This window comes from Pseudomonas sp. W2-17 (genome assembly GCF_041060445.1).
Classification (GTDB): Bacteria; Pseudomonadota; Gammaproteobacteria; order Pseudomonadales; family Pseudomonadaceae; genus Aquipseudomonas.
This window is the reverse complement of record NZ_JAUFNS010000003.1, coordinates 224,387-281,125: the sequence shown is the minus strand read 5'-3', so window position 1 is coordinate 281,125 and position 56,739 is coordinate 224,387. Positions and strand designations below refer to the sequence as shown.

General features: G+C 60.8%; 54 protein-coding genes (1 of these 54 running past the window's edge). 31 read left to right on the top strand and 23 right to left on the bottom strand.

Features of this window, described 5'->3' with window-relative positions; translation table 11 throughout:
• Positions 1-301: 301 nt before the first annotated feature.
• On the top strand, positions 302-1,864 hold the full coding sequence (locus QWI20_RS05415) for an alkaline phosphatase (protein ID WP_369304533.1): 1,563 nt from the start codon (positions 302-304) through the stop codon (positions 1,862-1,864).
• Between the two features lie 101 nt (positions 1,865-1,965).
• Complete coding sequence (locus tag QWI20_RS05410) at positions 1,966-2,907, top strand: AEC family transporter (protein WP_369304532.1); 942 nt, start codon at positions 1,966-1,968, stop codon at positions 2,905-2,907.
• Positions 2,908-2,929: 22 nt separating this feature from the next.
• On the opposite strand, the gene QWI20_RS05405 is transcribed toward QWI20_RS05410, so the two are convergent.
• From QWI20_RS05405 to gatC, 5 genes are all read right to left on the bottom strand, one after another.
• On the bottom strand, positions 2,930-3,982 hold the full coding sequence (locus QWI20_RS05405; RefSeq protein WP_369304601.1) for a calcium/sodium antiporter: 1,053 nt from the start codon (positions 3,980-3,982) through the stop codon (positions 2,930-2,932).
• Between the two features lie 45 nt (positions 3,983-4,027).
• Entirely contained in the window at positions 4,028-4,402 is a 375-nt protein-coding gene (locus tag QWI20_RS05400) for a septal ring lytic transglycosylase RlpA family protein (RefSeq protein ID WP_282370478.1), read from the bottom strand.
• 73 nt (positions 4,403-4,475) lie between these two features.
• Positions 4,476-5,939: an Asp-tRNA(Asn)/Glu-tRNA(Gln) amidotransferase subunit GatB gene (gatB, locus tag QWI20_RS05395; protein WP_369304531.1), complete on the bottom strand. Its 1,464-nt coding sequence runs from the start codon at positions 5,937-5,939 to the stop codon at positions 4,476-4,478.
• A gap of 11 nt (positions 5,940-5,950) precedes the next feature.
• Entirely contained in the window at positions 5,951-7,402 is a 1,452-nt protein-coding gene (gene gatA, locus QWI20_RS05390; protein ID WP_369304530.1) for an Asp-tRNA(Asn)/Glu-tRNA(Gln) amidotransferase subunit GatA, read from the bottom strand.
• 15 nt (positions 7,403-7,417) lie between these two features.
• On the bottom strand, positions 7,418-7,705 hold the full coding sequence (gene gatC, locus QWI20_RS05385; RefSeq protein ID WP_369304529.1) for an Asp-tRNA(Asn)/Glu-tRNA(Gln) amidotransferase subunit GatC: 288 nt from the start codon (positions 7,703-7,705) through the stop codon (positions 7,418-7,420).
• A 207-nt stretch (positions 7,706-7,912) separates the two neighbouring features.
• Here gatC and mreB point away from each other — a divergent pair, with 207 nt between their 5' ends.
• The 9 genes from mreB to tldD all read left to right on the top strand — a co-directional run bounded on the left by mreB (position 7,913) and on the right by tldD (position 19,563).
• Positions 7,913-8,950, top strand: a complete 1,038-nt coding sequence (mreB, locus tag QWI20_RS05380) for a rod shape-determining protein MreB (protein ID WP_020292894.1) — start codon at positions 7,913-7,915, stop codon at positions 8,948-8,950.
• A 16-nt stretch (positions 8,951-8,966) separates the two neighbouring features.
• Positions 8,967-9,104, top strand: a complete 138-nt coding sequence (locus tag QWI20_RS05375) for a hypothetical protein (RefSeq protein ID WP_369304528.1) — start codon at positions 8,967-8,969, stop codon at positions 9,102-9,104.
• A 50-nt stretch (positions 9,105-9,154) separates the two neighbouring features.
• Positions 9,155-10,327, top strand: coding sequence for a rod shape-determining protein MreC (gene mreC, locus QWI20_RS05370; RefSeq protein ID WP_369304600.1), 1,173 nt, complete (start codon positions 9,155-9,157; stop codon positions 10,325-10,327).
• The gene (gene mreD, locus QWI20_RS05365; RefSeq protein WP_065990112.1) at positions 10,327-10,818 is read left to right on the top strand and encodes a rod shape-determining protein MreD; all 492 of its coding nucleotides are present in this window, start codon (positions 10,327-10,329) and stop codon (positions 10,816-10,818) included. Before mreC ends, mreD begins: the two co-directional genes overlap by 1 nt.
• Positions 10,819-11,046: 228 nt before the next feature.
• Positions 11,047-11,658 (top strand): nucleoside triphosphate pyrophosphatase, encoded by a 612-nt coding sequence (locus tag QWI20_RS05360; protein WP_192132384.1) that lies wholly within the window; start codon positions 11,047-11,049, stop codon positions 11,656-11,658.
• Complete coding sequence (gene rng / locus QWI20_RS05355) at positions 11,655-13,112, top strand: ribonuclease G (protein ID WP_037012596.1); 1,458 nt, start codon at positions 11,655-11,657, stop codon at positions 13,110-13,112. The genes QWI20_RS05360 and rng overlap by 4 nt, the downstream gene beginning before the upstream one ends.
• A 190-nt stretch (positions 13,113-13,302) precedes the next feature.
• Complete coding sequence (locus QWI20_RS05350) at positions 13,303-17,118, top strand: YhdP family protein (RefSeq protein ID WP_369304526.1); 3,816 nt, start codon at positions 13,303-13,305, stop codon at positions 17,116-17,118.
• Positions 17,119-17,266: 148 nt separating this feature from the next.
• Entirely contained in the window at positions 17,267-18,118 is an 852-nt protein-coding gene (locus tag QWI20_RS05345; RefSeq protein ID WP_369304525.1) for a carbon-nitrogen hydrolase family protein, read from the top strand.
• Between the two features lie 2 nt (positions 18,119-18,120).
• On the top strand, positions 18,121-19,563 hold the full coding sequence (gene tldD, locus QWI20_RS05340; protein WP_369304524.1) for a metalloprotease TldD: 1,443 nt from the start codon (positions 18,121-18,123) through the stop codon (positions 19,561-19,563).
• Positions 19,564-19,611: 48 nt separating this feature from the next.
• On the opposite strand, the gene yjgA is transcribed toward tldD, so the two are convergent.
• Complete coding sequence (gene yjgA, locus QWI20_RS05335) at positions 19,612-20,133, bottom strand: ribosome biogenesis factor YjgA (protein WP_133776245.1); 522 nt, start codon at positions 20,131-20,133, stop codon at positions 19,612-19,614.
• Between the two features lie 93 nt (positions 20,134-20,226).
• Here yjgA and pmbA point away from each other — a divergent pair, with 93 nt between their 5' ends.
• The 5 genes from pmbA to QWI20_RS05310 all read left to right on the top strand — a co-directional run bounded on the left by pmbA (position 20,227) and on the right by QWI20_RS05310 (position 24,175).
• Positions 20,227-21,573 carry a metalloprotease PmbA gene (pmbA, locus tag QWI20_RS05330; protein WP_369304523.1) on the top strand — a complete coding sequence of 449 codons (1,347 nt, stop codon included), beginning with the start codon at positions 20,227-20,229 and terminating at the stop codon, positions 21,571-21,573.
• A gap of 167 nt (positions 21,574-21,740) precedes the next feature.
• Positions 21,741-22,172: a FagA protein gene (locus QWI20_RS05325; RefSeq protein ID WP_369304522.1), complete on the top strand. Its 432-nt coding sequence runs from the start codon at positions 21,741-21,743 to the stop codon at positions 22,170-22,172.
• A gap of 11 nt (positions 22,173-22,183) precedes the next feature.
• Positions 22,184-22,645, top strand: coding sequence for a hypothetical protein (locus QWI20_RS05320; protein WP_369304521.1), 462 nt, complete (start codon positions 22,184-22,186; stop codon positions 22,643-22,645).
• A gap of 1 nt (position 22,646) precedes the next feature.
• Entirely contained in the window at positions 22,647-23,258 is a 612-nt protein-coding gene (locus QWI20_RS05315) for a superoxide dismutase (RefSeq protein WP_369304520.1), read from the top strand.
• A gap of 29 nt (positions 23,259-23,287) precedes the next feature.
• Positions 23,288-24,175, top strand: a complete 888-nt coding sequence (locus QWI20_RS05310; protein WP_369304519.1) for a ZIP family metal transporter — start codon at positions 23,288-23,290, stop codon at positions 24,173-24,175.
• A gap of 25 nt (positions 24,176-24,200) precedes the next feature.
• Here QWI20_RS05310 and QWI20_RS05305 read toward each other — a convergent pair whose 3' ends face one another.
• The gene (locus tag QWI20_RS05305) at positions 24,201-24,623 is read right to left on the bottom strand and encodes a DUF1810 domain-containing protein (protein WP_369304518.1); all 423 of its coding nucleotides are present in this window, start codon (positions 24,621-24,623) and stop codon (positions 24,201-24,203) included.
• A gap of 153 nt (positions 24,624-24,776) precedes the next feature.
• Here QWI20_RS05305 and QWI20_RS05300 point away from each other — a divergent pair, with 153 nt between their 5' ends.
• Positions 24,777-25,118, top strand: coding sequence for a zinc ribbon domain-containing protein YjdM (locus QWI20_RS05300; RefSeq protein ID WP_074886446.1), 342 nt, complete (start codon positions 24,777-24,779; stop codon positions 25,116-25,118).
• Positions 25,119-25,460: 342 nt separating this feature from the next.
• Here QWI20_RS05300 and QWI20_RS05295 read toward each other — a convergent pair whose 3' ends face one another.
• From QWI20_RS05295 to QWI20_RS05280, 4 genes are read right to left on the bottom strand one after another with little or no spacing between them, the layout of a single operon-like run.
• Positions 25,461-26,825 carry a heavy metal sensor histidine kinase gene (locus QWI20_RS05295; RefSeq protein WP_369304517.1) on the bottom strand — a complete coding sequence of 455 codons (1,365 nt, stop codon included), beginning with the start codon at positions 26,823-26,825 and terminating at the stop codon, positions 25,461-25,463.
• The gene (locus tag QWI20_RS05290; protein WP_122534987.1) at positions 26,815-27,492 is read right to left on the bottom strand and encodes a heavy metal response regulator transcription factor; all 678 of its coding nucleotides are present in this window, start codon (positions 27,490-27,492) and stop codon (positions 26,815-26,817) included. Before QWI20_RS05290 ends, QWI20_RS05295 begins: the two co-directional genes overlap by 11 nt.
• Positions 27,493-27,516: 24 nt before the next feature.
• Entirely contained in the window at positions 27,517-30,684 is a 3,168-nt protein-coding gene (locus QWI20_RS05285; RefSeq protein ID WP_369304515.1) for a multidrug efflux RND transporter permease subunit, read from the bottom strand.
• Complete coding sequence (locus tag QWI20_RS05280) at positions 30,681-31,841, bottom strand: efflux RND transporter periplasmic adaptor subunit (RefSeq protein ID WP_369304514.1); 1,161 nt, start codon at positions 31,839-31,841, stop codon at positions 30,681-30,683. Before QWI20_RS05280 ends, QWI20_RS05285 begins: the two co-directional genes overlap by 4 nt.
• 296 nt (positions 31,842-32,137) lie before the next feature.
• Between QWI20_RS05280 and QWI20_RS05275 the strand changes: the two genes are divergently transcribed.
• The 7 genes from QWI20_RS05275 (at position 32,138) to QWI20_RS05245 (ending at position 39,048) form a co-directional block, all read left to right on the top strand.
• The gene (locus QWI20_RS05275; protein WP_369304513.1) at positions 32,138-32,467 is read left to right on the top strand and encodes a hypothetical protein; all 330 of its coding nucleotides are present in this window, start codon (positions 32,138-32,140) and stop codon (positions 32,465-32,467) included.
• A 343-nt stretch (positions 32,468-32,810) separates the two neighbouring features.
• Positions 32,811-33,395 (top strand): fimbrial protein, encoded by a 585-nt coding sequence (locus tag QWI20_RS05270; protein WP_282370418.1) that lies wholly within the window; start codon positions 32,811-32,813, stop codon positions 33,393-33,395.
• Between the two features lie 71 nt (positions 33,396-33,466).
• The gene (locus tag QWI20_RS05265; protein WP_369304512.1) at positions 33,467-34,210 is read left to right on the top strand and encodes a molecular chaperone; all 744 of its coding nucleotides are present in this window, start codon (positions 33,467-33,469) and stop codon (positions 34,208-34,210) included.
• A 286-nt stretch (positions 34,211-34,496) separates the two neighbouring features.
• Entirely contained in the window at positions 34,497-36,917 is a 2,421-nt protein-coding gene (locus QWI20_RS05260) for a fimbria/pilus outer membrane usher protein (RefSeq protein ID WP_369304598.1), read from the top strand.
• Positions 36,914-37,702: a molecular chaperone gene (locus tag QWI20_RS05255; RefSeq protein WP_369304511.1), complete on the top strand. Its 789-nt coding sequence runs from the start codon at positions 36,914-36,916 to the stop codon at positions 37,700-37,702. The genes QWI20_RS05260 and QWI20_RS05255 overlap by 4 nt, the downstream gene beginning before the upstream one ends.
• A gap of 1 nt (position 37,703) precedes the next feature.
• The gene (locus QWI20_RS05250) at positions 37,704-38,696 is read left to right on the top strand and encodes a fimbrial protein (RefSeq protein WP_369304510.1); all 993 of its coding nucleotides are present in this window, start codon (positions 37,704-37,706) and stop codon (positions 38,694-38,696) included.
• A 109-nt stretch (positions 38,697-38,805) separates the two neighbouring features.
• On the top strand, positions 38,806-39,048 hold the full coding sequence (locus QWI20_RS05245) for a hypothetical protein (RefSeq protein WP_369304509.1): 243 nt from the start codon (positions 38,806-38,808) through the stop codon (positions 39,046-39,048).
• 52 nt (positions 39,049-39,100) lie between these two features.
• On the opposite strand, the gene QWI20_RS05240 is transcribed toward QWI20_RS05245, so the two are convergent.
• Genes QWI20_RS05240 through QWI20_RS05225 form a run of 4 tightly spaced genes read right to left on the bottom strand, consistent with a single transcriptional unit; the run spans position 39,101 to position 41,840 of the window.
• Entirely contained in the window at positions 39,101-40,063 is a 963-nt protein-coding gene (locus QWI20_RS05240; RefSeq protein WP_369304508.1) for a GlxA family transcriptional regulator, read from the bottom strand.
• Between the two features lies 1 nt (position 40,064).
• A complete protein-coding gene (locus tag QWI20_RS05235; RefSeq protein ID WP_369304507.1) occupies positions 40,065-40,391 on the bottom strand; it encodes a hypothetical protein in 327 nt (108 codons plus the stop codon).
• A 49-nt stretch (positions 40,392-40,440) separates the two neighbouring features.
• Complete coding sequence (locus QWI20_RS05230) at positions 40,441-40,902, bottom strand: GNAT family N-acetyltransferase (RefSeq protein ID WP_369304506.1); 462 nt, start codon at positions 40,900-40,902, stop codon at positions 40,441-40,443.
• Positions 40,903-40,943: 41 nt separating this feature from the next.
• Positions 40,944-41,840: a chemotaxis protein CheV gene (locus QWI20_RS05225; RefSeq protein ID WP_369304505.1), complete on the bottom strand. Its 897-nt coding sequence runs from the start codon at positions 41,838-41,840 to the stop codon at positions 40,944-40,946.
• A 286-nt stretch (positions 41,841-42,126) separates the two neighbouring features.
• On the opposite strand from QWI20_RS05225, the gene hmpA reads away from it, so the two are divergent.
• From hmpA to cyoE, 7 genes are all read left to right on the top strand, one after another.
• Entirely contained in the window at positions 42,127-43,308 is a 1,182-nt protein-coding gene (gene hmpA, locus QWI20_RS05220) for an NO-inducible flavohemoprotein (RefSeq protein ID WP_369304504.1), read from the top strand.
• A 333-nt stretch (positions 43,309-43,641) separates the two neighbouring features.
• The gene (locus QWI20_RS05215) at positions 43,642-44,151 is read left to right on the top strand and encodes a disulfide bond formation protein B (protein ID WP_192170721.1); all 510 of its coding nucleotides are present in this window, start codon (positions 43,642-43,644) and stop codon (positions 44,149-44,151) included.
• A gap of 469 nt (positions 44,152-44,620) precedes the next feature.
• Positions 44,621-45,556, top strand: a complete 936-nt coding sequence (gene cyoA, locus QWI20_RS05210; protein WP_192170722.1) for a ubiquinol oxidase subunit II — start codon at positions 44,621-44,623, stop codon at positions 45,554-45,556.
• 3 nt (positions 45,557-45,559) lie between these two features.
• A complete protein-coding gene (cyoB, locus tag QWI20_RS05205) occupies positions 45,560-47,578 on the top strand; it encodes a cytochrome o ubiquinol oxidase subunit I (RefSeq protein WP_369304503.1) in 2,019 nt (672 codons plus the stop codon).
• Between the two features lie 3 nt (positions 47,579-47,581).
• Entirely contained in the window at positions 47,582-48,214 is a 633-nt protein-coding gene (locus QWI20_RS05200) for a cytochrome o ubiquinol oxidase subunit III (RefSeq protein WP_074886388.1), read from the top strand.
• Positions 48,215-48,562 carry a cytochrome o ubiquinol oxidase subunit IV gene (cyoD, locus tag QWI20_RS05195; protein WP_369304502.1) on the top strand — a complete coding sequence of 116 codons (348 nt, stop codon included), beginning with the start codon at positions 48,215-48,217 and terminating at the stop codon, positions 48,560-48,562.
• 10 nt (positions 48,563-48,572) lie between these two features.
• Positions 48,573-49,463 carry a heme o synthase gene (cyoE, locus tag QWI20_RS05190; RefSeq protein ID WP_074886382.1) on the top strand — a complete coding sequence of 297 codons (891 nt, stop codon included), beginning with the start codon at positions 48,573-48,575 and terminating at the stop codon, positions 49,461-49,463.
• 79 nt (positions 49,464-49,542) lie between these two features.
• Here the strand turns inward: cyoE and QWI20_RS05185 are convergent, their stop codons facing one another.
• The 8 genes from QWI20_RS05185 to QWI20_RS05150 form a co-directional block, all read right to left on the bottom strand.
• Complete coding sequence (locus tag QWI20_RS05185) at positions 49,543-50,529, bottom strand: ATPase (protein ID WP_369304501.1); 987 nt, start codon at positions 50,527-50,529, stop codon at positions 49,543-49,545.
• 49 nt (positions 50,530-50,578) lie between these two features.
• A complete protein-coding gene (locus QWI20_RS05180; RefSeq protein ID WP_369304499.1) occupies positions 50,579-51,364 on the bottom strand; it encodes a transporter substrate-binding domain-containing protein in 786 nt (261 codons plus the stop codon).
• A 67-nt stretch (positions 51,365-51,431) separates the two neighbouring features.
• Positions 51,432-52,055, bottom strand: coding sequence for a DedA family protein (locus QWI20_RS05175; protein ID WP_369304498.1), 624 nt, complete (start codon positions 52,053-52,055; stop codon positions 51,432-51,434).
• A gap of 374 nt (positions 52,056-52,429) precedes the next feature.
• Positions 52,430-52,732 (bottom strand): chorismate mutase, encoded by a 303-nt coding sequence (locus tag QWI20_RS05170; protein ID WP_369304497.1) that lies wholly within the window; start codon positions 52,730-52,732, stop codon positions 52,430-52,432.
• 2 nt (positions 52,733-52,734) lie between these two features.
• A complete protein-coding gene (locus QWI20_RS05165; protein WP_369304496.1) occupies positions 52,735-53,574 on the bottom strand; it encodes a hypothetical protein in 840 nt (279 codons plus the stop codon).
• Positions 53,575-54,050: 476 nt separating this feature from the next.
• Complete coding sequence (locus tag QWI20_RS05160) at positions 54,051-54,887, bottom strand: hypothetical protein (RefSeq protein WP_369304494.1); 837 nt, start codon at positions 54,885-54,887, stop codon at positions 54,051-54,053.
• Between the two features lies 1 nt (position 54,888).
• Positions 54,889-56,157 carry a hypothetical protein gene (locus QWI20_RS05155; protein ID WP_369304493.1) on the bottom strand — a complete coding sequence of 423 codons (1,269 nt, stop codon included), beginning with the start codon at positions 56,155-56,157 and terminating at the stop codon, positions 54,889-54,891.
• A 378-nt stretch (positions 56,158-56,535) separates the two neighbouring features.
• Positions 56,536-56,739: the final stretch of an OmpA family protein gene (locus tag QWI20_RS05150; RefSeq protein WP_369304492.1), read on the bottom strand. The gene runs 1,245 nt beyond the window's last position; only the last 204 of its 1,449 coding nucleotides appear in the window; the start codon falls outside the window, past its right edge — the gene reads right to left on this strand; it ends in the stop codon at positions 56,536-56,538.

The following is a 56,739-nucleotide window of genomic DNA, read 5'->3' as shown; positions in this document are numbered from 1 at the left end:
TCCTTTAGTGGGACCGGCTTCAGCCGGGAAGAGGCCCGTCGGCACACCATCAAAATTGCGGTGTGAATGCCGACGCCTTCCCGGCTGAAGCCAGTCCTACAAGTACGCGGTCCGGCCGCTAGCGATGCTTTTGCATGTTCGGCGTCTTCGCGAGCAAGCTCACTCCCACAGGGGCGAGGTATGGCGCTGAATTTTGTGCCAGTCAGGGTCAACATTCAGCCTCACCCCATTGCCCTGTCATCTCCTGCAAACAATCCGCTGCTAGCGTCCTTCTTTTGGCATTCCCTTGAGGAGGATAAACATGTCCCGGTTCGACCTGACTCGCCGCCGTATCATCCAGGCCGCTGGCGCCGGATTGTTGTTGCCGGGGCTTGCGCCGGCGGTCATTGCTTCGGTCAAGGACCGCCCGAAGATGACCGACGGCGTGCAGTCCGGCGACGTGCTCGGCGATCGCGCCATGGTCTGGAGTCGCAGCGACCGGCCGGCGCGCATGGTGGTCGAATGGGACACCCGCAGCATGTTCCCCAACCCGCGCCGCACGGTCTCGCTGCTCGCCGACCAACGCACCGACTTCACCGCGCGCGTCGAACTGACCGGGTTGCCGGCCGATCAAGCCATCTTCTATCGCGTGTTCTTCGAAGACGCGCAAACCGGCGTCGCCAGCGAACCCTGGTTCGGCCACCTGCGCAGCGTGCCGGTCAATCGCCGCAACATCCGCTTCGTCTGGAGCGGCGACACCGTCGGCCAGGGCTTCGGCATCAACCCCGAGATCGGCGGCATGCGCATCTACGAAGCCATGCGCCTGCGCCTGCCGGACTTCTTCATCCACAGCGGCGACACCATTTACGCCGACGGCCCGGTGCCCGCCGAAGTGGTCACCGAAGGCGGGCGGGTCTGGCGCAACATCACCACGGAAGAGAAGAGCAAGGTCGCGGAAACCCTCGACGAATACCGCGGCGCCTACCGCTACAACCTGATGGACGAAAACCTGCGGCGCTTCAACGCCGAGGTCCCGCAGATCTGGCAGTGGGACGACCACGAAGTGACCAACAACTGGTCACCGAGCAAACAGCTCGACGACCGCTACAAGGTCAAAGACATCCAGCTGTTGGCGGCGCGCGGGCGTCAGGCGTTTCTCGAATACTCCCCTATGCGCCTACAGAGCGCCGACAACGGCGGGCGGGTTTATCGCAAGATCGCTTACGGCCCGATGCTCGACGTGTTCGTGCTCGACATGCGCAGCTACCGCGACGGCAACGACGCCAATCTGGCCGACAAACCGGGGCCGACCACCGCATTCCTCGGCCGTGAGCAACTGGACTGGCTCAAACGCGAACTTCAAGCTTCCGGCGCTCAGTGGAAAGTCATTGCCGCTGACATGCCCGTTGGCCTTGGCGTGCCCGATGGCGAGATCAGCCCTGGCGTGATGCGCTGGGAGGCGATCGCCAACACCGACAACGGCGCGCCAAAAGGACGTGAACTGGAAGTCGCCGAACTGCTGGGCTTCCTGCGCCAGCAGAAGGTCCGCGACACCGTCTGGCTGACAGCCGACGTGCATTACTGCGCGGCGCACCACTACCACCCGGATCAGGCGGTGTTTCAGGATTTCGACCCGTTCTGGGAGTTTGTCGCCGGGCCGCTGAATGCGGGCAGTTTCGGGCCTAACACCCTGGACAAGACCTTCGGCCCTGAGCTGGTGTTCCAGAAAGCTCCCCCGGCGCAGAACACTTCACCCTTCGCCGGCTTCCAGTTCTTTGGTGAGGTGAACATCGACGGCCAGAGCGGGGAGATGACCGTGACGCTGCGGGATCTGGATGGGGTGTCGGTGTTTGAGAAGACGTTGCAACCTGCGCCCGTCGCCTGACGCAGCCCTGGGTTGTACGACCACTGTGCAATTGCCGGTAACACTTCCCGCGCCGCTGGCCTATCATTAGCCACCTAACGACGGCTCAGGGTTTGGCGTGCATGCTGGCAATCTTTCTGGAAACCCTGAACATCACCGCGCCGGTGTTCGCGATGCTGTTCCTCGGCGTGTTGCTCAAGCGCGTGGGCTGGATCAACGACAGCTTCATCCACACCGCTTCGTCGCTGGTGTTCAACTGCACCATGCCGGCGCTGCTGTTTCTGGGGATCATTCACGCTGACCTTCACGCGGCGTTTCAGCCGGACGTGTTGATCTACTTCATCGTCGCCACCCTGGCGGGTTTCGCGCTGTCTTGGGGATGGGCGATCTACCGCGTGCCGTTCGCCGAGCGCGGCACTTACACCCAAGGGGCGTTTCGCGGCAACAACGGCGTGATCGGCCTCGCCCTGGCCGCGAGCATGTACGGCGACTACGGCATTTCCCTCGGTGCGATCCTCGCCGCGCTGGTCATTCTCTTCTACAACACCCTGTCCACGGTTGTGCTGGCGGTCTACAGCCCGGTCATCAAGTCCGACCCGTGGAGCATCACCAAGAGCGTCATGGCCAATCCGCTGATCATCAGCATTGTCGTCGCGGCGCCATTCGCCTACTTCCAGATCCCGCTCCCCAAGTGGCTCGATACCTCCGGCAGCTACCTCGCGCAGATGACCCTGCCGTTGGCGCTGATGTGCATCGGCGGCACGCTGTCGTTGAAGTCGTTGCGAGAGAGCGGCACGCTGGCGATCAGCGCTAGCCTGATGAAGATGGTCTGGCTGCCGCTGATCTGCACGCTGGGCGCGTGGCTGCTGGGCTTCCGTCACGCGGAGCTGGGGATTCTGTTTCTGTACTTTGGCGCCCCGACGGCATCGGCCAGTTTCGTCATGGTCCGCGCGGCCAATGGCAATCACGAACTGGCCGCGTCTATTATCGTCATGACCACCCTGGCAGCAGCGGTCACGACCAACGTCGGGATTTTCATTCTGCAGTGGGGCGGGTGGATTTAGTCTTGATTCGGGCTGTGGCCAATCAATGCTGACGCCGCCACGCCCGCACCGTCCCCACCACGATGCACAGTGCGATCACCGGCAGCGTGTAGTGAATCATCAAACGCTCCAGCCGCTCGGCCAGGGGCATGCCCGTGGTAAACGACACGATGTGCAAGCCGTACACCGCGTAAAGCCCGAGCAGCAACAGCCCCTCCAGCCGGGTGATCCGATACCCCGAATAGAACAGCGGCACGCACAGCGCCGCGACGCCCAGCATCACCGGCAAATCGAAATCCAGCGCATTGGGCGAGATCGACAACGGCCCGGTGGAAATCAACGCCGTGATGCCCAGCACGCCCAGCAGGTTGAACAGGTTGCTGCCGATGATATTGCCCACCGCGATATCCCGCTCGCCGCGCAATGCGGCGACCAGCGAGGTCATCAGCGCGGGCAGTGAGGTCGCAACGGCGATCACGGTCAGGCCAATCACCCGCTCCGACAGACCCAGATCCAAAGCCACTGAAACCGCCGCGCCGACCAGCAGATGGCTGCCAAACGTCAGCAGCGCCAGGCCGCAGGCCATGAGTGCCAGACGGCCCAGCAACGGCCAGATGCGCCGGCGCGGCTCAAGGTCTGTTCTCGGCACATGCCGCGCGCCGTGGGCGAACTGACGGACCACAACGAACAGATACGCCGCCATGCCCAGCAACAGCACGACGCCATCCAGCGCGCTCAGCTCGCCATTCCACGCCAGCGCCGCGACCAGGGCGGTGGCAGCGATCATCAACGGCAGATCAACGCGCACCAGTTGCCGGGCCACGCGCAGCGGGATGATCAGGGCGGACAGCCCCAGCGTGACCAGCACGTTGAAAATGTTGCTGCCGATGACGCTGCCGACCGCGATGTCGGTGCTGTCGGTGAATGCCGCTTGCAGCCCGACCGCCAGTTGCGGGGCACTGCTGCCCAGCGCGACGACGGTCAGGCCGAGGAACAGCGGGCGGGTTTTGAGCAGGGCGGCAAGGGCCACGGCAGCGCGCACCGACAGTTGCGCGCCGATGATCATCAGCAGCAGGCCGCTGACCAGCTCGATCATTGTGGGCAAGGGCAGATTCGTTAGGGCGAGAATTCAGGGCACCAGTCAGTCGTCGAGGGCTTGCACCCGCACTTGGGCGGTTCCGCTGCGCAGCATACCCAATTGCGCGGCGGCTGCACGTGACACATCGATCAGCCGCCCCCGGGTGTGCGGGCCGCGGTCGTTGATACGGACGATGACCTTGCGGTCGTTGTCCAGATTGGTGACTTGCACGCGCGTGCCGAACGGCAATTGCCGGTGCGCGGCGGTCAGGGAATTGGCGTCGAAGCGTTCACCGCTGGCGGTGCGCTGACCGTGATGTTGCGAGCCGTAGTACGAGGCGCCGCCGGTGGCGTTGTAACCGTGCGGGTCGATGATGCCGTCACTGGCGCAGCCGGCCAGCAGAGAGAGCAGGGCGCAAGCGCCGAGGATTCGCTGCATGGGGCAGGGTCCCTACAGAAAGTGTTGATCGTTCCCGCGCGTGGCGCAGGAACGATCACTGGCGTGAATGCGCTCAGCCTTCCAGCTTGCGCTTAAGCAGCTCGTTGACCTGGCCCGGGTTGGCCTTGCCTTTCGATGCCTTCATCGCTTGCCCAACGAAGAAGCCGAACATCTTGCCGCGTTTGGTTTCATCCGCCGCGCGATATTGCTCGACCTGTTCGGCGTTGGCGGCCAGGACGTCGTCCAGCATCGACTCGATGGCGCCGCTGTCCGTAACCTGCTTCAGACCGCGCTGATCGATGATCTCGTCGGCGCTGCCTACAGATATCTCAACGCAATCGCCTGCAACCATAGCCTCCAAAACTTCTTTTCCTATCTTCCCGGAAATTGTTTTGTCGGTGATTCGCAGCAGCATGCCGCCCAGTTGCTCGGCGGTGACTGGTGGTTTACTCATGTCGGTGTTCAGTCTGTTACACAGCGAACCCAGCTCAACCATCACCCAGTTGGCCGCGAGCTTGGCGTCGCCGGAAATGCTCACGACCTTCTCGAAGAAGTCCGCCTGTTCGCGGCTGGACGCCAACACGCTCGCGTCATACAGCGACAGGCCGAACTGCGACTGGAAACGCTCGCGTTTCTGCGGTGGCAGTTCCGGCAGCGTGGCGCGGGTCTGCTCCAGGAATGCGTCTTCGATGATTACCGGCAACAGGTCAGGATCGGGGAAGTAACGGTAGTCGTTGGCTTCCTCTTTGCTGCGCATGGCGCGGGTTTCGTTGGTGTTCGGGTCGTACAGACGCGTCTGCTGAATGACCTTGCCACCGTCTTCGATCAGGTCGATCTGGCGCTGGATCTCGCTGTTGATCGCTTTCTCGATGAAGCGGAACGAGTTAACGTTCTTGATCTCGCAGCGCGTCCCGTACTCGACCTGGCCTTTTGGGCGAATCGACACGTTGCAGTCGCAGCGCAGCGAGCCTTCGGCCATGTTGCCGTCGCAGATGCCGAGGTAGCGAACCAGCGCGTGCATCGCCTTGACGTAGGCAACGGCTTCTTTCGCCGAGCGCATGTCCGGCTCGGAAACGATCTCCAGCAAGGGCGTACCGGCGCGGTTCAGGTCGATGCCGGTCATCCCGCTGTAGTCTTCGTGCAGGCTCTTGCCGGCGTCTTCTTCAAGGTGGGCGCGGGTCACGCCGATGCGCTTGATGGTGCCGTCTTCCAGGGTGATGTCCAGGTGGCCTTTGCCAACGATCGGCAATTCCATCTGGCTGATCTGATAACCCTTCGGCAGGTCCGGGTAGAAGTAGTTCTTGCGGGCGAACACGTTGTGCTGACCAATCTCGGCGTCGATGGCGAGGCCAAACTTGACCGCCATCTGCACGGCTTCCATGTTCAGCACCGGCAACGTGCCGGGCATGCCCAGGTCGACGAGGCTGGCCTGAGTATTGGGCTCGGAGCCGAACGTGGTGGCGCTACCGGAGAAAATCTTCGATTGGGTGGTGAGCTGGGTGTGAATCTCCAGCCCGATGACGACTTCCCATTGCATGTGTTTTCTCCTTAGAAGCCAGCCGGCGAGCGGGTGTGCCAATCGGTGACTTGCTGATATTGATGGGCAACGTTCAGCAAGCGGCCTTCCTGGAAATACGGCGCCAGCAGTTGCACGCCCACCGGCAGGCCGTCGGCGAAACCGGCAGGCATCGACAGGCCGGGCAGGCCCGCGAGGTTGGCGGTGATGGTGTAGAAGTCTTCCAGGTACTCGGCGATCGGGTCGGCATTCTTGGCGCCGATTTTCCAGGCCGGGTTCGGCGTGGTCGGGCCGAGGATCACGTCGACTTCAGCGAACGCGTTCATGAAGTCGTTCTTGATCAGGCGGCGGATCTTCTGCGCCTGCAAATAGTAAGCGTCGTAGTAACCGGCCGACAGCGCGTAGGCGCCGACCAGTATCCGGCGTTGCACTTCAGGGCCGAAGCCTTCGCCACGGGAGCGCTTGTACAGATCGGTGAGGTCTTTCGGGTCTTCGCAGCGGTAGCCGAAGCGCACGCCGTCGAAACGCGACAGGTTTGAGGAAGCCTCGGCCGGCGCGATCACGTAGTAAGCCGGAATCGCGTGTTGCAGGTTCGGCAGGCTGATTTCCTTGACCACGGCGCCGAGCTTTTTCAGCTCCTCGGCGCTGGCCATGACCAGATCAGCGATGCGCGGGTCGAGACCTGCGCTGAAGTATTCCTTCGGCACGCCAATGCGCAAGCCTTGCAGCGAGGCATTCAGGCCTGCGCTGTAATCCGGCACGGGCTCGTCGATGCTGGTGGAGTCATTGACGTCGAAACCCGCCATGCCTTGCAACAGCAACGCGCAGTCTTCAGCGGTGCGCGCCATCGGGCCGGCCTGATCGAGGCTGGATGCGTAGGCGATCATGCCCCAGCGCGACACGCGACCGTAAGTCGGCTTCAGGCCGGTCAGGTTGGTCAGTGCGGCAGGCTGGCGAATGGAACCGCCGGTGTCGGTGCCGGTGGCGCCGGGCAGCAGACGCGCCGCGACCGCCGCCGCCGAACCGCCGGACGAACCGCCCGGGACGTGTTGCAGGTTCCACGGGTTTTTCACCGCGCCGTAATGGCTGGATTCGTTGGCCGACCCCATGGCGAATTCGTCCATGTTGGTCTTGCCCAGCGTCACGGTGCCGGCGGCGGCGAGCTTGGCAACCACGGTGGCATCGTAGGGCGCCTTGAAGTTGTCGAGCATCTTCGACGCGCAACTGGTGCGAATGCCTTTGGTGCAGAAGAGGTCCTTGTGCGCCAGTGGAGCCCCCAGCAGCGCGCCGGTTTCACCCGCCGCGCGACGGGCGTCAGCGGCCTGAGCCTGGGTGATCGCCAGGTCTTCGGTGACGGTAATGAAGCTATTGAGCTGCGGATCCAGCTGGGCGATGCGCGCCAGCAGATTGCGGGTCAATTCTTCGGAAGAAAACTTTTTATCGGCGAGTCCGCGAGCGATCTCTGCCAGAGTCATTTGATGCATTGCAGGCACATTCCCTTAGTCGAGGACTTTCGGAACCAGATAAAGGCCGTCTTGGACCGCTGGTGCGATGGCTTGGTAGGCATCGCGATGATTGACCTCGGTCACGGCGTCTACACGCAGGCGTTGCGAGGCTTCAAGGGGATGCGCGAGGGGCTGGATGCCGGTGGTATCGACCGCCTGCATCTGGTCAATCAGCCCGAGAATGCTGTTCAGTGTTTCAGTAGTACGCGGGATATCGGCGTCATTGAGGCCCAGTCGGGCCAGATGAGCGATTTTTTCCACGTCGGAGCGATCAAGCGCCATGGGGTTCTCCAGTGGAATGCGAACGGGGTGAGCCGTACGTCAGATTGCGGAACACTACGCCCTTTAAACGGTCATAAGGCCGCGATCTTCCAGGGTAGTGCTCGGAAAAACCGCCAATTTAACATATTGGCTCCTTGCCCAAAATCCCTGTCGTTGTTAGAGTTTGCCGCACTTTTTTACCCACGCGTTGCCTAGGGTCCTTTCCCCATGTTCAAGAAACTGCGTGGCATGTTTTCCAGCGATCTTTCCATCGACCTGGGCACTGCCAACACCCTTATTTACGTGCGTGAGCGCGGCATTGTGCTGAATGAGCCATCAGTTGTGGCCATTCGGACCCACGGAAATCAGAAGAGCGTTGTTGCTGTCGGGATGGAAGCCAAGCGGATGCTGGGCCGTACCCCGGGCAACATCGCCGCCATTCGCCCAATGAAAGACGGCGTCATCGCCGACTTCAGCGTCTGCGAAAAAATGCTTCAGTACTTCATCAACAAGGTTCACGAGAACAGCTTCCTGCAGCCAAGCCCTCGTGTGCTGATCTGCGTTCCGTGCAAATCGACCCAGGTCGAGCGTCGTGCGATCCGCGAATCCGCTTTGGGCGCCGGTGCACGTGAAGTGTTCCTGATCGAAGAGCCAATGGCTGCGGCCATCGGTGCCGGCCTGCCGGTCGAAGAGGCCCGCGGCTCGATGGTTGTCGACATCGGTGGCGGTACCACTGAAATCGCGCTGATCTCCCTGAACGGTGTGGTGTATGCCGAGTCCGTCCGTGTCGGTGGCGACCGCTTCGACGAAGCGATCATCACTTACGTGCGTCGCAACTACGGCAGCCTGATCGGCGAATCCACTGCCGAGCGCATCAAGCAGGAAATCGGCACGGCCTACCCGGGCGGCGAAGTGCGTGAAGTCGACGTACGCGGCCGCAACCTGGCCGAAGGCGTGCCACGTGCTTTCACCCTGAACTCCAATGAAGTGCTGGAAGCGTTGCAGGAATCCCTCGCAACCATCGTTCAGGCCGTGAAAAGCGCGCTGGAGCAATCTCCGCCAGAGCTGGCTTCGGACATCGCCGAGCGCGGTCTGGTGCTGACCGGTGGTGGCGCGTTGCTGCGTGACCTCGACAAGCTGCTGGCCCAGGAAACCGGTCTGCCGGTAATCGTTGCCGAAGACCCGCTGACCTGCGTCGCGCGTGGCGGTGGTCGTGCGCTGGAAATGATGGACAAGCACACCATGGACCTGCTCTCCAGCGAATAAGTCGCCGGAACGCAGCATGTTGCGCTTAACGGGCAGCACCTCACCGTGCTGCCTGTTCGTGTCCGACCTGTTGACGTCGCGCAGCGATGTTGCAAGTCTGGCGCCCTGCATTTCCATCAACCCGCATCAGGCCGGTTTCATGTCGCATGAATAAGCACAGCCACACTCAAGCACCCCTGCACGCATCTCTGGAAGGAGCGGCCCATTAAACCGCTTTTCTCCAAGGGCCCGTCCCTGGGCGTCCGTCTATTGGTGCTGGTCGTGCTGTCTGTGGCCATCATGGTCGTGGACGCGCGTTTCACCCTGCTCAAGCCTGTCCGCAGTCAGATGTCGCTGGTGCTGATGCAGTCTTACTGGATTGCCGACCTGCCCGAGCGTCTGTATCAAGGCGTGGCCAGCCAGTTTGGCAGCCGCACCGAACTCGCCGCCGAAAACGAAAAACTCAAGACCGAGAACCTGCTGCTGCAAGGCCGCCTGCAAAAGCTAGCGGCCCTGACTGAGCAGAACGTGCGCTTGCGCGAGTTGTTGAATTCGTCGGCGCTGGTCAACGAGAAAGTCGAAGTCGCCGAGCTGATCGGCATGGACCCCAATCCATTCACCCATCGCATCATCATCAACAAGGGTGAGCGCGATGGCGTGGTCCTCGGTCAGCCGGTGCTCGATGCGCGCGGCCTGATGGGGCAGGTGGTCGAGTTGATGCCGTACACGTCCCGCGTGCTGCTGCTGACCGACACCACCCACAGCATTCCGGTGCAGGTGAACCGTAATGGCCTGCGCGCAATTGCCAGCGGTACCGGCAACCCGGAACGTCTTGAGCTGCGCCATGTGGCCGACACCGCTGACATCAAGGAAGGCGACCTGCTGGTGAGTTCCGGCCTGGGTCAGCGTTTCCCGGCGGGTTACCCGGTGGCGACGGTCAAGGAAGTGATTCACGACTCCGGCCAGCCCTTTGCCATCGTGCGGGCGGTGCCGACGGCTGCGCTGAACCGCAGCCGTTATCTGTTGCTGGTGTTCTCGGATGGCCGTTCGCCAGAAGAGCGCGCTGCCGACGCTGCGCAGCAGCAGGAGTCGCTTGATCGTCAGGCAGCCGATCCGTCGGCGGTGCCATCGGCTACTGTTCCGAGTGCCGCCCCCGCTACCACGCCGAACAAAGCGGTGGTTCCGGCCACCGTGCCGAAACCTGCCGGGCACAGTGCTTCGTCGACGCCGGCCAACGCCAACACTGCGCCGGCTCCGGCGACCACTGCACCGGCGGCGACCACGCCTGCCAAGCCCGCGACCAGCAAGCCGGCCGCCAAACCTGCGGCAAAACCTGCCGCTACCCGATCGGCGACACCTGCTGCTACCCCGGCCGCTCCACGCGAGAGGGAAGAATAATGGCGCGTCATGCTCCCGCACGAAACGGCTGGGTGGTCTGGCTGACCTTCGCCATCGGCCTGCTGCTCAGCGTTTCGCCGCTGCCGCAGTTCATGGAAATATTTCGCCCTTTGTGGCTGGCGCTGCTGCTGGCCTTTTGGGCATTGGCGTTGCCGCACAAGATCGGCATGGTCACGGCGTGGATGCTGGGGCTGGCCGAGGATGTGCTGTACGGCACGTTGCTGGGACAGAACGCATTGATCCTCACGCTGATTACCTTTCTGGTGCTGTCGTTGCAGCAGCGCTTGCGCATGTTTCCGATGTGGCAGCAGTGCTTGGTGATTCTAGTGATTTTCGGTCTCGCGCAGCTGGTGCAATTGTGGCTCAGCGCCCTGACCGGCAACCGTCAGCCGACCCTGGCGCTGGTGCTGCCGGCGTTGGTCAGCGCATTGCTCTGGCCATGGGTCAGCTACGGCCTGCGCGGATTGCGTTTGCGGTTGAAGATCAATTAAGCAAATAGTAGGACCGGCTTTAGCCGGGAACCGAACGGAGAGGGGACTGATTTATTTACAACGCTTCACCGTAAATCAATCTGTCCCCGGTGGCTGAAATCTGCGGCGTGACACCCGGCGCTTTCCCGGCTAAAGCCGGTCCTACGAGGGAAGAGGCCGGTGTGACCACCATCACGTCAGCGGTGTGCACCAAGGCTACGCTTGTGATCAACGACACGGAGACGTCCCATGCCCCACCTTCTTCTTGCCTCCGGCTCCCCGCGCCGTCGTGAGCTGCTGACCCAGATCGGCGTGCCGTTCACGACCCTCAGCGCCGATATCGACGAAACCCCTCTGGCCAACGAAACCCCTGCCGCCTACGTCCTGCGGCTGGCCCGTGGCAAGGCGGACGCCGGGCTGCTTCAGCTCGCCAACGATCCCGCCTACCCGACCGCCTGCGTCCTCGGCGCCGACACCGCCGTGGTCCTCGACGGCCGCATCCTCGGCAAACCGGCGGACGAAGCCGAAGCGCTGGCCATGCTCGCCGCGTTGTCGAACCGTGAACACGAAGTCCTGACCGCCATCGCCGTGGTCCACGAAGAGCGCTGCGAAACCCGAACCGTCACCAGCCGTGTCCGTTTCCGGGCGATCCCGGAGGACGAGGCCCGCCGTTACTGGGCCAGCGGCGAGCCCTGCGACAAGGCCGGCGGCTACGGCATTCAAGGCCTGGGCGCGGTGTTCGTGGAAAACCTCAGTGGCAGTTATTCCGCCGTGGTCGGTTTGCCCTTGTGCGAAACCGCAGAAATCCTCCAGCGTTTCGGCATACCCTGTTGGCAACGCCCGGAAGGTGACAAGTCATGAGTGAAGAGATTCTGATCAACATCACGCCGATGGAATCGCGCGTGGCGGTCGTTGAGAACGGGGTGTTGCAAGAGGTGCACGTCGAACGCACCCAGCGTCGCGGGATCGTGGGCAATATCTACAAGGGCAAGGTCGTGCGCGTGCTGCCTGGCATGCAGGCGGCGTTCATCGACATCGGTCTGGACCGCGCGGCGTTCATTCACGCCTCGGAAATCTCTATGCGCGAAGGCCCGGCCGTGGAAACCATCAGCTCGCTGGTCCACGACGGCCAAAGTCTGGTGGTGCAGGTCACCAAAGACCCGATCGGCAGCAAAGGCGCACGGCTGACGACTCAACTGTCGATTCCGTCGCGCTACCTCGTGTACATGCCACGCACGGCCCATGTCGGCATTTCCCTGAAAATCGAAGACGAAGCCGAGCGCGAGCGCCTGAAGCAAGTGGTCAGCGATTGCGTCGCCAAGGAAGGGATCAAGGAGAAGGGCGGGTTCATCCTGCGTACGGCCGCCGAAGGGGCGGGCGCGGACGAGATCATGATGGACATCCGCTACTTGCGCAGGCTCTGGGACCAGATTGGCGAGCAGATCAAAACCATCAGTCCGGCCAGCGTGATCTACGAAGACCTCGGTCTGGCGCTGCGCACGTTGCGCGACCTGGTCAGCCCGCGCACCGAGAAGATTCGCATCGATTCCCGCGAGACGTTCCAGAAGACCACCCAGTTCGTCGCCGAGCTGATGCCGGAAATCGCCGACCGCCTTGAGCATTATCCAGGTGAACGGCCGATTTTTGATCTGTATGGCGTCGAGGACGAAATTCAGCGGGCGCTGGACCGCAAGGTGCCGCTCAAGTCCGGCGGCTATCTGGTGATCGACCCTGCCGAAGCCATGACCACCATCGACGTCAACACCGGTGCGTTTGTCGGCCATCGCAATCTCGAAGAGACTATCTTCAAGACCAATCTGGAAGCGGCGACGGCCATTGCCCGACAACTGCGGCTGCGCAATATCGGCGGCATCATCATCATCGATTTCATCGACATGGAAGACGCCGAGCATCAGCGCCAGGTGCTGCGGACCCTCGAAAAACAGCTCGAGCGCGATCACGCCAAAACCAACATCATCGGCATCACCGAACTGGGTCTGGTGCAGATGACCCGCAAGCGCACTCGGGAAAGTCTGGAGCAAGTGCTGTGCGAGCCGTGCAGCAGTTGCCAGGGCCGTGGCAAGCTGAAGACCCCGGAAACCATCTGCTACGAGATATTCCGCGAGATTCTGCGTGAAGCCCGCGCTTATCAGGCGGTGGGTTATCGCGTGCTGGCCAATCAGAAGGTGGTCGACCGGCTGCTTGACGAAGAATCCGGCAACGTGGCCGAGCTGGAGGTGTTCATCGGCAGAACCATTCGTTTTCAGGTCGAGACCATGTACTCCCAGGAACAATATGACGTCGTGCTGCTCTGAGAGTGCGTGATGCGCCGTGCTGCCGAGTGGCGGTGCAGTTGAAGACAGAAAACAGTGCCCTTGAGGCAGACGGAACGGATGCCGTCCAAAGAGAACAACGCGTGGCGATTGAGCACAACCTGGACGTACCCGCACCTGCACGATTGGGCCGGATGCCATATGCAGGCCGTTTTTGCGGAGGCGCAGCGACATGGAGCGTCTGACCCGGTTTCTGGCTGTGCTGACTCGTTGGGGCCTGAGTCTGTGCGCCCTTTTCGTGGTGCTGGTCGCTCTGTACGTAAGCGTCGGGCGTCAGTTGGTGCCGATGGTGGCCGAATACCGTGCCGACGTGGAAGCCAAAGCGCAGACCGCGCTGGGCATGCCGGTGAGCATTGGTCGGCTGGAAGGCAGCTGGAGCGGCTTCGCCCCTGTCTTCGTCGCCCGTGACGTAATGATCGGCGAGGGCGGTAACGCCGTTCGGCTCGATCACGTGCGGGCCATGCCTGACCTGCTCGCCAGCCTGCGGACCCGTGAAGTGCGCCTCGAACGGCTTGAGCTGGACGGGCTGCAGTTCGGCCTGAAAGAAGACCAGAACGGCCACTGGGCACTGCAAGGCCTGCCCGTACAACCGGATCAGGTCACCGATCCCGAGAAAATCCTCACTCAGATGCAGATGGTTTCGCACCTGTCGTTGTTCGACAGCCAGATCACTTTGCAGCCCTATGACCAGTCGCCCCTCACGCTGACCTATGTAAGCCTGACGCTGAAGACCGGCAGCGTGCATCAGCGCCTCGACGCCCGCCTGAACCTGCCCGACGGCCAGCCGCTGTCGATGAACGTTCGCTCCACCGTGCGCGCCCACGAATGGCGCGACGGCGAGGCCCAGGCCTACCTGAGCCTCCCGCAAAGCGACTGGTCGAAGTGGCTGCCAAAAAGTCTCACCCGCGACTGGAAGATCCAGAACCTCAAGGCCGGCGGCGAGCTGTGGCTGAACTGGGGCAAGGGCAGTCTTCAGAGCGGCGTCGCCCGTCTGAACGCACCGCAGTTCAAAGGCGCGTACGCCGACCGCAAACCTGCGCGCATCGACAATCTGGCCCTCAACGCCTGGTTTCAGCGCGACGACAAAGGCTTCAGCGCCACACTCGATTCGTTGGCGATGGACCTGAACAGCAAGCGCTGGGAGAGCCGCGTTCATCTGCAGCAGACCGCCGCGACGGCTGACGCCGAAGAGCTGTGGCACCTCCAGGCCGACCGGCTTGATCTGACGCCGATCACGCCGCTGCTCGACTCACTGGCACCGTTGCCTGACAAGGTGATGGTGGCGGTGGACCGCCTGAAGGTCACAGGCGGGTTGCGCAACGTGCTGGTCGATTACCGACCGCAGGCTGAAGCGCCCAAGCGACTGAGCTTCGCCGCCAACCTGGACAAGGTCGGTTTCGACGCTTACCATGGCGCCCCGGCAGCGGGAAACGTCAGCGGTGCCCTCAGCGGTGATCTGGGCCAGGGCGAGCTTCGCCTGGACACCGACGATTTCATGCTGCACCTGGACCCTATCTTCCGTAACGAATGGAAGTACCGTCACGCCAATGCAAAGCTGACCTGGTCGCTGGACGATCAGGGCTTCACGCTGATTGCGCCGTACATCAAGGTCGCGGGGGAGGAGGGCAATATCGCCAGCGATTTCCTCATTCGCCTGCACTTCGATCACAGCCAGGAAGACTACATGGACCTTCGCGTCGGTCTGGTCGATGGCGACGGTCGCTACACCTCCAAGTACCTGCCGGCCGTGCTCAGCCCGGCCCTCGATCAATGGCTGCGCACCGCGATTCTGGGTGGCAACGTCGATCAGGGTTTCTTCCAGTATCAGGGCTCGATCAACAAAGACGCGCCTGACGTGGCGCGGGTCATCAGCCTGTTCTTCAAGGTGCGCAACGCGAGCCTGGCGTTCCAGCCGGGATGGCCTCAGTTGAACAACGTGGACGGTGACGTGTTCGTTGAAAACAGCGGCGTACGCATTCGGGCCAACAAGGGTCAGCTGCTGAACACCCAGGTCAGCAATGTCGCGGTGGACATTCCCCATGTTCCGGCGGGGCAGTCCAGCCATCTGTTGGTGGACAGTGACCTGAAAGGCAGCCTTCAGGACGGCATGAAGATTCTTCAGGAAGCGCCAATCGGCACCGGCCAGACCTTCGCCGGCTGGCAGGCGGAAGGGCCGTTGCAGGGGCACCTCAATCTGGATATTCCGCTGGTCAAGGGGCAGGACCCCAAGGTCGTGATGGATTTCAGTACCGACAGCGCGCGGCTCAAGCTCGCCGATCCGGTGCTTGAGCTGACGCAACTGCGCGGTGACTTCCGTTTTGATTACACCAAAGGCCTGAGCGGCAAGAACATCAAGGCCGTTGCCTTCGACAAGCCGGTCAATGCCGAGATTTTCGCCGAAGGCAAACCGGGGGCGCCGGTGACGCGCATCACCGCCAGCAGCCAGATCGCCAGCAAACGCCTGACCGATTGGCTGGGCGTCACGCAGCCGCTGCCGATTTCGGGGGATCTCCCCTATCAGTTGCAGCTAACGTTGAACGGCAACGCCAGCCAGCTGCAGATCAACTCGGACCTGAAAGGGCTGGCGATTGACCTGCCGGCTCCTTTCGGCAAAACCGCCGATGACACCCGCGACACCGATTTCCGCATGAACCTGCAAGGCCCGGAGCGGCGTATCGACGTCGGCTACGGCAATATCGCCAATCTGGCGTTCGCGTCGCCGCCGGGGAAATTCGGCGACGGCCGTGGCGAGCTGTTCCTCGGTGAAGGCGGTGCGATCGTGCCGGATACCAAGGGATTGCGTGTTCGCGGTTCGTTATCCGAGTTGGACATCGCGCCCTGGCAAGCCATGGCTGGGCGTTACGCTGGCAATGACCCGGGCGGCAGCGCCAAGCAGTTGCTCAACAGTGTGGATTTGCAGATCGGCAAACTGACCGCGATGGGCACGACGCTGGAGCAAGTGGGCGTTCAGCTCCAACGCAGCAGTGCCGCGTGGGCCTTGTCGCTGGACAGCTCGAAGGTGAAAGGCACGGCGACGTTGCCGGACAGCAAAACCGCGCCGATCGACATCAGCCTGCTGTACGTGCGCCTGCCCGCGCCTGACCCGAACGCGGCAGTTGTGGAAAACGCCCCGGATCCGTTGGCAGACGTCGACCCGCGCAAGATCCCGGCGCTGGACATCAAGATCACCCAGCTGTTTCAGGGCGATCAGTTGATGGGCGCGTGGTCGCTCAAAGTCCGGCCGACGCCGAACGGCATCCAGATGGCTGACATGAATTTGGGTCTCAAAGGTATTGCGCTGCTGGGCAGTGGCGGTTGGGAAGGCACGCCGGGGGCGACCAGCAGTTGGTTCAAAGGCCAGGTGAGCGGCAAGAATCTCGCGGATGTGCTCAAGGCCTGGGGTTTCGCGCCCACGGTCACCAGTCAGGAGTTCGAGCTGAACGCTGACGGACGCTGGCCGGGCTCGCCCGCCTGGGTAGGGTTGAAGCGTTATTCCGGCAATCTGGATGCGACGCTGAAGAACGGCCAGTTCGTCGAAGTCGAAGGCGGTGCGCAGGCGCTGCGGGTGTTCGGCCTGCTCAACTTTAACTCGATAGGTCGGCGTTTGCGTCTGGACTTCTCCGACCTGCTGGGCAAGGGTCTGAGCTACGACAAAGTCAAAGGGTTGCTGGTGGCGAGCGATGGGGTGTACGTCACACGTAATCCAATCACCATGACCGGCCCGTCCACCAATCTGGAGCTCGACGGCACGCTGGACATGGTCCGCGACCGCGTCGACGCCAAGCTTCTGGTGACCCTGCCGGTGACCAATAACTTGCCGATTGCTGCGTTGATCGTCGGCGCACCGGCGATTGGCGGCGCGTTGTTTCTGGTCGACAAGTTGTTAGGTGATCGCGTATCGCGCTTCGCCAGCGTCCAGTACAAGGTCGAAGGGCCATGGAAAGAACCGAAGATCACCTTCGACAAGCCGTTCGAGAAACCGCAGTGAGGCGTAACGCCCGGCAAATGAATCTGCGGTGTAACGCCCGACGTATTCCCGGCTAAAGCCGGTCCCACTAAGTTGAAATCAGCGTGTCGAGCAAGCCCAATCCTCAGCGCTTGGAGTAGAGTGCAGTTCTATCGATCAGGGAGCGTGTATGTCCTTCGCAGTCATTCAGATGGTCAGCCAGAGCGACGTGCTCGGCAATCTGGCCCAGGCGCGCCGATTGCTGGAACAGGCCGCTGCGTCGGGCGCGAAACTGGCCGTGCTCCCGGAAAACTTCGCCGCGATGGGCCGTCGTGATGTGGCTGCCATTGGCCGCGCCGAGGCCCTTGGCGAAGGACCGATCCTGCCATGGTTGAAACTTGCCGCTCGCGACCTCACCTTATGGATAGTGGCCGGGACATTGCCGCTGCCCCCTGAAGGTCAGCCTGATGGCAAAGTCACGGCGTGTTCGTTGCTGATCGACGATCAGGGCCGGCAGGTCGCGCGTTACGACAAGCTGCACCTGTTCGACGTCGATGTCGCCGATGCACGGGGGCGCTACCGGGAATCCGACGATTACGCCCACGGCAACAATGTCGTGGTAGCCGATACGCCGGTCGGCAGGCTGGGACTTTCGGTGTGTTACGACCTTCGCTTCCCGGAGCTGTACACCGCGCTGCGGGAGGCGGGGGCTGAATTGATCACCGCGCCGTCGGCCTTTACCGCCGTCACCGGCGCGGCGCACTGGGAGATTCTGCTGCGCGCCCGGGCCATCGAAACCCAGTGCTACGTGCTGGCGGCGGCGCAAGGCGGCATTCATCCGGGGCCGAGAGAAACATTTGGGCACGCGACGATCATAGATCCATGGGGCCGCGTGCTGGCCGAGCAGGCACAGGGTGAAGCCGTGCTGCTGGCCGAACGAGACAGCGTAGAACAAGCGTCCATACGGGCGCGCATGCCGGTATCGAATCACCGGCGATTTTTTTCGCAGGCCGCCGTGCGACCTGCCAATACCCCGGAGTGAATATGAGCCACTTGTCCTCTGTCAGCGAACACCTTCTGGCACCAGGCGGCCTGAGCATCGACAGCCTGCAATCGGTGCTCGGCGAGCTGGCCGGCCCCGGCATTGATGCGGCCGACCTGTATTTTCAGGGGCAGATTTCCGAGTCCTGGGAGCTGGAAGACGGCATCGTCAAGGAAGGCAGCTTCAACCTCGACCAGGGCGTGGGTGTACGCGCTCAGTCAGGCGAGAAAACCGGCTTCGCCTACAGCAACGCCATCACCCCTGAAGCCCTGACCCAGGCGGCGCGCGCCGCACGCTCGATTTCCCGTGCTGGCCAGAACGGCCGGGTCCAGGCGTTCACCACCCAGGACGTCGCCCAGCTGTACGCGCCGAACAACCCGCTGGAAGTCATGACCCGCGCCGAGAAAGTCGAATTGCTCAAGCGTGTCGACGCCGCCACCCGTGCGCTGGACCCGCGCATTCAGCAAGTCACCGTGAGCATGGCCGGTGTCTGGGAACGCATTCTTGTGGCGTCCACTGACGGCGGTCTTGCCGCCGACGTACGCCCGCTGGTGCGCTTCAACGTCAGCGTGATCGTCGAGCAGAACGGCCGTCGTGAGCGCGGCGGACACGGCGGCGGCGGTCGCACCGATTACCGTTATTTCCTCAGCGACGACCGCGCCATGGGGTATGCCCGTGAAGCGCTGCGTCAGGCGCTGGTCAATCTTGAAGCCATTCCGGCGCCGGCGGGCACCTTGCCGGTGGTGTTGGGGTCCGGCTGGTCCGGCGTGTTGCTGCACGAAGCGGTCGGCCACGGCCTTGAGGGCGACTTCAACCGCAAAGGCAGCTCGGCCTACAGCGGTCGCATGGGCGAGATGGTCGCGTCCAAGCTCTGCACCATTGTCGATGACGGCACCCTGGCCGATCGCCGCGGTTCTCTGACCGTCGATGACGAAGGTACCCCGACCGAGTGCACCACGCTGATCGAAAACGGCGTGCTCAAGGGCTACATGCAAGACAAGCTCAATGCACGGCTGATGGGCGTCGCGCGCACGGGTAATGGTCGTCGCGAGTCCTACGCGCACCTGCCGATGCCGCGCATGACCAACACCTACATGCTCGGCGGCCAGAGCGATCCGGCGGAAATCATCGCCTCGGTCAAGCGCGGGATCTACTGCGCCAACCTCGGTGGCGGGCAGGTAGATATCACCAGCGGCAAGTTCGTGTTCTCCACCAGCGAGGCCTATCTGATCGAAGACGGCAAAATCACCGCACCGGTGAAAGGCGCGACGCTGATTGGCAACGGCCCGGAATGCATGAGCCGCGTGTCGATGGTCGGCAACGATTTGTCCCTGGACAGCGGCGTCGGCACCTGCGGCAAGGACGGTCAATCGGTTCCGGTAGGCGTCGGTCAGCCCACGCTGAAGATCGATGCGATCACCGTTGGCGGCACAGGCGGGGCTTGATAATCGAGGGGCTTGCGCCGGTTGAGTGATTCAAACGGCGCAGCAGTTCTAGCGCAGTCCGCGTTTGCTTTCGTCTAGCTCGCGGATGTATTTGAAAATTTTGCGGGTCGCGGTAGGGGCCTTGTTCTGCGCGGCTTCATGCTGAGCCTGACGGATCAGCGAGCGCAGTTGCTGACGGTCGGCGTCCGGGTATTCACTGACGAACTGCTCAAGCACGTCGTCGGTACCGGTCACCAGGCGATCACGCCAGCGTTCCAGATTGTGGAAGCGCTCGTTGTACTGGCGCGTAGAAGCGTCGAGCTGATCGAGCAGCACCAGGATTTCATCCAGATCCTGATCGCGCATCAGCTTGCCGATGAATTGAATGTGGCGTTTGCGCGCAATGTGCGCGGTGTGCTTGGAAGCATCGGCCAATGCCCGACGCAAAGGGTCGGTCAGAGGCAGCTTGGCCAGCACATCGGGCTTGAATGTCGTCAAGCGTTCGCCCAGCTCCACCAGAGCGTGAAGCTCTCGTTTGACCTGGGTTTTGCTTTTCTCTCCGTCGAAGGAGTCGTCGTAAGAATCAACCATGGGGGCCGTCCGCAAATAAACGCCGCCATGATAACCAGTCAGGGCCCGATTGTCCGGCCCGGCTGCTGAAATCAGAATTTGATGGAGAACGTCATGAGTGCATCAGAAAGCGTCGGCCCGCAGGCTTTGCCGGCATTGCAGCAGCAGGTCGAGCAGATCGTCGCTGAAGCCAAGCGTCAGGGCGCGACTGCGTGTGAAGTCGCCGTGTCGCTGGAGCAGGGCCTGTCCACCACGGTTCGCCAGCGCGAAGTCGAGACAGTCGAATTCAACCGCGATCAGGGTTTCGGCATCACCTTGTACGTGGGCCACCGCAAGGGTTCGGCCAGCACCTCCGCGAGCGGCCCCGATGCCATTCGCGAGACCGTTGCTGCGGCCCTGGCCATCGCCAAACACACCTCGGAAGATGAAGCCTCGGGGCTCGCCGACGCTGCGCTGATGGCGAAAGACCAGCCGGATTTCGACCTCTATCACCCGTGGGACATCACCCCCGAGCAGGCCATCGAACGTGCGCTGATCTGTGAAGCCGCGGCCTTCGACGCCGACAGCCGGATCAAGAACGCCGACGGCACCACGCTGAATGTACATCAGGGCTGCCGCGTCTACGGCAACAGTCACGGTTTCATCGGCGGCTATGCGTCGACCCGCCACAGCCTGAGCTGCGTGATGATCGCCGAGGGCGAAGGGCAGATGCAGCGCGACTACTGGTATGACGTGAATCGCCGTGGCGAGCTGTTGATGGACGCCAGACTCATCGGCCAGAAAGCCGGCGAGCGCGCAGCGAGCCGACTGGGCGCACGGCCGGTGCCGACTTGTGAAGTGCCGGTGCTGTTCTCGGCGGAGCTGGCGGGCGGTCTGTTCGGCAGTTTTATGGGCGCGATTTCCGGCGGCAACCTGTACCGCAAGTCGTCGTTCCTTGAAGGCGCGATCGGTCAACGTCTGTTCCCCGAGTGGATGACCATCGACGAGCGCCCGCATCTGGTCGGCGCCATGGGCAGCTCCGCGTTCGACGGCGATGGCCTGGCGACCTACGCCAAGCCGTTCGTCGAAAACGGTGATCTGGTCTCCTACATCCTCAGCACCTATTCGGGCCGCAAACTGGGCCTGCCGAGCACCGCGAACGCAGGTGGCGTGCATAACCTGTTCGTCAGCCACGGCACCGAAGACCAGGCAGCGTTGATCCGCCGGATGGGACGCGGGCTGTTGGTGACCGAGTTGATGGGCAGCGGCCTGAACATGGTCACCGGCGATTATTCTCGCGGCGCGGCGGGTTTCTGGGTCGAGAACGGCGAGATCCAGTTCCCGGTTCAGGAAGTGACCATCGCCGGCAACATGCGCGACATGTTCAAGCAGATCGTCGCCGTGGGCAGTGATCTGGAGTTGCGCAGCAACATCCGTACGGGCTCTGTGCTGATCGAAAAAATGATGGTCGCGGGCAGCTGATTTCGCCCTGTTCTGCCGCTTCACCCAAAAGGCCTGCCCCGACTTCGGCGCGGGCCTTTTTCTTGGGCGATTTCAAGCGCCGCGCGTGAACTCAATCCATCGGCGGGCTTGTTTTGATTCTTAAACTCATTTAATAATGAATCTCATTCGTTAAGTGGGCCTCGGTCATGGGCACTGTTCTGCACGAGTCGCCGTACCTGGAAAACTGGCGCGCATTGAGTCTGCGGATTCGCTGCGCGCTGGACCCGGACGAGCCGCGGCTCATCGAACACTACCTCGCAGAAGGCCGCTACCTGGCGCGCTTTACCGCCACGCCCAAATCCCTCATCTGTGAAAGCACCTTCCGCCTGCTGATCGATACCGCCAGCGACACAGCGCTGCCTTGGCATTGGCGTTGTCTGTGCCTGGACCAGGCATGGCGTCCCCTGCGTGACATGCAGGCGCTCGCCGAATCCGCTGCTCAGTTGGAGCGCGTCCAGGCCTTCGCCCAGCGCCTGGCGACCTGCGCACTGCTGCCGTCGATTCCGCTGACGGAACCCGCGCCATCGAATCCGCAAAACGCCCTGCCGACGGCTTTTGATCGCCGGCGCCACTCGTGAGGACCTGCGCCATGGAGCAATGGAAACGTACCATCCTGAGCGGTAACAGTTGCTTCAACCGAGGCGACCTGATCGATGCGCGCGAGCTGTACCTGCAGGCCCTCGCGCTGGCGCAGGTGCTCTTCGACCGCTGGAGCGTCGCCGATGAGGCCGTGGCGGCGTTCGTGATTTCGCACCACAACCTGGCGGATCTGCACCTGAGCCTGGGTCAGCCGGAGGAGAGCGCCGAATACCTCTGCGCCGTCCATCAGCGCCTGTTGAATGTGATTCAGGACACGCAAATGACGCCTGCCCTGCGACAGGCGGCGCTGCGGCACAGTAATAAAACCTACAGCGAACTCTTGGGTTTCGTCGGCCAATACGGCGAGTACCCACGCACCCGTCGCCTGCTCAACAGTAACGGCGAACATTCCCGCTCGGCGCTTCAGCATCATGCTGCCCGCGCCGGCACCCTCTCGTTTGGAGTCCACTGACATGCCGTTTACCTTGCCTGCCTTGCCCTATGCCTACGATGCGCTCGAGCCGCACATCGACGCGCAGACCATGGAAATCCACTACAGCAAGCACCACCAGACCTACATCAACAACCTCAACGCAGCCGTTGAGGGCACTGAATACGCCGAGTGGCCCATCGAGAAGCTGGTCGCCAGCGTCGCCGAGCTTCCGGAAAAACTGCGCCCGGCGGTGATCAATCAGGGCGGCGGTCATGCCAACCATTCACTGTTCTGGGAAGTCATGAGCCCCCAGGGCGGCGGGGTGCCAAGCGGTGCGCTGGCGACGGCGATCGACGAGCAAGTGGGCGGATTCGACGCGTTCAAGGACGCCTTCACCAAAGCGGCGCTGACCCGCTTCGGCAGCGGCTGGGCCTGGCTGAGCGTTACCCCGGACAAAAAACTCGTTGTGGAAAGCAGCGGCAATCAGGACAGCCCGCTCATGAACGGCAACATGCCGATCCTCGGGCTGGACGTCTGGGAGCATGCCTATTACCTGCGCTACCAGAACCGTCGTCCGGAATACATCGCCGCGTTCTACAACGTCGTCAACTGGGATGCGGTTGCCAAGCGCTACACAGCGGCGCTCGGCTGAAATTTCCCCGACCTTGGATAAGGCGATTTATGCGCTCGGACATACTGGCCCTCGGCAGCGTGCGGTTATTGCGACTGGCATTGGGTTCGATTCTGGTCCTCGTCGGCACCGGCCTGCTGGTGGCCCAGGGACTTTCATGGGTTGCACTTGAGCCCAGAATGTTGCGAGCGCTTGAGGGCGGCGCCATCTGCGCATTGGGCACCGCGCTGGGTGCGGTGCCGGTGCTGGTGATTCGCGGCATGCCGGTGGCGGTGTCCGACGGCCTGCTGGGATTCGGCGCCGGTATCATGTTGGCAGCGACGGCGTTTTCATTGATTGTGCCGGGCTTGGGCGCGGCCCACGATCTGGGTTTTACCCCGTGGGGCGCCGGTGCGTTGGTCAGCTTCGGGATATTGCTCGGCGCGGCGGGCCTGTTTCTGGTCGACACGCTGGTCTCCAGAGGGCCGCAATTATCGGCGGTGGCCGGGAAACCGGCGATCCCCTCGAACATCTGGCTGTTTGTGATTGCCATCATTGCCCACAACATTCCCGAAGGCATGGCGGTGGGCGTGTCGGCGGGTGGTGGTCTGGCTCATGCCGACAGCCTGGCGATGGGTATTGCCATTCAGGACGTGCCGGAAGGGCTGGTCATTGCGCTGGTGCTGGCGTCTGCCGGCATGTCCCGGCTCAAGGCGTTTTTGATCGGCGCGGCGTCCGGTTTGGTCGAGCCGGTGTTCGCCGTGCTCTGCGCCTGGCTGGTGGAAGTGGCCGCGTTGCTGTTGCCGGTGGGCCTGGCGCTGGCGGCCGGGGCGATGCTGCTGGTGGTGACCCACGAAGTTATCCCCGAATCCCGCCGCAACGGTCACGACAAAATTGCGAGCGTCGGATTGCTGGTCGGGTTCTGCCTGATGATGGTGATGGACACGGCGTTGGCCTGAGGATGAGTGTAGGTGAAGGCCTGCCTCAGCCCAGCTTCGACAGCGTCATGGCGTCCGGTTTGCCGTCAAAAAACGCCTCAAGCACTTCCTGAAAAACGCGCGTATCAGGCGCGACCGCTGCAAACAGCGTCATGCTTGATCGCAGCTTCATGTCGTCTGGCGAGCCCATGATCTGCATGGAGCTGCGGTCTTTCCATTCAAGCAACGCCTCGCAACAGCACGCCAGCCGTTCGCCCAGTACCGGATGCTGTAAATAAGCGATCGCCTCCTTGCGCCCGCTGATGCCGTACCGCCGGGCCATGTCGCTGTGGCCCAGACCCGCCAGTTGCGGGAACACGAACCACATCCAGTGCGACTGTTTACGCCCGGATTTGAGCTCCGACAATGCGCGTTCGTGCATGGATGCCTGCGCCTCGACAAATCGCTGCAGGTCAAATGGATCGTTCATGGCTGACTCCTCACCATGACCACAGCCTCTCGCCGTGCTTGGGATTCAGACTACCGCAGCAGGCAATGTTTCCAGCGTTTTCAGGCGCCCGCTCCTCAGGTGGATAAAAACCCTTATAATCCTGCGCCTATTTCCTCTGATGCGAGATCCGCCGTGAGCTTACCGCCGTGCCCAAAATGCAGTTCCGAGTACACCTACGAAGATGGCAGCCAGTTCGTGTGCCCGGAATGCGCCCACGAATGGTCGGCTGACGGCGCCAGCGCCGAAGCGGGCGATGACACCAAGGTCATCAAGGACGCAGTGGGCAACACCCTGCAGGACGGCGACACCGTCACGGTCATCAAGGACCTTAAAGTCAAAGGCTCGTCGCTGGTGGTCAAGGTCGGCACCAAGGTCAAAAACATCCGACTGGTGGACGGCGATCACGACATCGACTGCAAAATCGACGGCATCGGCGCGATGAAGCTGAAGTCCGAGTTTGTGAAGAAGGGTTGATTGTCACGAGGTTCGTTCCTCACGCTCCACGTGGGAACGATCAAGCCAATTATGGATTGTTGGGGCATGTAGTGTGAAAGACTCAATCTTGCTGCTGGCAGTCGCTGTGATTGTCGCCCTTGTTGCGTGGGTGTTCTGGCACTACGTCGGTCTGAACGGTTTTGAACTCCTAAGCACTTTAATTATTGTGTCGCTTGCGGTGGACAACACGCGCTTGCGGCGCGAGTTGAAAAAGCGCAGAGCTTAGTCGGTAGGTGCGTCCATGCGGCCTCGCTATTGTGCGCGGTGATCGTTCCTCACGCTCCGCGTGGGAACGATCATGGTGGAGTGACAAGCGCCCACTCAACTCGGCAAATTGATCCCGAACGTATTCACCCCATGCTCGCTGCGCACGAACACGGTGCCGCCGTGCATCAGGGCGATGGCTTTGACGATCGCCAGGCCAAGCCCGTGGTTGGCGCCGCTGTTGCTGCGCGAGGCGTCGACGCGGTAGAAGCGCTCGAACAGTTTCGGCAGATGCTCCTCGGCGATCGGCGCGCCGGGATTGGTCACGCCGATGCTGACGTGATCGCCCTCATCGCGAATATCCACATGAATCAACTGCCCTGGCGAGGTGTGCTGCACCGCATTGTGCAGCAGGTTGATCAGCGCCCGGCGCAAGTGCGCGGTTTCAATGGGCGCGTTGGCATCGCCACGCACCTCAACCTGTACCTGGGCGTCTTCCAGAATGAAATCCAGATAATCCAGGGTCTTCGCCACTTCTTGGGCGAGCGAGGCCTGGGTCAGTTGCGTGGCCTTGCTGCCCTGATCGGCGCTGGCCAGAAACAGCATGTCATTGATGATTGAGCGCAGCCGTTCGAGCTCTTCGAGGTTGGATTGCAGCACCTCGAAGTAATGCTCGGCCGATCGCCCTCGGGTCAGCGCGACCTGGGTCTGGCCGATAAGATTGGTCAGCGGCGAGCGCAGTTCATGGGCGACGTCGGCGTTGAACGACTCCAGCCGCGAATAGGCCTGCTCGACCCGGTCCAGCGTCGAGTTGAACGAGGTCACGAACTGATCCAGCTCCGGCGGCAAATGCGCCAACTGCAGGCGTCCGCTCAATCGCGGCGGCGTCAGTTTGCGCGCCTCCAGCGACAGCTCCGTCAGTGGTTTCAGGCCAATGCGCGCCACCCAGTAACCCAGTGCTGAGGCGAGGAGAATGCCGACGGCCGCCAGACTGATCAGCGCGATGAGCAGGGAGTGTTGGGTCTGCCAGAAGGTTTCGGTGTCGACCGCTGTGAGAAAACGCAGCGGCGGGCGTTGATCTTTCGCCGGGAACTGACTGACCAGCACCTTGAACGGGTAATCATGGCCGCTCAGGTTCAGGTCGCGCATGCCCAAGGGGCCCTTGGCGAAGGCGCGGATTTCGGCATCGGGGTTACCGAATTCATAGGTCGGGTTGTCGCTGACCACCCAGAAGCGCAGGCGTTTGTCTTCCTCGCTGAGCAGCCTGAGCTTGGCGTTGATCTTCGCCCAGTGCTCAGGCGTGCCGTAACGCTGGACGGCTGATTCGAGCACGCTGTAACGGGCATCGACTTCGGCTTCCGGCAGCAGACCCAGGCCCTTGTCCACTTGCAGGTAAAGCGCCCAGCCGATCAACAGAAACACCAGCAGCGCCACGAGGGCGAACATGCCGCTCAGGCGCAGGGCGATGGAGTTAGTCGACACGACGGCTCTCCAGCACGTAACCCATGCCGCGAATGGTGTGCAGCAGTTTCTGCTCGAACGGCCCGTCGAGCTTGGCGCGCAGACGCTTGATCGCGACTTCGACGACGTTGGCATCGCTGTCGAAATTTACGTCCCAGACCATCTCGGCAATCGACGTCTTCGACAGGATTTCCCCCTGACGCCGCGCCAGTACGCTGAGCAGCGAAAACTCCTTGGCGGTGAGGTCCAGACGCACGCCGGCCCGCGTGGCCTTGCGGCTGATCAGGTCGATCCACAAATCAGCGACGCTGATCTGCACCGGCTCGTGACCGCCGCTGCGCCGGGTCAGGGCTTGCAGGCGCGCGACCAGTTCCAGAAACGAGAACGGCTTGCCCAGGTAATCGTCAGCGCCTTCGCGCAGGCCGCGTATGCGATCGTCGACGTTCTCACGGGCGGTGAGCATGATCACCGGCGTTTGTTTGCGCGCGCGCAGGGCACGCAGCACGCCATAACCGTCGAGGCCCGGCAGCATGACGTCGAGAATGATCACCGCGTATTCACTCTCCAGCGCCATGTGCAGGCCTTCGATGCCCTCGCGCGCAACGTCGGTGGTGTAACCCTGCTCGGTCAGGCCCCGGTGCAGGTAATCGGCGGTTTTCTCTTCGTCTTCGATAATCAGGACACGCATCGGTCCACGCTCACTTGTTGATGCTTACTTATAGGTGCTTGTTTCAACGGCCTGCTTTTCCGCGACCCGTTCGGCTGCAGCCGGCTTGGACGCTGGCGAGCCTGGCGCTGTCGAGTCCGGCGTGGGACGCTGGCGATGGAAAAGTCGCTCAAGCTGCAGGTAGATCACGGGCGTGGTGAACAGCGTCAGCGCCTGGCTCACCAGCAATCCCCCGACAACGGCAATGCCCAACGGCTGACGCAGTTCAGCGCCGACACCATAACCGAGCATCAAGGGCAGCGCGCCGAGCAATGCGGCGAGCGTGGTCATGATGATGGGACGGAAGCGCGTCAGACACGCTTCGTAGATGGCATCGCGCGGGGACATCCCGCGATTGCGTTGAGCGTCCAGCGCGAAGTCCACCAGCAGGATGCCGTTCTTCTTGACGATGCCGATCAGCAGCACGATCCCGATCAGGCCCATGATCGAAAAGTCCTGCCCCATCAGCCACAGCAGCAACAGCGCACCGATACCGGCGGAGGGCAGGGTGGAAATGATTGTCAGCGGATGGACGAAGCTTTCATAAAGCACGCCAAGGATGATGTACACCGCCACCAGCGCGGCAAGAATCAGCCACGGCTGGTTGGCCAGCGAACTCTGGAACGCCTGGGCGGCGCCCTGGAAGTTGCCAATGATCGAGGCCGGCATGCCGATCTCGTTCTTCGCCTGATCGAGCAGCACCACGGCATCCCCCAGCGCCACGCCCGCCGACAGGTTGAACGACAGGTTGGCGGCCGGGAACATGCCGTCATGGCTGATCGACAACGGGCCCATCTTCGGCGCACCGACCTTGGCCAGCGCCGACAGCGGCACCATTTCATTGGTCAGCGGCGAGCGCAGGTAAAAGTAGTTCAGGCTTTCGGCCTTGCCGCGCTGTTGCGGCTCCAGCTCCAGAATGACTTTGTACTGGTTGATGTCGGTCTGGTATTCGTTGATCTGCCGCTGACCAAAGGCGTCGTACAGCGCCTGATCCACATCCGCCGTGGTCAGGCCGAAGCGCGCCGCGGCGCTGCGGTCGATATCCAGGTGCGTGACGCTGCCGCCCAGTTGCAAATCGTTGGAGAGGTCGCGGAAAGCCGGCAGGGTTTTCAGCTTATCGGTCAGCTTCTGCGTCCAGACATTCAGCAGCGCGCCGTCGTTACTCTTGAGCACGTACTGATACTGCGCGCGGCTCGGACCGGAGCTCAGGTTGATGTCCTGCCCGGCCCGCAGGTACAGGACGATGCCGGGGATCTGCGCCAGTTTCGGCCGGATCCGGTCAATGAACTGGCTGGCCGTCACATCCCGGTCTTCGCGGTCCTTGAGGGCAATCCACACCCGGCCGTTGGCGATCGTCTGGTTACTGCCGCTGACGCCGACCGAGTGCGAGAACGCCTTGACCGCCGGATCGGCCGCGATGATTTTCGCCAGCTGCTTGTGCTTCTCGATCATGTCCGGGAAGGAAATATCCGCCGCCGCTTCGCTCGTGCCCAGCACCATGCCGGTGTCCTGCACCGGGAAGAAACCTTTGGGGATCAGCACATAGCCGACCACCGCCAGCACCAGGGTCAGGCCGAAAATCCCCATCATCAATCGCTGGTGGGCGAGGGCGAAGCGCACGCCGCGGGCATACCGCGCGAGCAGTCGCTCACCGAAGCCGGGCTTGGCGTGGGGATCGTGTTTCGGTGCGCGCATGAACAGCGCTGCAAGGGTCGGCGCCAGGGTCAGCGAGACCACCACCGAAATCAGAATGGTCGACGTCGCGGTCAGCGCGAACTCCTTGAACAGCCTGCCGACCACGCCGCCCATGAACAGCAGCGGAATGAATGCGGCAATCAGCGAGAAGCTGATCGACACCACGGTGAAGCCGATTTCGCTGGAACCCTTGATCGCCGCATCGCGCATGCTTTCGCCGGCTTCCAGGTGACGGTGGATGTTCTCCACCACGACAATCGCATCGTCGACGACAAACCCCACCGCCACCACGATCGCCACCAGGGTCAGGTTATTCAGGCTGAAGCCGAGCACGTACATCAGCGCGAAGCTGGCGACGAGGGACACACCCAGCACGGCGGTCACGATCAGCGTCGCGGAGAGCTGGCGCAGAAACAGCGCCATGACCGCGATGACCAGGGCGATGGCGATCAGCAGCGTCATTTCCACTTCATGCAGTGACGCGCGAATGGTTTTGGTCCGGTCGCTGAGCACCGAGACGTCCACCGAAGCCGGGAGCATTTCCTGCAACTTGGGCAACTGGCCGAGCACGCGATCGACCGTCTCGACGATGTTCGCGCCGGGCTGGCGGAACACCACGATGTTCACGCCCTGCTGATCCCCGGACCAGGCCCGTACGTAGGCGTTTTCCGAACCGTTGATAACCCGCGCCACGTCACGCAAATGAACCGGCGCGCCGTCTTTGTAGGAAACGATCAGTTGTTCGTAGTCTTTCGCCTGAAACAGCTGGTCGTTGGAGGCGAGGGTGGAAATGCTGTCTTTGCCGTACAACGCACCCTTGGCCAGGTTGAGGCTGGTCTGCTGCAGGGATTCACGCAGATCGGCAAGGGTCAGCCCGATCGACGCAAGTTTTTCGGGCGCCGCCTGGACACGGATCGCCGGACGTTGCTGGCCGGTGATGTTGACCTGACCGACGCCGTCGATCTGACTCAACTGACGCGCCAGCAGGGATTCGGTGACGTCGCTGAGTTCGGTGCCGGGCATCAGGTTCGAGCTGACGCTGAGGATCAGCACCGGGCTGTCCGCCGGGTTGACCTTGCGCCAGGTCGGCAGCGTTGGCAAATCCGCGGGCAAGCGTCCGGCTGCCGTGTTGATGGCTGCCTGCACTTCCTGCGCGGCGGTGTCGATGCTTTTGTTGAGGGTGAATTGCAGTGTCAGATTGGTCGAGCCCAGCGCGCTGCTCGACGTCATCTGGGTCATGCCGGGAATGGCGCTGAACTGCACTTCAAGGGGCGTCGCCACCGAAGACGCCATGGTTTCCGGGCTGGCGCCGGGTAACTGGGCGGCGACCTGAATCGTCGGAAATTCAGCTTCCGGCAGCGGCGCCACCGGCAGGCGAGGGAAGGCGATGCAGCCCAGCAGCACCAGCGCGAATGTCAGCAGAACCGTGGCGATCGGGTGGTTGACGCACCATGCGGAGATAGAACCGCGGCTGTTCATTTTGCCGCCCCGGTGGAGTCGGCCAGGGTGTCCACAGGATCACCCTTGACCACCTCGATCCGCGCGCCGTTTTTCAAGCGCGACTGACCGTCGCTGACCAGCACGTCATTGGCCTCCACCCCGCTGATGAGCATCAGGTCGCTGTCCTGATACAGCACGTTGACCGGCACCACCTCGGCGGTGTCGCCTTTGATCCGGTACACGTAATGCTGGTCGATGCCGCGCTGCACCACTTGCGGCGGAACCTTCAGGGCACCGCGGTCGATGGCGGTCTGAATGCGCACGGTCACCAGTTGCCCGGGCCACAGCTTCTCTGAAGCGTTGTCGAATATCGCTTTGGCGCGAATGGTGCCCGTGCTGGCCGCCACCTGATTGTCGATCAGCAACAACTTGCCCTGACCCAGGAGCGTGCCGGTCGCGCCTTCGCCGAGGTAAGCGTTGACCGGCGCGGGCGTGCTGGAGGCGATCAGGTCATGGAGCGTAGGCAGCATCTGCTGCGGCAGGGAAAACTCGACCGCCACCGGGTCGATCTGCGTCACCGAGAACAGCCCGGTCGCATCGCTGACGCGCAGGAAGTTGCCTTCATCAACGTTGCGGATGCCGACCCGGCCTGTCACGGGCGACCGTATTTGCGTGTAGGAAAGCTGTACCTGCGAGGCATTGATCGACGCCTGATTGCCCAGCGCCGTGGCCTTGAGTTGATCGACCAGCGCTTGCTGCTGATCGTACTGCTGTTTGGAGATGCTGTTGTCGACGGTCAGTAGCTTGTAGCGCTTGAGGTCGACATTGGCCACGTTCAACTGCGCCTGGCTCTGGGTCAACAGCGCTTTGGCCTGATCGAGGGCAGCGCGGATCGAACGATCATCGATGGTTGCCAGCAGATCACCCGCCTTGACCAGCTGCCCTTCCTTTACCAGCACTTTGGTCAGAATGCCGTCCACCTGAGGGCGAATCACCACGCTTTGCAGCGACAGCACCGAGCCGATCCCGGTGACATAACGCGGCACGTCTTCCTGAGTCACGTTGATCACGCGTACCGGTACGGCAACGGGGGCGCTGACTTTTTTCGCGGCGGGGCGATTCAATGCCCAGACGCCTGTCACTACGAGCACGACCAGCAGGGTCGCGAGCATCACGATTTTGTTCTTCTTCTGCATACAGGGACAGGCCAACCAGTGAATGAGGGGCGTAACCGGGAGCGTCCTTTATAACCCTTTGACCCGGTCAGCAAAATGACTGCTGCCTGTCAATATTGTCAGGTGAATAAGGGCAGACGATGAACGTGGGTAAAGAAACAATGCCGCAGGGCGATACCCAAATAGAAGCCACGAGTTTCGATGAACGAGTTCTACTGTGACGGGGAAAATTCTTACATAAACTTCGTGAGTTCTGAATGCTTGTTCACAGGGCTCTGACTTACGTCGGTCAGCGGCTCTACTCCGGAGTGTTTGTCATGAAAAGCCTCATGGCTGTTTCGTTGTTGTTCTCGGTCGCAGTTTTCGGCGCTGACGCCATAACGGGGTCCACCGCGTGGGCCGCCCAAGGTGGCCTGATGTTTCATGGCAGCGTGGTGAATGCCGCGTGCGACGCCCAGGTCTTGAGCGCTCCGTCGGCGGCATTACTTCCGACAACCTTGCAGGCGGACCCTGACGTCACCGTGGGCCTGAGTCGCCACAACGACGCCTGCGGCAAAGGCGTTGTGCCCGTGCAGGCACGTTACACCGAACTGGTTTCCGACCCGCAGAACCCCCGCGCGGGAATTGTCACGCTGACCTACCAGTAGGCACTGCCTCCCCCCTCGATTCGCGATCCCCACTGACGACCCCGGTTCCATTGAGCCGGGGTTTTTCGTGGGTGAGACTTTTACATGGGCGCGTTTTTCAGGTCGGCGGTTAGGCGCCAGGCGCGAAGGTTGGTGAAGGTTCTTCGCGAGCGTTACTCCGCAAACCCCCGGCCGGCGAGGGCTCTGAAACAATAGCGTCATCTCCTACCGAAAGTTCCGACGCGCGCCACTGTCCTTTCAATCCACAGGATGTAGAACGCCTGACAGCCGATCCTGGAAGCGCTGCTTATAGTTCCTCTCGTCCTTTTGGGCACACACGAATCGACACAAGGAACGTCGTTATATGAAAAAGCTTTCTCTTACCCTGGCTATCGTGGCCGCAATGGGGCTTGGCATTTCCGGGACCGCGAATGCTGCGAACAACGGCAAACTTGTTTTCACCGGCACCCTGACCAATATCACGTGTGACATCGGCGCCGGGACTGGCGCCACCCCTGGCAACAACCCTGGCGAGATCAATGTCGACCTGGGCAACGTCTCGTTTTCCGATATCGGTCTTTTCGCCGACAACAAACTTGAAACCGCATCGCCCATCCAGCTGCTGGTCAATTGCACCGGCGGCGCCGCTCAATACAACACCGTGAACATGCGCTTCGTCGCCCGTCAGGGCAGCGGTCTGGATAACCTCGATCAGAAACTGCTGCGGGCTACCGGCGCGGCGGACGGCGTAGGCATCGGCCTGCTCAATGCGTCCAACCAGTTGATGGACCTGAGCGGCAACGAAACCATCGACACGCCGCTGGTCAAGGACGGCGCTGATGGCGCTACCGCCGAGATCAACTTCGGCGCCGTGTATGTCCTCAACGGCGCGACGACCAACCCGGGTAATGCGGACGGCTTCCTGCCGTTCGTGATGGATTACGAGTGATGTAGCAGGCGAGCGGGCAGTGCTCGCTCGCCTTTCTCACTCGCTCACTTCGTAACCAAGACGGTCTCACCATGTTTCCTGAATTCATTCGCGGCTCCGCCCTCTGGCTGGGGTTGCTTCTGGCTGCCCCGGCGCAGGCGGGCATCGTGCTCAACACCACGCGTGTCATCTACCAGGCCACGGACAAGGAGGTCAGTTTCGTTGTGAACAACAGCGGCACGGCTGACATCCTCGCCCAGTCATGGCTCGAAGCGCAGAGCGACACCGAGAATCTGCCCTTCGTCGTCACCCCGCCGCTGGCACGAATGGCAGGCAGTGCCCGGCAAATGATTCGGGTGATCTACGCCGGCGAAGGTTTGCCCAACGACCGCGAGTCGGTGTTCTGGCTCAACGTCCAGGAGATCCCGCAATCGGCCAAGGACAACCAGCTGCAGATCGCGATTCGCCAGCGCATCAAGCTCTTCTACCGGCCCGCCGGGCTGAATGGCGATCCCCTCGATGCGGCAAAAAGCCTGGAGTGGCGCGTACACGACGGCCAGCTGGAAGTCAGTAACCCGACGCCCTATCACGTGTCGATGATCCAGATCGACGCCCGGCAGCAGGGCAAGACGCTGTTCAAGGCGGACAGCAGGATGCTGGCGCCAAAGCAGACCGTCCAATTGCCGCTCACCAAACCGGCCAGCGGTCACGCGGTGGAGCTGCGGTTCATCAGCATCAACGATTTCGGCGCGCAGGAGCCGTACACCGCGAAGGTCGCCGGTGACCAGGCGACTCGAGCCATCAAGGTCGCCAACGCCATCACCCGGGCCGAGTAGCCACTCAGTCGGGACGGATTTTGCCCAGGTCTTTCTTCGGTCGCAGTCATGCGATCCCAGCGCCTTGCGCCTGCCAAACGTGGTTTGCCAGCGCCCTCGGAATCGAGAACACGAGTGAAACCCGCCAATGGAACCCCGAGATCACCAAAAGGGATATGCACGGATGGCAGCATGCTCTTCACACCTCGACCGCAGGCATCCGGCGCATGAGCCGTTTCGGATCAGCCCGATGGCGAGGATTATTCTTGCGTCGGCAGGGCTTGCGCTGGTGTCGCCTGCGCTGGCAATGACCGATCAGAGCAACGACACCGCCGATGTGAAATTCAATACCTCGTTCATTCAGGGCACCGATCAGCCCGCCGATCTCGCGACGTTTTTGCAAGGTAACAGCGTGGTCCCCGGAAGCTATCGGGTGGACGTCTACGTCAACCGTGTGCTGAGCGGGCGGCGTGACATCAACTTCGTCTCCAACGCCGCGAAAGGCACCGTTGAAGCCTGTCTCACCCTGGACATGCTCCGCCAGTTCGGCATGAACACCGATGCCGTGCAGGCCGGTGACGCTTCGCAGACAGCCTGTTTCGATCTCTCGACGCGGGTTGAATTTGCCCGCGTCGATTATCAGCCGGCGAGCCTGCGCCTGAACATCAGCATCCCTCAGGCAATGATGTCGCGCAGCGCTCGCGGTTACGTGCCGCCGGAGTTATGGGACGAGGGCGAGACGGTCGGTTTCGTGAATTACAACTTCAGCGGCGCGCGTCGCTCCCGCAGCGGTCAGGCTCAAGATCAGGATCAGTATTACCTGAGTGTTCGCAACGGCGTGAACCTCGGCGCCTGGCGACTGCGCAACGAGTCTTCGCTGACCTATGGCAATGATCAGCCTTACCGCTTTCGCAGCAATCGGACGTTCATCCAGCGTGACATCACCTCGCTGAAAAGCCAGCTGACCCTGGGCGAGACCTTTACCGATTCCCAGGTGTTCGACAGCGTTCGGTTCCTCGGCGCCATGGTGATGTCCGATGAGGGCATGCTGCCTGACAGCGAGCGGATTTTCGCGCCGGTCATTCGTGGTATTGCCGACACTAACGCATTGGTGGAAGTGCGGCAGAACGGTTTCATGCTGTACAGCGGCAACGTCTCGCCGGGCCCGTTCGAAATCACCGACATCTATCCCAGCGGGTCGAACGGCGATCTGGAAGTGACGGTGGTCGAAGCCGATGGCAGCAAGCGCGTCTTCGTCCAGGCCTATGCATCCCTGCCGATCATGGTGCCGAAAGGCGCATTGCGCTACAGCCTCGCTGCTGGTCAGTACGACAGCAACACGGAAGATGGCCTTTCACCCTCGTTCGCCAGCAGCACGCTGGTGTATGGCCTGACCGAGCGGGTGACGGCAGCGGGCGGCGTGCAAGTCGCCGAGGATTACCAGGCCGGCAACATTGGCGCGGGGGTCAACACCGGACTCGGCGCGGTGTCGCTGGACCTGACCCAGTCCCTCAGCCGACAGCGCGAGCAACGCTACAGTGGGCAGAGCCTGCGCGTGCGCTACGCCAATACGCTGGACTTGACCAACACCACACTCGCCGTGGCCGGTTATCGCTATTCAACCGATCAATACCTGACGTTCGACGACCATGTCGAGGCGTTGCAAGCGCGTAACGGATCAGCCAGCGGTCGCGCCAAAGATCGCATCGAAATCAGCCTGACCCAGGCGCTGCCGGAGCAGTCTGCGTCGCTGAGCTTTACCGGGTCGGAGCAGCGCTACTGGGACAGGGGCAACAAGACGCGCCAGCTTTATCTGTCGTGGAATTCGGCGTGGCGCAGCCTTAGCTACAACGTGTCGGTCGAGCGTAACCAGACCTTCGAACGCAGCGGCGAAAGCCAGTCCGACAACCGCATTGCGCTGACATTGAGCCTGCCGCTGGGAAGCGATTCCGGTTCATCGCGGCTGTTTGCCAATGCCGTTCGTGACAGCTCCGGCGCGTCCAGCCTGCAGTCCGGCTTGAACGGTCAACTGTTCGACGACCGCAACAGCTTCTACTCGCTGCAGGCCGGCCACGACAGTGCGTCGGGCTCATCGGGATTCGGCAAACTCAGCACCACCACGGCCTACGGACGTTTCGATGCGGGCTACGGTCAGGGCAGGGATTATCAGGCGCTGAGCATGGGCGCGTCGGGTTCGATGGTCGCCCACGCGGGCGGGGTGAATTTCGGTCAGCCCCTGGGCGAGACCTTCGCGCTCGTGCAGGTAAAAGGGGTCAGCGGCGCGCGGCTGAGCAATTTCAGCAACGTCGAAACCGCCGATAACGGTTACGCCATCCTGCCTTACGCCCAGCCATATCGAACCAACTGGGTCAACCTCGACACCCGCCAGTTGGGCGCCGATGTCGAGCTGGAGAATGCGGTGGATCAAGTCGTGCCCCGACGCGGCGCGGCGCCCTTGGTCAGCTTTCGCACGGCAATCGGTCGGCGTGTGCAATTCGAACTGGTGCGAGCCGATGGCAGCCGGTTGCCCATGGGGGCAGTGGTGGAAGACGAGCAGGGCAAGCCGCTGGCAACCGTCGACCCAAGCGGCCGGGCGCTGGTGCTGAGCGAGCGGGACAGCGGCGAGCTCATCGTTAAATGGACCGATCAGCAGTGCCGCGCAACCTTCGCGCTGCCGCCGAAAGAAGCCCATCGCAGCTACGATCGCCTGAAGGTGCAGTGCCAATGAAGCGCGCTTGTCTGTCAGGGCTTTTTCTGGCCGTCATCAGCGGCATGGCAGAAGGGGCCGTCTCACTGTCAGGCACCCGGTTGATCTTCGACGGCCGTTACAACGAGTCGACGATCGAGGTCAGCAACCGCGGTGATTCCGAGGCCCTGATTCAAGCCTGGCTCGATGCACCGCGCGCAGATGATCAACCGGGCCATGATCAACCCGGCGATGCGCGCGCAGCCGATCTGCCGTTTGCGTTGACCCCGCCTCTGGCGCGTCTGCCAGCCAAGGGCAGGCAGACCTTGCGCCTGCTCTATGAAGGCATCGGCCTGCCCCAGGACCGGGAGTCGATGCTGCACCTGTACGTGCTGGAAATTCCTCGGCGCAGCCCGGCGGTTCAGCAGTTGAGCATTGCCATCCGCCAACGCATCAACGTCTTCTATCGGCCAGCAGCGTTGACTGGCGACCCGGCCGATGCGGCGCAAACGCTGATCTGGCAACGCGCTCCATCAACCGATGCCACGCTTTCCGTGCGTAACCCGACGCCGTATCACGTTTCGCTGCAGGACCTGCGCATCAACGGAATCGAGGTCGCAGACCACCGGTTGCTGCCACCTTTTTCGGACGCCTCACTGACGCTGCCTGTCCTCGGTGTAAAGGGCTCAGTGCCTGAAACCTTGAGCTTCAAGGCCATGACCGATTACGGCGGACAGCGCGATTACTGCGCGCCGTTTCAGGGTGGGCAGCCCTTCGCAGTGCCGCTGCGCACGCCGGATTCACACTCACTCATAGGGAAATGCTGACATGAAAAGATCCATCATCCGAGGGTGGCTGACGCTGCCGATCACGTTGCTGATGACGCTATTGATGCCCGGTCTCGCCATGGCGCTGACCTGCAAGACCCAAGGCGCAGGCGAGTCGGTGGTTCGTGCGGACCTGAGCAGCACCGTCGCCATTCCCGCTAACCTGCCTGATGGCAGCGCGGTCTGGCGCTCGGAGCGACTGAACCTTGCGGTTGAGTGTGCCAGGGACGAACCGGGTGGCCCCGAGGATGTGTTCCTGTATCTGAACCCGGACAACCTGCAGATCGGACAGGGGATTCGCGCCGGACTCACGTTGAGTGGCATTGATTTCGTGCAGACCAGCGGGCGGGTTCCCACGCAACAGCAAGTGCCGGCCTGCACGGAGGCAGGTTCGGCCTGTCCGAGCGTCACGTTTAACCTGCCGTTTTCGGTGTTCATCCAGAAGTACGGCCCGACCCCGCCTTCTGGCGTCGCAAGTGGTTTGCACGACTACCGGATGTTCCAGCTCGATGGCGGCAGCGGGCAAAATCCCGGGCCCGACGCCACGCTCAGCTACGTCATCAACAACCTTGAGGGCCTGCGGTTCGTCGCCTGTGACGCTGAATTGCGGGTCATGCCCGAGACCGTGGATTTCGGTGACGTGGCCATCCGCAACGTGCGAGTAGGGGAGCCGGCTACCTTTCAGCGCTTCGCTCTGGCCACCAGCCGCACCTGCGAATCGCCGTTCAGCCTCAATGCGCGCATCACACCGGTGTCCGGGATACTCAAGGGTGATGTACTGGTGCCGGTCGACAATGACAGCATCGGCATTCGGATTACCCGTGCCCGCGATGACTCAACCGTGCCGTTCCACGAGCCCTTTCACCTGACCGATCTGCTGGAGGGTGATTACTCCGAGACGGCTGACTTCAACGCCCAGTTGCTGTGGCAAACCAGTGCGCCGACCGCGGGCCCGTTTTCAGCGGAAGTCATGGTGGATCTGTTCTACAAATAGGCGCGCGCAGTCGGTCTGTTGGCAGCAGCGATCCGGCGGCGATTCAGGTATGCTGCGCGGCCCTCGGGCGCCGCCCGTATTCTCGACCGTCTGCCATTCCGGAGCTTTCATGACCACCCCCGAACACACGCCCGCTCCTGATGCTCGTGAATCGCACGCTTCGGTCGACGCCCACGCTGCCCCGGCGGATACAAAACCTGCGATTCCGGCGTTCAGCTTCCCGTTCAAGCCGGGCGAGCTGTTGCAGGCGAAGAAGGATCAGCAGCACTACAAAGGCTCGGGCAAATCCAACCACGACAAGCGTCCGGGCGTTGCGCCATCAGGCACCCGTCGGTCGATGGGCAAGCGCTGATGACACCGTCGCAGGCGAGTACGCTGCCGGGAGAATCACCCGCCCGCCATGCTCACACTTCTTTGCGAAAGCTGTCCCGATACTGAGTCGGCGTCACCCCCAGGCGCTGACTGAAGATCAGCCGCATGCGCGCGGCGCTGCCAAATCCGCAGTGATACGCCACCGCCTTGATCGCCATTTCGCTGCCTTCCAGCAAATGGCGAGCGGCGTCGATGCGCGCACGCTGCACGAACTCCGCCGGTGTGACCTTGGCGTCGCGGGCAAATACCCGGGCGAACGTGCGGGGACTCATTGCCACCACGTCGGCCAGTCGCTCCACTGAAAACGGCTCGCCGATGTGCGCCATCACATAGCGCTGCACCTTGGCCACGGGCGAATCGTCATCTGCCGACGCCGTGAGGTACGGGCTGAATTGCGACTGCCCGCCCTGACGCTGAGCCACCACCAGCAGCCGCTTGGCCACCGCCAGGGAAATCGCCGGCCCGTGGTCCTCCGCCACCAATGCCAGCGCCATGTCGATGCCCGCCGTGACCCCGGCTGATGTGATGAGCGCACCGTCGCGAACATAAATGCGATCGGGCTCGACCCTCGCGCGGGGGAACTGATCGGCGAGTTGCTCCGAGTGGCTCCAATGGGTAGCGGCCTGCTTGCCGTCCAGCAAGCCGGCGTGGCCGAGGATGAATGCGCCGGTGCAGATCGAGCCGTAGCGGTGCGCCTGTGGCACGGCTTCCAGCAGCCAGTGGGTGATGGCGGGCATTTCCGCACCGTCTGGCAATGAGGGACCGCCGGGAATCAGAAGGATGTCGAACTGCTTCGGCGCGTCCGCCAGGGAATACTGCGCACCCAGTGGCATGCCGTTGGACGCAATGATCGGGTAGGGCGCCGCGCCGAGGGTGATGATCTCGTAGCCATCACCGTCGGGCAGGAATCGGTTGGCTTCGGCGAAGACGTCGAGCGGGCCGGCCACGTCCAGGGCCTGCACGTTGGGAAACAGCACGATCGCGACGCGCCTCATCCTACTTCTTAGGCAACGTGGTGACGTTATCCCACTCGGTAATCAGCGCTTTCTTGTTCTTGCGGTCGTAGAGGCACAGCTCGGTGCCGGTCTTGTTTTTCATGAACGCCTGTTTGTACTGACCTTTGATCAACAGTGCGTTGAAGCCGACGCTGTCATCGAAGGCCGCATCGGCGCCGGCCGGTTTGGCGTTTTTCAGGGAGCTGGCGCTGATACAACTGTCGACCAGGGTTTTGTTGAAGGCGGTCCACGCGTCCGGGCTGGAGGCATTGGTCTGGCCGGCAGCGGCGGCGGTGAGAACGAGCAACAGCGCGGTGTGCATCTTCACGGGTACGCATCTCCATGGCGTGAGCGGGTGAACGCGGCTCGGCGCAGATTCAGCGCGGTTCGAGTTCGTGGCGCTGAATATATTGCATACCGGCGCGCTCATACAGCCGGCGTGCGGCCAGATTGCTTTCCATCACCTTGAGGTCGACATGACCTTCACCGCGCTGGCGGAAAGCTTTGAACACCTGATTGAGCAGCGTGAGACCCAGGCCTTGACGGTGCGCGCGGGGGTGAACCACCAGATTGCGGATGAACGCGCTGGTCCAGCATTGCGCAACGGCCACCACACCTTCAGCGTCCTCAAGAACGAAACACAGCGCCGGATCAAACTCGGGATCAGTCTCGAAGGCGTCCAGCCAAGTGGCATAGTCTGCGACACGACCGCCGCCGTGCTCGCGACCCAGCACCAGCAATTGGTGAACGGCCGCGGCGTTCAGCGCGGTGAATTCCACGTGACGCACGGCGGCGGGCCAGCCCGGATCATGGAGTGCCGGGCCGAGGTCGCGGCGCATCAACCAGTAATGCGCGGTGGAGGCATCGCGTGCGGTCGGTCTCAGATTCCCTGAGCTTCGACCGTGCGGGCGGCTTCGATCAAGCATCGTGTCAGCTCGGGCGAGGAGAACTTGGTCAGAACAGCGTTGGCGCCGGCAGCATCGGCTTTTTCGGCATTCATCGCGCTGTCCAGCGAAGTGTGCAGCAGCACGTACAGTTCCTGGAAGTCCGGGGTCTCCCGAAGCGTGCGGGTGAGCGCGTAGCCGTCCATCTCCGACATCTCGATGTCGGACACCACCACGTTGATCTGCTGTGCGGTGCCTTGCAAATCGAGTAACTGATCAATGGCTTCCCGTGCACTGCGGGCGGTGTGGCATTCGATGCCCAGATTGCGCAGGGTAATCACCGATTGTTGCAGCGCCACCTGACTGTCATCGACCACCAGGATGCGCGCCTTCGCCAGCACTCTGGCGTCATCGGCACTCAGCTCGGCGCGTTCGGCGACGATCCGCGCCGGGGCGATACCGTGAATGACCTTCTCGATGTCCAGCACCTGAACCAGCGTCCCGTCCACCTGAGTCACGCCGGTGATGAACGACTTGTTGCCGGAGCCGAAGGGTGGCGGGCGAATGTCAGTGGTCAGGCAATGAACGATCTTGCTGACGGCCTGCACGTGCAGCCCCTGCTTTGACCGGCTGACATCGGTGACGATCAGGCAGCCGCCGTCCGGGTCCACCAAAGGACGCTCGCCAATGGCACGACTCAGGTCAATCACCGACAGCGGGTTGCCACGCAAGGTCGCGACCCCTTTGACGTGTGGGTGGGATTCCGGCAAACGCGTAAGGGGAGGGCAGGGGATGATTTCACTGACCTTGAGCAGGTTGATCGCCATCAGCTTTCCGCTGCGTAACGTGAACAGCAGAAGCGAGAGTGAATCTGCGCGGACGTTCTTGGACATATAAACCTTCTGTGATGCGTTGCCTGGCCGCGTGGGTTCGGCCAACAGCTTTCGATGACGGTTTATCGACCTGCCGAAGTCAGGCTTTAACCCCTTTTGATTTCCACGGCCGGGTGGCCAGTCCGAATCGCAGTCAATTTGACCGTAGTAAGGTCATTTTGACCCGCGATTCTACGAGGTCATATTGACTGTGCGCTGGCCGGGCCCTTGATTTCAGGCCCTGGGGTCGCTGGCACGATTCCTGAACTACCGAGGTAACGCTTACTCATCAGCTCGGGAGTTATTTATGTTGTCCGCATCGGATCGTGCCATCGTCAAGTCAACAGTGCCACTGCTGGAAAGCGGCGGAGAGGCGCTGATTACCCATTTCTACCAAATGCTCCTGGATCGATACCCGCAAGTGCGTCCACTGTTCAACAGGGCGCATCAGGCCAGTGGTGAACAGCCTCGCGCCCTGGCGAACGGGGTGTTGATGTACGCGCGGCATATCGATCAGCTTGATCAACTGGGCGATCTGGTCGCCAAAATCATCAACAAGCACGTGGCGCTGCAGATCCTCCCCGAGCACTACCCGCTCGTTGGCGAGTGCCTGCTTGAGTCGATTCGCGAGGTGCTGGGGAAGGAAGTCGCAACTGACGAGGTCATCACTGCGTGGGGCAACGCCTACGGACAACTGGCCGACATTTTGATCGGCGCGGAAAAAGCCATCTACGACGAGAAAGCCCAGGCAGCAGGCGGCTGGCGAGGTGAGCGTGAATTCAAGGTGGTGGCCAAAACGCCGGAGAGCGCGGAAATCACGTCGTTCTACTTTGCGCCGGCAGATGACCAGCCGATCCTGCAATTCACCGCCGGCCAGTACATCGGCATGCAGTTGCACGTGAACGGCGAAGAGATCCACCGCAATTACTCGTTATCGGCCCTGGCCGGGAACAAGCAGTACCGCATCAGCGTGAAACGCGAGCCTGATGGAGTCGCCTCCAATTATCTGCACGATCAGCTGCAGGTCGGCGACAGCATCAATCTGTACCCGCCCTCCGGAGAATTCACCCTGACCGACAGCGACAAACCGCTGGTGCTCATCAGCGGTGGCGTCGGCATCACGCCAACCCTGACCATGCTGGAGGCGGCGTTGCCGACTCAGCGGCCGATCTACTTCATCCACTGCGCGCGCAACGGCTCGGTCCATGCGTTTCGCGACTGGATCGAGAGCCTGGCGAGCAAGCATCCTCAGCTCAAGCGTTTCTATTGCTACGCCGAAGATGACGGCGTCAGCCCGGCGGCCCATGCGACGGGGCTGCTCGATCAGGCGCGCCTTGAGCAATGGCTGCCGGAGAATCGCGACGTCGATGCGTACTTCCTGGGGCCTAAAGGCTTCATGGCGGCGATCAAGCGTCAACTGAAAGCGGCCGGCGTGCCCGATGCCCAGGCGCGGTATGAATTCTTCGGTCCTGCGTCAGCATTGGAATAATCACTGCGACAATTAGACGCATCCTACATATATAGAAGGATTCCGTGCTGCGACTCGTCGCTGCGACAAAAAGCCGCACGCTTCTATATATAGGCAGGAAACAGGAGGGCCCACACTAGCGTTTGAATTGGAATCTTAATGCTCGGCTAATGCAGCCGTGTTCACCATTGCGCGGTTACGGCGGTGGACCGGAAGGCGGTCACGTTCGGCTGCGAACGGCACTGCGTGAACGGGGCGTCGTGACGGTGATAGAATCGCCGCCTTTGCGGGGCGTCCGGGCCGCAACGCTCCACATCCGTCGATCCGGATGACTCCAATTCAAAGGGCATGTGAATGACTGAAGAGATGTTGTACCTGCGGCGTGAAAAGCAGTTTTTGGTGTTGCTGGGCATCATCTGCCTGGCGTTGATCGGCGGCGCCTTGTACATGCAGGTGGTGCTGGGCGAAGCGCCTTGCCCGCTGTGCATCCTGCAGCGGTATGCACTGTTGTTCATCGCGGTGTTCGCGTTCATCGGCGCGGCAATGCCGGGCCGTCTGAGCCTGACCATCTGCGAAGCGCTGGTGGTGTTGAGCGCCGTGGGCGGGCTGGTTACCGCCGGGCGTCACGTGTACATCCAGACCCACCCGACCGAAAGCTGCGGCATCGATGTGCTGCAGCCGATTGTCGACGGTCTGCCCCTGGCGTCTCTATTTCCGCTAGGCTTTCAGGTAGGTGGTTTCTGCGAGACGCCATATCCGCCAGTTCTCGGTTTGTCTCTGGCGCAATGGGCGTTAGTGGCATTCGTACTGACTGTTGTGCTGGTTCCGGCCGGCATTATTCGTAACCGGATGAAAGCGCGCTGATTACAAAGTGTTGCGTAACAAAGCCCCGGAAATCCCTCAACAGAACCGGGGCTTTGCCCAGTTTCAGGGTGCGGCATAACACCGCATTTTTACCGAACGTGAAATTAACTGTTGCGCAGAAACTTATAGTCAATAAAACTTTACGTATCTACAATCGCCCCCAATTCACGCCCCCCCTCATTTGCGGGACGGTGTAAATCGAGGTTATGGAGCGTCTTTTCGCTCTAGTAGACGCGGTTCGAATGGCCTCCCGAGTCACGTTCTGAATGTCTGCGCCAAGGGATAGGGTCCGCATTAGCGGGTGCCACCATTCGAATAAGAAACCAAAGCTCAACCCGGATTTGTTGTGAGGCCCCATGCTTCCTGACAGGCCCCTTTTCAATCCAAGCATTTGCCAGCACCTGGCAGGGTGAAGTGTTGGCGGTCGAAACCCAACTGCGATGCGAAAGCTGCTTTTAGAGGTCGTGAGATGAGTAAAAAAAGGTACCCCAGGTTTTTTGGCTTCTTGGCCCTTTTCAGCATGCTCCTGCTCAGCGGGTGCGATTACACCCTGCTGGATCCCAAAGGCCATGTGGGCGTTCAAGAGCGTGACCTGATCATCACTGCTACCTTGCTGATGCTGCTGGTGGTGGTGCCGGTCATTTTCATGACCATCATCTTCGCCTGGAAGTATCGCGCTACCAACAAGAGCGCGACGTACACGCCTGACTGGGCGCATTCGACCCGGATTGAGCTGGTGGTCTGGCTGGTTCCATTGGCCATCATCATCGTGCTCGGCTATGTGACCTACAAGTCGACCCACGCGCTGGACCCTTACCGTCCGCTCGAGTCAGACGTCAAGCCGCTGACCATTGAAGTGGTCGCACTGGACTGGAAATGGCTGTTCATCTATCCGGAACAGGGCATCGCCACCGTTAACAAGATCGTGTTCCCGGCCAACACGCCGATCAATTTCCGCATCACTTCCGATTCGGTCATGAACTCGTTCTTCATCCCTGCGCTGGGCGGCCAGATCTACGCGATGGCCGGCATGCAGACCAAGCTGCACCTGATCGCCAATGAAAACGGCGAGTTCGATGGTATCTCCGCCAACTACAGCGGCGCAGGTTTCACCGGCATGAAATTCAAGGCGACTGCCACCTCACAGGCTGATTTCGACGCCTGGGTTGCTGACGTCAAGAATTCACCTAAAACACTGGCAACGGCCGAATACGCCGCGCTGGCCAAGCCTAGCGAACGTAACCCCGTTGAACTCTACTCCTCGGTCACTCCGAACCTGTTCCAGATCATCATCGACAAGTATGAAGGTATGAAGCCGGGCAAGATTGTCCATGAGAAGAAAGAAGTAGCAGGTACGGAAGGGATGGACATGGGTAAGCATTCAGCTGCGCAGGCAGAGGAGTAAACGATGTTTGGTAAATTAAGTCTGGACGCGATTCCGTTCCACGAGCCGATAGTCATGATCACGGTCGCCATGATCGCGATCGGTGGTGCGGCATTGCTGGGTCTGATCACGTACTTCAAGAAGTGGACTTACCTCTACACCGAGTGGCTGACGTCTGTCGACCACAAGAAAATCGGTGTCATGTACATCGTCATTGCAATGGTCATGCTGCTGCGCGGCTTTGCCGACGCCGTGCTGATGCGTTCGCAATTGGCCATGGCCACTGAAGGCTCACCCGGCTACCTGCCGCCTGAGCACTATGACCAGATCTTCACCGCTCACGGTGTGATCATGATCATCTTCATGGCGATGCCGTTCTTCACCGGCCTGATGAACATCGTCGTGCCTCTGCAGATTGGCGCTCGCGACGTTGCCTTCCCGTTCCTGAACTCCTTGAGCCTCTATCTGCTGATCTCCGGCGTGATTCTGGTCAACGTGTCGCTGGGCGTCGGCGAGTTCGCACGTACCGGTTGGGTGGCCTATCCACCGCTGTCGGAACTGGGCTATAGCCCGGGCGTGGGTGTGGATTACTACATCTGGGCACTGCAGCTGTCAGGACTGGGGACAACGTTAACCGGGGTCAACTTCCTGGTTACCGTGCTGAAGATGCGTACCCCTGGCATGAAACTGATGGACATGCCGATCTTCACCTGGACCTGCACCTGGGCCAACGTCCTGATCGTGGCTTCGTTCCCGATCCTGACCGGCACCCTGGCGTTCCTGACCCTCGACCGTTATCTGGACTTCCACATCTTCACGAACGAGTTGGGTGGTAACCCGATGATGTACGTGAACCTGTTCTGGGCGTGGGGTCACCCTGAGGTTTACATCCTGATTCTGCCGGCGTTCGGGGTCTTCTCCGAAGTCATCTCGACGTTCACCGGCAAGCGTCTGTTCGGCCACCACTCGATGATCTACGCCTCCGGTGCGATCTCGATCCTCGGCTTTATGGTCTGGCTGCACCACTTCTTCACCATGGGTTCGGGTGCAAGCGTCAACGCCTTCTTCGGTTTGGCGACGATGCTGATTTCCATCCCGACGGGTGTGAAACTGTTCAACTGGCTGTTCACGATCTATCAGGGACGTCTGCGCTTCACCGCGCCAGTCTTGTGGACCCTGGGCTTCATGGTCACCTTCTCTATCGGTGGTATGACCGGCGTACTGCTGGCTATCCCGGGTGCCGACTTCGTTCTGCACAACAGCCTGTTCGTGATCGCGCACTTCCATAACGTGATCATCGGTGGTGCTGTGTTCGGTTACATCGCCGGCTTCGCGTTCTGGTTCCCTAAAGCGTTCGGCTTCAAGCTGAACGAGAAGTGGGGCAAGGCAGCATTCTGGTTCTGGATCTCGGGTTTCTACGTCGCCTTCATGCCGCTGTACGCATTGGGCTTCATGGGCATGACCCGTCGCCTGAACACCACTGACAACCCGGACTGGACGCCGTACCTGCACGTTGCGTTCGTCGGTGCATTGCTGATCGCTGTCGGTATCGCCTGCCAGCTGATCCAGATCTTCGTGAGTATCCGTGACCGCGAGCAGAACCGCGATCTGACCGGTGACCCATGGAATGGTCACACCCTGGAATGGTCCACTTCGTCGCCACCGCCTTTCTACAACTTTGCAGAAATGCCGAAAGCCAACGAGATCGACCCGTTCTATGCCGCCAAGCGTGATGGCGAGGCGTACAAGGTTCCGGCCAAGTACTCCGACATCCACATGCCGAACAACACGGCGACGGGCATGATCATGGGCGGCCTGCTGACCGTCTTCGGTTTCGCGATGATCTGGCACATCTTCTGGCTGGCGGCTGTCAGCCTGATCGGCACGATCGTTTACTTCGTGATTCACGCGGCACGTGACGATCAGGGCTACATGGTTCCTGCATCCGAAGTGGCACGCATCGAAGGCGAGCAACACGCGATCCTGGCTCGTGTGCGCAATGGTCAGACAAACACTCCTGTCAACAAGCTGGAGCAGGCATAAACAATGTCGAACTTAGTATTTGATGGTGCGAAGGGTCACGACCACGGTCATGACCACGAGCACGACCATGGTCACCATGACGCCGGCGAGATGAAGATCTACGGCTTCTGGATCTACCTGATGACCGACTGCATTCTGTTTGCGTCGATCTTCGCCATTTACGCGGTACTGGTTAACAACGTTGCGGGTGGCCCTGCGGGCCACGACATCTTCGAACTGCCTTACGTGCTTGGCGAAACCGCCTGCCTGTTGCTCAGCTCGATCACCTACGGCTTCGCCATGCTGGCGATGCACAAGGGCAACAAGTCGGGCGTTCTCGGTTGGTTGTTCGTGACCTTCCTGTTCGGCCTGGGCTTCATCGGCATGGAGATCAACGAGTTCCACCTGCTGATCTCCGAAGGTTACGGTCCTAACCGCAGCGGCTTCCTGTCGGCGTTCTTCACGCTGGTCGGCACTCACGGTCTGCACGTGACCAGCGGCCTGATCTGGATGGCGATCATGATGTATCAGGTCTCCAAGCACGGTCTGACCGGGACCAACCAGACGCGCCTGAGCATGCTCAGCCTGTTCTGGCACTTCCTGGACGTTGTCTGGATCTGTGTGTTCACCGTTGTCTATCTGATGGGGACCATTTAAATGGCGAATTCACATCACTCCCATGACGCCGCCGGCCATGAGCCTGCCGCCCACGGCAGCTTCAAGTCCTACATGGTCGGTTTCGTACTGTCGATCATCCTGACCGCGGTTCCGTTCGGTCTGGTGATGTTCCCGACGATCTCGAAAGTGGCCACGCTGTGGGTCGTTCTGATCTTTGCAGTCGTGCAGGTTCTGGTTCACCTGGTGTACTTCCTGCACCTTGACCGCTCGGCAGCACAGCGCAACAACGTCATCGCGTTTGCCTTTGCTGGCCTTGTGATCGTGCTGCTGGTTGGTTTGAGCACCTGGATCATGTTCAGCATTCACACCGCCATGATGGCGAAGTGAGGAAAACCTGATGTCACTGAAGCACTTTATCCAAATCACCAAACCGGGGATCATTTTCGGTAACGTGCTTTCGGTGGCAGGTGGCTTTTTTCTGGCTTCCAAGGGACATGTCGATATCGGCCTGTTCCTGGCAGCCGTGATCGGGACTTCATTGGTGGTGGCTTCTGGCTGCGTGTTCAACAATTGCATCGATCGCGATATCGATGTGAAGATGGAGCGCACCAAGAATCGGGTGCTGGTGCAAGGATTGGTGTCAGTGAAACTGGCACTGATCTACGCCACTGTGCTGGGTGTTGTCGGCGTCGGCCTGCTGTACACCAAGGCCAACGCACTGGCGGCACTGTTTGCCGTGATCGGCTTCGTGATCTACGTCGGCTTCTACAGCCTGTACCTGAAGCGCAGATCGGTTCATGGCACGTTGGTGGGCAGCCTGTCGGGCGCGATGCCTCCGGTCATTGGTTACGTCGCGGTCAGCAACACCTTCGACCTCGCAGCGCTGACCTTGCTGGTGATGTTCAGCCTTTGGCAGATGCCTCACTCGTACGCCATCGCGATTTTCCGCTTCAACGACTATCGGGCTGCCTCGATTCCGGTCCTGCCGGTCAAGCGCGGTATCCGGGTCGCCAAGCGGCACATCCTGATCTACATCCTGGCTTTCCTGCTGGCGACCTTGATGCTGACCTTCGGCGGTTACGCCGGGCTCAATTATCTGGCCGTCGCAGCGGCGATGGGCATGTACTGGTTGTACATGGCCTGGACCGGCTACAAAGCCAAAGACGACACTGTTTGGGCACGCAAGTTGTTCGTGTTCTCCATCTTCACCATCACAGCCTTGAGCGTGGCGATGTCGCTGGATTTTCAGGTAACTAAGGAGCTGTTGGTTACATACGCAGCGCCTTAGTCGCCTGAATGAAACGCAAAAAACCCGGTTGCTCGCGAGAGAAACCGGGTTTTTTTTCGAACTGAATAAAGTCTTTGGTTTAGCCGGCTGGCCCTTTGGCAGAGGCCTCCTCGGGGTCCTTCGCCGGCCCGAGCACAATGGCCAGATGGCGCAAGTCTTCGATCTCCACGCTGACGCTTTTCCCTGAAGGGCTGGCGACCAGTGTGCCAAAGGCAAAGACCGTGAAGAAACGCACCTCATCGGCGTGACTCAGCAGCTCACTGAGGTAGCGGCTGGAGCGGTAAGCCTGCATCTGCGCGGGGGACACGTACAAGGTCACCAGCTTGCCTTGCAGCCGGTCGAAGAACTTGAATTTGAAGCCCGTCCCGTAGCGTTCGACCAGTCCGCCGCCATACAGCACCCGACGCTCGTCATTCAGCTGAGCAAACTTGATATGGCGGAAATAGGCGCGCAAGGACACCTCGCCCTGACCCGGAATACGCAGGGTCAGCAGCGCGAGTTCTTCCTTGGTTAACGAGGCCTGGGCCTGACGGAAGCTGTCGACCAGCCGCTCCAGATTGCTGGTGCGGTTCTGCTTGTCCTGTCTGGCCTTGAGCGCGTCGGCGGGAGGCGTGGCGTCTTCGGGCTTCGTGGGCGGCTTGGCGTCATGCTTATCTGTCGGTGATGTGGGCTTTGCGCGCTCCTTCGGGGTGGGATCGAAGACGTCGATGTAGTCATCCAGCTTGCGCTTGACCTTGCGCAGCTCGCTTTCGGCCTCGGTTTCGGCTTCCTGCCCAACCGGCGTTTCGACGGCTTGATCCACCCATTCGCAATCGGCGTGATGTTCGTAGTTCGGGTTGGCCCGGTAGTGCGCGGCCACGAAGGTCGGATGCTCCTGAGGCTTCACGTCATAGCGAACCCCGGTGATTTTGACACCCAGGGCGCGGCACGCCTCGGACGAACACAGAAAGCTGAAGCGCGTCCGGGGTAGCTCTTGAGAGAAATACTCACGTCGCGCCGCCACGATAGACAGCTCTTGCTGCAGCTCGACGCAAAACGCGCGGGTAATGGTTCTGTTGGTTTTCATGGATACGGCGGTGTCCTGTGCCGAAGTCGTGCGGGCATGCTGCGCTCTGTCACTCGTTGGGCATCGCCAGCCATTCGCCGACCACGTTCTTGTAAGCCCCGGTGGCTTTGGAGAGATGCAGCCACTGATCGACATAGGCCTTCCAGGCCACGTCATCCCGGGGCAGCAGGTAGGCCTTTTCGCCGTACTGCATGTGGTGCGATGGATTGACCGTGCACAGGCCGGGCATGCGTTTCTGCTGATACAGCGCTTCGGACGCATCGGTGATCATCACGTCGGCTTGCTTGTCGAGCAGCTGTTGGAAAATGGTTTTGTTGTCGTGGAAGGCCAGGCTGGCATTGGGCAGATAAGCGTGGGCGAAGGCTTCGTTGGTGCCGCCCTGAGGCTCGATTAAGCGAACGCCGGGCTGATTGATCTGCTCGAGAGTCTGGTACTTCGATTCATCTTCGCAACGTACCAATGGCACCTTGCCGTCGATGTCCAGCGTGCTGCTGAACGCCGCCTTCCTCTGTCGCTCCAGGGTGACCGAAATCCCGCCGACGGCCATGTCGCATTTGCCAGCCGTGAAATCGGTCATCAGGGTTTTCCAGGTGGTCGGGACCCACTCGATCTTCACGCCCAGGCTCTGCGCCAGCGACTGAGCCAGCTCGATGTCGATGCCTTCGTACTGGCCGTCGGGCTTGAGAAACGTGTACGGCTTGTAATCCCCGGTCGTGCAAACGGCCAGCTGACCCTTTTGCACAACAGTATCCAGGTGCGACGGCGTCTCAGCGGCCTGGGCCTGTGCGATGCTGACCATGCTCAACAGCAAACCGGCGGTGATGCGTGTGTTCATCGAGTCGATCCCTCTGCGTCAATTGCCTGTCTGCCGTTATAGAGGCGGTCGGCGCAGATGGGAAGTGTTATCCCGCAGAGGAGGGCGGGACGTCTTTTGCCCGCTTGGCCGCTTGCCGGGCAGGGCGGGTTTTCGCCCGACGATGCCGATACAGCGCGACGGCCGCGCCCACCACGACCACGCCCAGGAAGATCGGCAGACGATAAGGCTTCAAGTTGCCGAACATGGTCTCGAGAAACCCCCCCGCCCAATAGCCGGCCGCGAGAAAGAGGCTTGCCCAGACTGCGGCGCCAAGCAGGTTGATGATTGCAAAACGAATGGGCGACAAGCGACTCGCGCCGATGACCAACGGCCCTATCAGGCGCATGCCGTAGAGAAAGCGCACTGAGAAAATGGACGCCGTGGGATAGCGCTTGATCAGGTCTGACACGCGGTCAATGGTCGCTTGCTGGCGGTGCAGACGCGGCAGCAGGCGTGGCCCGAAGTAGCGCCCGGTCCAGAACAGAATCTGATCGCCAAGCATCCCGCCCAACGTGGCGTAGATGAGCACTTGCTGCCATTGCAGTGCGTGCTGGTGCGCCGCCAGCCCGCCGAGGATCAGGATGGTTTCCCCTTCCAGCAGGCAGCCGATGAAGACGGCCCAGTACCCGTAGTTTGAAAGCAGATAGTTAAAGTCGATGTGTTCGAACATGGAAGGCCGGTGGTTTTAGGTGAATGGCTGACCGCTGGAGCATCCAGCAGTGTGCGCGCCTCGGGACGTGTCGCACGGCTTTCGACCGAAGCGGGTCGTCATCGGTTCGGTCGCCTGAGTCGAATCTTCCTGCGCCGCGCCGTCAGGGAAAGGTCTGTGGGTCGCTCAGGCAGTGGATCAGATGATCGTAGACAAGTCGGACCGTGCTCGGCACCGCCCCTGACTGCGTCCGGTACACGGAAAGATCCATGGGCGGCGGTGCGTCATCCGGCACCCTACTCGATCGAACAGCCGGGGGATGTGGACATCAACGAGGTCGTACTGCGGCCGAATTCGCAGGGCTTTTGATGGGGGCAGGGATTGCGGCTGGTGTGTTAGGGCGCAATACCGCTTTTCAATGCTGCATGAGCCGACAACTCTTCCTCGATGAACGCGGCAATCATCGCGCGATACACCTTTTCCACCACCTCTGCTGAAGCCCCGCACTCGTCCGCAACGGCCCTGACTTTCGCGATCACGTCCTCAACCCTTGAGGACGCCTTGACCTCTTCCGTCGTCTTTTTGAATGCAGCCGCCTGGTTAACCAGATTCCCACGATGCGCGAGCAACGATACGAGATCCCGGTCGATGCGGTCGATGTGCTGCCGGACTTCTTCAATCGATGTGCAGGTAACCATAGTCAGTTCTCGTCCTTGATCCGGTATTTCACGAAAGCGATATATTTGGCGAATGCGAAGTTCAGGATCTTCTTTTTTGTAGACCCTGACAGGTGGCCCACCATGATGAATAGTGCACCTGCGAGATCGGTAAGGTCACTGAGCTTAAATGCCGAGAGCATGTCATCTTCCAGGTCCTTATCCCGAATGAGGATGCTTGGCTCACTCAGGTAGTCGCCGCAGTTGAGCCATGCTGAACCGTCCTTTCGGTTGACGTTATTGATCTGTCCCCAAAACAGGCGCACGGAGCCCAGCTCAATATTCGAAAGTTGATATTGGGAGGACAGCAAGCGGCGAATGCTCCCTTCAAGTACTACCCGCCCGTTGTCGGCGGTTATTCTGATGTTGGTTTCATCTTCGGGGTAATCAGGGTTACGCATCAGTCTCGACAGGATTTGTCTCAGCGACTTATTGACTGGATAGTCGGCTGTGTTTGCGTATTGCTTTTGGATGCTCCCCCACGGTGATCCTACGGGAGGTGTCGTGGGTGGGGCCGGTGTCAGAATGGTCTGCGGTGTTCGCTTATCGAGATCCACGACAACGTGCGCAGTATCTTCACCATCGATAATGCCAGGCTCTTCGCCGTCTACGACGAGTATCACCGTTTTGATTTGGCAGCCTTCTTTGTGATGCGCTGCAAAACATGCAGTTCTCTCGCGCAGTCCACCAGTTGAACCGCGGACGAACCAGGCGCCTGCCTCGCACTCGACACATCTGATATTGCCCGCGTATTTATCCACATCCTGCTGGAACTCGGCCAGCGAGCACAGGCTTAGGTCAACGCGGTAAATGACTGATTGCATCTCTTATCCTTAAGCGCAGCCGATGGTTGAAAACTGGCTAAGTGCCGTCCTGGTTCGATCATACTCAATGTGCGTAGTGATGCTAGTGGAGAGGCTTCTGAGCTGTTTGTCGGACATTGCCTACAGAGAATACGGCTGAGTGCGGAAGTTACGTGCAGCACGGAAACAGTCCAGTCCGTCTGCCATCAGATTTGCGGCGTGACGACTAGCGCATTCCCGGCTTAAGCCAGTCGACTAAGTTCACGCGTTGCGTAGTGGGACCGGCCTCAGCCGGGAAGAGGCCCGTGTTAACGCCACTAGATTTACGGCGTGTCAACTGACGCATTCCCGGCTAAAGCCAGTCCCACTAAGCGCGCGGTGTTAGTAGGACCGGCTTCAGCCGGAAATAGGCCAGCCCGACCGCCATCTGTTTTGCGGTATGGCACTTGGTGCGTTCCCGGCTAAATCCCGTCCTGGTAAACCCGAAAGCCTGAGCCCTACTGCAAATCGACTGTCAGCGACGGCGCCCCAAAGCTCACCAGATGGGCATTGGACTGGCTCAAATATCCGCTCCAGAAACTCTCAAGCTTCTGCACTGTATTGCCCGACCGATAACCATTCTTCGCAGTCCCTGGCACCAGACCTGCGCCCAGTACATACACTTTGGCGCCGCCCAGGTCGGCAAACAGTTTCTTTTGCTCGACCTTCTTCAGCTCTGCGGCCGGGTCAATGGCGCGGATCTGGTTGCTGGCGTAGAAGCTACCGAAGTCGCTGTTCTCCAGCATGTCCGAAACCAGTAACACTACTTTTTCCTTCGCAGGCCGTGGCGCGACGTCTTCGCCTATCTGTTTGAGGCTGAAAAAGATCTCGCTCCTGGCGATGTCCTCGCCCGGCTTCGCAAAACTTTCTACCAATTTCTGACCCAAAGTTTTGCGGAAGAAATCGAGCTGTTTAGCCAGGCAGCCGTCGAGCTGGCGCAGACTATTCATGCCGATATCGTCGCGTTTCTTTTCATCCAGCTTGTCTTCAAGTTGTCCGGTATACATCAGCTTCATGTAATTGCCGGGCAAGTAGGCCGAAAACTGGTACAGCCGAACGCTGTCGCCCGGTTTGACGTACCGAAGCGCGTGACTGTAGGTCGAGTCTTTCAGATCTTTTGGCAACTGAACCGTCTGGTCGACGATGATGATCAGCTCGCGTCCTGAAGGTGCGGGTCGGTATTCGGACAGTTTTGCAAAATCATAACAACTGGGCAGATCATTACGCTCACTCGCGTGTAGTAATGGCGTGCCCAGTAACAGGAAAGTGCTTGCCAGCAAGGCGCGCCAAGTCATCTCATTGCTCCAGACGGGTTTGGGTGGCTTTTGCAGCCATGCGTTGCAGTTTCTGGACTTTCTTCAACTGCTCGACAGTGACTTGATATTTGCCGGCGAGGAACGCCAATTCATCGTCGTCGAAGTCATTCAGGTCATCGAAGTTGTCCGGGTCGAGTGCGACAGCAGGCTTGAGTACAACCGGCGTCGCTTCAGGAACGGCAGCGGGCGTTGCCATCGTCAACTCGGCCACAGCTGGTTGAGCAGCAATCGGCTTTGCCCTCGCCCGCTCGTAAGCCTGGTCTGTACTCAGTTGCTCGCGGCGCAGACGGTCTTGCTCAACGCGACTGTCATCGCTCTTGCGGAAACCCTCGTGGCGTTTGGTGACATACGTATCAAAGTTGCGGTGACCGAAGCCTTTAAGCAGGTGCTCTCGCTCATGGCCTGAAGTAGTAATGCGATTGGCAAGCCGGCTTTGCAATGCCGTCAGCTTGGCCTGAGCATCACGGGCGACCCGTTCGCGAAGATTTTGAAAGTGAGCGGCAAACTCTTCGGCGTTATTGAACCCGCGGGTGTATTGCCATGCCTGACCCGATTGTTTCCCCGCGAATGAAAAACGATTGGACAGCACGATGCCCACGCCCTGAATGCCCAAGAAAATCACCGAAAGAATAATGTATGTCGTCAACGATGCAGCGCGGATGGCCTCCATCTTGTCGTGGGCTGACGTCTGATCGGCAGTCTGATTTTCCTGCGCGCTTTCCGCCGGCAACTCGAATGGCGAATCCGGCAGTTTGTTGTTGGCAGACTGAGTCTGGCTGAAGGCGTCCGGGTTGCTGACCAAATCAACTTCCATCGATTTGAGGCTGTAGTTCCGGATGACAAAAGCGCCAATCGCAATCGCCAGCACGTAAATCAGGCAAACCGTTGTCCACGTGTATTTAGGCGTGACGCGGGCGTTGTGATCAGTGCGGTTAAGCACTTTCAGATAGTTCGGTTCGTCGTCGTCGCGGTAGGTGTTGTCGATATCGACCTTTGTGTCTGCTTCCAGATCTCGCGGCGTACGCGACTGTTCATACCAGGTGCGGATCTTGGTAATCAGGCTGCTGTGGTGCATTTCGCGGCCTGCCATCTCGGTAAAAAATACCGCTGCGACAGAGAGGAGAAAGGCAGTGAACCACGCCAGCATGCCAGCGACATTGGCTGATATGTTCTGCACCATGAACGGCGCAAGGACGTAGGCAAAACCAACGGCTTCAAAAAAGATCAGGCCAATGATCAGCATCCACATGAAAAAGCCTTTCTCCCGTCGGCCGGTCTCGTGAACCTTGTTCAGGTAATCACGGCACTTGTCATAGAAGTCCGGGCTTTTGTTCAGTTCGTGGTAATAAGAGTAATAGTCCGCACATAGACGCGTCTCGCTGTCCATCCAGCCATCGGCATTAGTGATAGGCGGCTTACCGCTCCAGCGACTGATGCGACCCACGATCGGCAGCGCATAGGCCACGTTCATATAGAAGTAGCTGACTTTCGGCCACCAGATCTTGATGGCGACCAGAAGCACCATAGTGCTCAGGATCAAGCCCACTGCCACGCGGTGCAGTAAGAGAAAGGCGGTCAGGGCGTCCATTGAAAACTGTTCCATGTTGTTCCTCGAGCGTTACGTACTTCAGGTGCGAATAGGGACGAATTTGGCGACGTAGCTCTCGCCGGTTTTGTCATAGAACAACTTGCCGTCCACTGCCTTGCCGCCGTTCTTGTCCAGAACAATGTCCATGCAGTTCACCGGTGCTTGAGCGTCGTCGATGAACACGCGATAGAGCACGGCGTCCTGACCTTCGAAGGTGTTGGCAACAGCGGCGAGGGTGGTAGC

Excerpts from the sequence above, each read along its gene's own strand:
- QWI20_RS05215 (WP_192170721.1), top strand. The coding sequence starts at position 43,642 with ATGACTGAAGAGATGTTGTACCTGCGGCGTGAAAAGCAGTTTTTGGTG.
- QWI20_RS05250 (WP_369304510.1), top strand. The coding sequence starts at position 37,704 with ATGAAAAGATCCATCATCCGAGGGTGGCTGACGCTGCCGATCACGTTG.
- mreD (WP_065990112.1), top strand. The coding sequence starts at position 10,327 with ATGGCGCGTCATGCTCCCGCACGAAACGGCTGGGTGGTCTGGCTGACC.
- cyoA (WP_192170722.1), top strand. The coding sequence starts at position 44,621 with ATGAGTAAAAAAAGGTACCCCAGGTTTTTTGGCTTCTTGGCCCTTTTC.
- QWI20_RS05180 (WP_369304499.1), bottom strand. The coding sequence starts at position 51,364 with ATGAACACACGCATCACCGCCGGTTTGCTGTTGAGCATGGTCAGCATC.
- gatC (WP_369304529.1), bottom strand. The coding sequence starts at position 7,705 with ATGGCGCTTGATCGCTCCGACGTGGAAAAAATCGCTCATCTGGCCCGA.
- QWI20_RS05415 (WP_369304533.1), top strand. The coding sequence starts at position 302 with ATGTCCCGGTTCGACCTGACTCGCCGCCGTATCATCCAGGCCGCTGGC.
- QWI20_RS05315 (WP_369304520.1), top strand. The coding sequence starts at position 22,647 with ATGCCGTTTACCTTGCCTGCCTTGCCCTATGCCTACGATGCGCTCGAG.
- QWI20_RS05400 (WP_282370478.1), bottom strand. The coding sequence starts at position 4,402 with ATGCAGCGAATCCTCGGCGCTTGCGCCCTGCTCTCTCTGCTGGCCGGC.
- QWI20_RS05310 (WP_369304519.1), top strand. The coding sequence starts at position 23,288 with ATGCGCTCGGACATACTGGCCCTCGGCAGCGTGCGGTTATTGCGACTG.
- QWI20_RS05270 (WP_282370418.1), top strand. The coding sequence starts at position 32,811 with ATGAAAAAGCTTTCTCTTACCCTGGCTATCGTGGCCGCAATGGGGCTT.
- QWI20_RS05345 (WP_369304525.1), top strand. The coding sequence starts at position 17,267 with ATGTCCTTCGCAGTCATTCAGATGGTCAGCCAGAGCGACGTGCTCGGC.
- QWI20_RS05225 (WP_369304505.1), bottom strand. The coding sequence starts at position 41,840 with ATGTCCAAGAACGTCCGCGCAGATTCACTCTCGCTTCTGCTGTTCACG.
- QWI20_RS05185 (WP_369304501.1), bottom strand. The coding sequence starts at position 50,529 with ATGAAAACCAACAGAACCATTACCCGCGCGTTTTGCGTCGAGCTGCAG.
- QWI20_RS05325 (WP_369304522.1), top strand. The coding sequence starts at position 21,741 with ATGGGCACTGTTCTGCACGAGTCGCCGTACCTGGAAAACTGGCGCGCA.
- rng (WP_037012596.1), top strand. The coding sequence starts at position 11,655 with ATGAGTGAAGAGATTCTGATCAACATCACGCCGATGGAATCGCGCGTG.
- QWI20_RS05410 (WP_369304532.1), top strand. The coding sequence starts at position 1,966 with ATGCTGGCAATCTTTCTGGAAACCCTGAACATCACCGCGCCGGTGTTC.
- hmpA (WP_369304504.1), top strand. The coding sequence starts at position 42,127 with ATGTTGTCCGCATCGGATCGTGCCATCGTCAAGTCAACAGTGCCACTG.
- QWI20_RS05255 (WP_369304511.1), top strand. The coding sequence starts at position 36,914 with ATGAAGCGCGCTTGTCTGTCAGGGCTTTTTCTGGCCGTCATCAGCGGC.
- QWI20_RS05275 (WP_369304513.1), top strand. The coding sequence starts at position 32,138 with ATGAAAAGCCTCATGGCTGTTTCGTTGTTGTTCTCGGTCGCAGTTTTC.
- QWI20_RS05260 (WP_369304598.1), top strand. The coding sequence starts at position 34,497 with ATGACCGATCAGAGCAACGACACCGCCGATGTGAAATTCAATACCTCG.
- QWI20_RS05245 (WP_369304509.1), top strand. The coding sequence starts at position 38,806 with ATGACCACCCCCGAACACACGCCCGCTCCTGATGCTCGTGAATCGCAC.
- QWI20_RS05175 (WP_369304498.1), bottom strand. The coding sequence starts at position 52,055 with ATGTTCGAACACATCGACTTTAACTATCTGCTTTCAAACTACGGGTAC.
- gatB (WP_369304531.1), bottom strand. The coding sequence starts at position 5,939 with ATGCAATGGGAAGTCGTCATCGGGCTGGAGATTCACACCCAGCTCACC.
- QWI20_RS05280 (WP_369304514.1), bottom strand. The coding sequence starts at position 31,841 with ATGCAGAAGAAGAACAAAATCGTGATGCTCGCGACCCTGCTGGTCGTG.
- QWI20_RS05290 (WP_122534987.1), bottom strand. The coding sequence starts at position 27,492 with ATGCGTGTCCTGATTATCGAAGACGAAGAGAAAACCGCCGATTACCTG.
- QWI20_RS05360 (WP_192132384.1), top strand. The coding sequence starts at position 11,047 with ATGCCCCACCTTCTTCTTGCCTCCGGCTCCCCGCGCCGTCGTGAGCTG.
- QWI20_RS05155 (WP_369304493.1), bottom strand. The coding sequence starts at position 56,157 with ATGTGGATGCTGATCATTGGCCTGATCTTTTTTGAAGCCGTTGGTTTT.
- yjgA (WP_133776245.1), bottom strand. The coding sequence starts at position 20,133 with ATGGTTGATTCTTACGACGACTCCTTCGACGGAGAGAAAAGCAAAACC.
- cyoE (WP_074886382.1), top strand. The coding sequence starts at position 48,573 with ATGTCACTGAAGCACTTTATCCAAATCACCAAACCGGGGATCATTTTC.
- mreB (WP_020292894.1), top strand. The coding sequence starts at position 7,913 with ATGTTCAAGAAACTGCGTGGCATGTTTTCCAGCGATCTTTCCATCGAC.
- cyoD (WP_369304502.1), top strand. The coding sequence starts at position 48,215 with ATGGCGAATTCACATCACTCCCATGACGCCGCCGGCCATGAGCCTGCC.
- tldD (WP_369304524.1), top strand. The coding sequence starts at position 18,121 with ATGAGCCACTTGTCCTCTGTCAGCGAACACCTTCTGGCACCAGGCGGC.
- gatA (WP_369304530.1), bottom strand. The coding sequence starts at position 7,402 with ATGCATCAAATGACTCTGGCAGAGATCGCTCGCGGACTCGCCGATAAA.
- QWI20_RS05350 (WP_369304526.1), top strand. The coding sequence starts at position 13,303 with ATGGAGCGTCTGACCCGGTTTCTGGCTGTGCTGACTCGTTGGGGCCTG.
- QWI20_RS05285 (WP_369304515.1), bottom strand. The coding sequence starts at position 30,684 with ATGAACAGCCGCGGTTCTATCTCCGCATGGTGCGTCAACCACCCGATC.
- QWI20_RS05265 (WP_369304512.1), top strand. The coding sequence starts at position 33,467 with ATGTTTCCTGAATTCATTCGCGGCTCCGCCCTCTGGCTGGGGTTGCTT.
- pmbA (WP_369304523.1), top strand. The coding sequence starts at position 20,227 with ATGAGTGCATCAGAAAGCGTCGGCCCGCAGGCTTTGCCGGCATTGCAG.
- QWI20_RS05165 (WP_369304496.1), bottom strand. The coding sequence starts at position 53,574 with ATGCAATCAGTCATTTACCGCGTTGACCTAAGCCTGTGCTCGCTGGCC.
- QWI20_RS05320 (WP_369304521.1), top strand. The coding sequence starts at position 22,184 with ATGGAGCAATGGAAACGTACCATCCTGAGCGGTAACAGTTGCTTCAAC.
- cyoB (WP_369304503.1), top strand. The coding sequence starts at position 45,560 with ATGTTTGGTAAATTAAGTCTGGACGCGATTCCGTTCCACGAGCCGATA.
- QWI20_RS05375 (WP_369304528.1), top strand. The coding sequence starts at position 8,967 with ATGTTGCGCTTAACGGGCAGCACCTCACCGTGCTGCCTGTTCGTGTCC.
- QWI20_RS05230 (WP_369304506.1), bottom strand. The coding sequence starts at position 40,902 with ATGCGCCGCGACCTCGGCCCGGCACTCCATGATCCGGGCTGGCCCGCC.
- QWI20_RS05200 (WP_074886388.1), top strand. The coding sequence starts at position 47,582 with ATGTCGAACTTAGTATTTGATGGTGCGAAGGGTCACGACCACGGTCAT.
- QWI20_RS05405 (WP_369304601.1), bottom strand. The coding sequence starts at position 3,982 with ATGATCGAGCTGGTCAGCGGCCTGCTGCTGATGATCATCGGCGCGCAA.
- QWI20_RS05305 (WP_369304518.1), bottom strand. The coding sequence starts at position 24,623 with ATGAACGATCCATTTGACCTGCAGCGATTTGTCGAGGCGCAGGCATCC.
- QWI20_RS05240 (WP_369304508.1), bottom strand. The coding sequence starts at position 40,063 with ATGAGGCGCGTCGCGATCGTGCTGTTTCCCAACGTGCAGGCCCTGGAC.
- QWI20_RS05160 (WP_369304494.1), bottom strand. The coding sequence starts at position 54,887 with ATGACTTGGCGCGCCTTGCTGGCAAGCACTTTCCTGTTACTGGGCACG.
- QWI20_RS05170 (WP_369304497.1), bottom strand. The coding sequence starts at position 52,732 with ATGGTTACCTGCACATCGATTGAAGAAGTCCGGCAGCACATCGACCGC.